This window comes from Burkholderia alba, from assembly GCF_034721475.1.
GTDB classification, from domain to species: Bacteria; Pseudomonadota; Gammaproteobacteria; order Burkholderiales; family Burkholderiaceae; genus Burkholderia; species Burkholderia alba.
The window spans coordinates 1-57671 of sequence record NZ_JAWJWL010000008.1 but is presented as its reverse complement, the minus strand read 5'-3'; the positions used below and the strand labels follow the sequence as shown (position 1 = coordinate 57671).

Annotated in this window: 43 protein-coding genes, 1 tRNA gene and 4 pseudogenes (1 of these 48 running past the window's edge); 29 read left to right on the top strand and 19 right to left on the bottom strand. The window is 63.2% G+C overall.

Annotated elements, in window-relative coordinates; genetic code table 11:
• Positions 1-1117, top strand: partial view of a glycosyltransferase family 4 protein gene (locus RZR99_RS10955; protein WP_323119780.1) — the final stretch only. Its footprint begins 1346 nt before the window's first position; only the last 1117 of its 2463 coding nucleotides appear in the window; its start codon lies beyond the left edge, outside the window; its stop codon occupies positions 1115-1117.
• A gap of 374 nt (positions 1118-1491) precedes the next feature.
• On the opposite strand, the gene RZR99_RS10950 is transcribed toward RZR99_RS10955, so the two are convergent.
• The 3 genes from RZR99_RS10950 to RZR99_RS10940 all read right to left on the bottom strand — a co-directional run bounded on the left by RZR99_RS10950 (position 1492) and on the right by RZR99_RS10940 (position 6779).
• Positions 1492-2343: an AraC family transcriptional regulator gene (locus RZR99_RS10950; protein ID WP_323119779.1), complete on the bottom strand. Its 852-nt coding sequence runs from the start codon at positions 2341-2343 to the stop codon at positions 1492-1494.
• Positions 2344-2600: 257 nt separating this feature from the next.
• A complete protein-coding gene (locus RZR99_RS10945) occupies positions 2601-5171 on the bottom strand; it encodes an alpha/beta hydrolase family protein (protein WP_323119778.1) in 2571 nt (856 codons plus the stop codon).
• Positions 5172-5549: 378 nt separating this feature from the next.
• Positions 5550-6779, bottom strand: a complete 1230-nt coding sequence (locus RZR99_RS10940) for an acyltransferase family protein (RefSeq protein ID WP_323119777.1) — start codon at positions 6777-6779, stop codon at positions 5550-5552.
• A gap of 216 nt (positions 6780-6995) precedes the next feature.
• On the opposite strand from RZR99_RS10940, the gene RZR99_RS10935 reads away from it, so the two are divergent.
• Positions 6996-7139 (top strand): hypothetical protein, encoded by a 144-nt coding sequence (locus RZR99_RS10935; protein ID WP_323119776.1) that lies wholly within the window; start codon positions 6996-6998, stop codon positions 7137-7139.
• Between the two features lie 229 nt (positions 7140-7368).
• The gene (gene galU, locus RZR99_RS10930) at positions 7369-8256 is read left to right on the top strand and encodes a UTP--glucose-1-phosphate uridylyltransferase GalU (protein WP_323119775.1); all 888 of its coding nucleotides are present in this window, start codon (positions 7369-7371) and stop codon (positions 8254-8256) included.
• A 93-nt stretch (positions 8257-8349) separates the two neighbouring features.
• On the opposite strand, the pseudogene RZR99_RS10925 reads toward galU, so the two are convergent.
• Positions 8350-9745, bottom strand: a pseudogene (locus tag RZR99_RS10925) (acyltransferase family protein).
• Between RZR99_RS10925 and RZR99_RS10920 the strand changes: the two are divergent.
• Positions 9744-10187 (top strand): HU family DNA-binding protein, encoded by a 444-nt coding sequence (locus RZR99_RS10920; RefSeq protein ID WP_323119774.1) that lies wholly within the window; start codon positions 9744-9746, stop codon positions 10185-10187. The pseudogene RZR99_RS10925 and the gene RZR99_RS10920 overlap by 2 nt on opposite strands.
• 379 nt (positions 10188-10566) lie before the next feature.
• Here RZR99_RS10920 and RZR99_RS10915 read toward each other — a convergent pair whose 3' ends face one another.
• From RZR99_RS10915 to RZR99_RS10905, 3 genes are read right to left on the bottom strand one after another with little or no spacing between them, the layout of a single operon-like run.
• Positions 10567-11691 (bottom strand): cysteine desulfurase family protein, encoded by a 1125-nt coding sequence (locus tag RZR99_RS10915; RefSeq protein ID WP_323119773.1) that lies wholly within the window; start codon positions 11689-11691, stop codon positions 10567-10569.
• Positions 11692-11734: 43 nt separating this feature from the next.
• Positions 11735-12976, bottom strand: coding sequence for an MFS transporter (locus tag RZR99_RS10910; protein ID WP_323119772.1), 1242 nt, complete (start codon positions 12974-12976; stop codon positions 11735-11737).
• A gap of 4 nt (positions 12977-12980) precedes the next feature.
• Positions 12981-13721 carry an MBL fold metallo-hydrolase gene (locus RZR99_RS10905; protein ID WP_323119771.1) on the bottom strand — a complete coding sequence of 247 codons (741 nt, stop codon included), beginning with the start codon at positions 13719-13721 and terminating at the stop codon, positions 12981-12983.
• Between the two features lie 71 nt (positions 13722-13792).
• Between RZR99_RS10905 and RZR99_RS10900 the strand changes: the two genes are divergently transcribed.
• On the top strand, positions 13793-14473 hold the full coding sequence (locus RZR99_RS10900; RefSeq protein ID WP_323119955.1) for an ArsR/SmtB family transcription factor: 681 nt from the start codon (positions 13793-13795) through the stop codon (positions 14471-14473).
• Between the two features lie 319 nt (positions 14474-14792).
• Here the strand turns inward: RZR99_RS10900 and RZR99_RS10895 are convergent, their stop codons facing one another.
• From RZR99_RS10895 to RZR99_RS10885, 3 genes are all read right to left on the bottom strand, one after another.
• On the bottom strand, positions 14793-15965 hold the full coding sequence (locus RZR99_RS10895; protein WP_323119770.1) for a porin: 1173 nt from the start codon (positions 15963-15965) through the stop codon (positions 14793-14795).
• A gap of 433 nt (positions 15966-16398) precedes the next feature.
• Positions 16399-17298: a YihY/virulence factor BrkB family protein gene (locus RZR99_RS10890; protein WP_323119769.1), complete on the bottom strand. Its 900-nt coding sequence runs from the start codon at positions 17296-17298 to the stop codon at positions 16399-16401.
• A 103-nt stretch (positions 17299-17401) separates the two neighbouring features.
• Positions 17402-17638 (bottom strand): DUF7661 family protein, encoded by a 237-nt coding sequence (locus tag RZR99_RS10885; RefSeq protein ID WP_323119768.1) that lies wholly within the window; start codon positions 17636-17638, stop codon positions 17402-17404.
• Between the two features lie 278 nt (positions 17639-17916).
• Here RZR99_RS10885 and RZR99_RS10880 point away from each other — a divergent pair, with 278 nt between their 5' ends.
• The 16 genes and pseudogenes from RZR99_RS10880 to RZR99_RS33305 all read left to right on the top strand — a co-directional run.
• Positions 17917-18945: a succinylglutamate desuccinylase/aspartoacylase family protein gene (locus RZR99_RS10880; protein WP_323119767.1), complete on the top strand. Its 1029-nt coding sequence runs from the start codon at positions 17917-17919 to the stop codon at positions 18943-18945.
• A gap of 383 nt (positions 18946-19328) precedes the next feature.
• Complete coding sequence (locus tag RZR99_RS10875; protein WP_323119766.1) at positions 19329-19880, top strand: GNAT family N-acetyltransferase; 552 nt, start codon at positions 19329-19331, stop codon at positions 19878-19880.
• Positions 19881-19935: 55 nt separating this feature from the next.
• Complete coding sequence (locus tag RZR99_RS10870; protein ID WP_323119765.1) at positions 19936-20874, top strand: ABC transporter substrate-binding protein; 939 nt, start codon at positions 19936-19938, stop codon at positions 20872-20874.
• Positions 20875-20919: 45 nt separating this feature from the next.
• Complete coding sequence (locus RZR99_RS10865) at positions 20920-21921, top strand: LLM class flavin-dependent oxidoreductase (RefSeq protein ID WP_323119764.1); 1002 nt, start codon at positions 20920-20922, stop codon at positions 21919-21921.
• Positions 21922-21953: 32 nt separating this feature from the next.
• Positions 21954-23276 carry an LLM class flavin-dependent oxidoreductase gene (locus tag RZR99_RS10860; protein WP_323119763.1) on the top strand — a complete coding sequence of 441 codons (1323 nt, stop codon included), beginning with the start codon at positions 21954-21956 and terminating at the stop codon, positions 23274-23276.
• 40 nt (positions 23277-23316) lie between these two features.
• Entirely contained in the window at positions 23317-25107 is a 1791-nt protein-coding gene (locus tag RZR99_RS10855; RefSeq protein WP_323119762.1) for an amino acid ABC transporter permease/ATP-binding protein, read from the top strand.
• Between the two features lie 37 nt (positions 25108-25144).
• A complete protein-coding gene (locus RZR99_RS10850) occupies positions 25145-26074 on the top strand; it encodes an ABC transporter substrate-binding protein (protein ID WP_323119761.1) in 930 nt (309 codons plus the stop codon).
• A gap of 472 nt (positions 26075-26546) precedes the next feature.
• Entirely contained in the window at positions 26547-29618 is a 3072-nt protein-coding gene (gene fdnG, locus RZR99_RS10845; protein WP_323119760.1) for a formate dehydrogenase-N subunit alpha, read from the top strand.
• An 11-nt stretch (positions 29619-29629) separates the two neighbouring features.
• The gene (gene fdxH / locus RZR99_RS10840) at positions 29630-30544 is read left to right on the top strand and encodes a formate dehydrogenase subunit beta (RefSeq protein WP_323119759.1); all 915 of its coding nucleotides are present in this window, start codon (positions 29630-29632) and stop codon (positions 30542-30544) included.
• Entirely contained in the window at positions 30541-31167 is a 627-nt protein-coding gene (locus RZR99_RS10835) for a formate dehydrogenase subunit gamma (RefSeq protein WP_323119758.1), read from the top strand. Before fdxH ends, RZR99_RS10835 begins: the two co-directional genes overlap by 4 nt.
• A gap of 198 nt (positions 31168-31365) precedes the next feature.
• Positions 31366-32332, top strand: a pseudogene (gene fdhE / locus RZR99_RS10830) (formate dehydrogenase accessory protein FdhE); the annotation flags it as partial.
• The gene (gene selA / locus RZR99_RS10825) at positions 32322-33761 is read left to right on the top strand and encodes an L-seryl-tRNA(Sec) selenium transferase (RefSeq protein ID WP_323119756.1); all 1440 of its coding nucleotides are present in this window, start codon (positions 32322-32324) and stop codon (positions 33759-33761) included. The pseudogene fdhE and the gene selA, both read left to right, overlap by 11 nt.
• Positions 33758-35680, top strand: coding sequence for a selenocysteine-specific translation elongation factor (selB, locus tag RZR99_RS10820; RefSeq protein WP_323119755.1), 1923 nt, complete (start codon positions 33758-33760; stop codon positions 35678-35680). Before selA ends, selB begins: the two co-directional genes overlap by 4 nt.
• Positions 35681-35713: 33 nt before the next feature.
• Positions 35714-35809: transfer RNA gene (locus tag RZR99_RS10815), tRNA-Sec, on the top strand.
• Positions 35810-35978: 169 nt separating this feature from the next.
• Positions 35979-36215, top strand: coding sequence for an Arm DNA-binding domain-containing protein (locus RZR99_RS33310; RefSeq protein ID WP_407655432.1), 237 nt, complete (start codon positions 35979-35981; stop codon positions 36213-36215).
• A gap of 108 nt (positions 36216-36323) precedes the next feature.
• A pseudogene (locus RZR99_RS33305) lies at positions 36324-36794 on the top strand (phage integrase central domain-containing protein); the annotation flags it as partial.
• Between the two features lie 108 nt (positions 36795-36902).
• Here the strand turns inward: RZR99_RS33305 and RZR99_RS10805 are convergent.
• From RZR99_RS10805 to RZR99_RS10790, 4 genes are read right to left on the bottom strand one after another with little or no spacing between them, the layout of a single operon-like run.
• The gene (locus RZR99_RS10805; protein WP_323119754.1) at positions 36903-37538 is read right to left on the bottom strand and encodes a hypothetical protein; all 636 of its coding nucleotides are present in this window, start codon (positions 37536-37538) and stop codon (positions 36903-36905) included.
• On the bottom strand, positions 37513-38685 hold the full coding sequence (locus RZR99_RS10800; protein ID WP_323119753.1) for an XRE family transcriptional regulator: 1173 nt from the start codon (positions 38683-38685) through the stop codon (positions 37513-37515). Before RZR99_RS10800 ends, RZR99_RS10805 begins: the two co-directional genes overlap by 26 nt.
• Positions 38682-40061 (bottom strand): hypothetical protein, encoded by a 1380-nt coding sequence (locus tag RZR99_RS10795; RefSeq protein WP_323119752.1) that lies wholly within the window; start codon positions 40059-40061, stop codon positions 38682-38684. Before RZR99_RS10795 ends, RZR99_RS10800 begins: the two co-directional genes overlap by 4 nt.
• Entirely contained in the window at positions 40061-40630 is a 570-nt protein-coding gene (locus tag RZR99_RS10790; protein WP_323119751.1) for a hypothetical protein, read from the bottom strand. The genes RZR99_RS10795 and RZR99_RS10790 overlap by 1 nt, the downstream gene beginning before the upstream one ends.
• Before the next feature lie 223 nt (positions 40631-40853).
• On the opposite strand from RZR99_RS10790, the gene RZR99_RS10785 reads away from it, so the two are divergent.
• The 4 genes and pseudogenes from RZR99_RS10785 (at position 40854) to RZR99_RS10770 (ending at position 44745) form a co-directional block, all read left to right on the top strand.
• On the top strand, positions 40854-42491 hold the full coding sequence (locus RZR99_RS10785) for an RNA-directed DNA polymerase (protein WP_323119750.1): 1638 nt from the start codon (positions 40854-40856) through the stop codon (positions 42489-42491).
• Positions 42469-43200, top strand: coding sequence for a hypothetical protein (locus RZR99_RS10780; protein WP_323119749.1), 732 nt, complete (start codon positions 42469-42471; stop codon positions 43198-43200). Before RZR99_RS10785 ends, RZR99_RS10780 begins: the two co-directional genes overlap by 23 nt.
• A 56-nt stretch (positions 43201-43256) precedes the next feature.
• A pseudogene (locus RZR99_RS10775) lies at positions 43257-43419 on the top strand (transposase); the annotation flags it as partial.
• A gap of 115 nt (positions 43420-43534) precedes the next feature.
• A protein-coding gene (locus RZR99_RS10770; RefSeq protein ID WP_323119748.1) for an IS3 family transposase occupies positions 43535-44745 on the top strand; the annotation gives its coding sequence in 2 pieces (ribosomal slippage) (positions 43535-43850 and positions 43850-44745; 1212 coding nt in all).
• 323 nt (positions 44746-45068) lie between these two features.
• Here the strand turns inward: RZR99_RS10770 and RZR99_RS10765 are convergent.
• The gene (locus tag RZR99_RS10765; protein ID WP_323119747.1) at positions 45069-48782 is read right to left on the bottom strand and encodes a hypothetical protein; all 3714 of its coding nucleotides are present in this window, start codon (positions 48780-48782) and stop codon (positions 45069-45071) included.
• 672 nt (positions 48783-49454) lie between these two features.
• Here RZR99_RS10765 and RZR99_RS10760 point away from each other — a divergent pair.
• Positions 49455-51401: a DEAD/DEAH box helicase gene (locus RZR99_RS10760; RefSeq protein ID WP_323119746.1), complete on the top strand. Its 1947-nt coding sequence runs from the start codon at positions 49455-49457 to the stop codon at positions 51399-51401.
• Between the two features lie 1134 nt (positions 51402-52535).
• Positions 52536-52877, top strand: coding sequence for a hypothetical protein (locus RZR99_RS10755; RefSeq protein WP_323119745.1), 342 nt, complete (start codon positions 52536-52538; stop codon positions 52875-52877).
• A 526-nt stretch (positions 52878-53403) separates the two neighbouring features.
• Here the strand turns inward: RZR99_RS10755 and RZR99_RS10750 are convergent.
• Positions 53404-53604 (bottom strand): hypothetical protein, encoded by a 201-nt coding sequence (locus RZR99_RS10750; protein WP_323119744.1) that lies wholly within the window; start codon positions 53602-53604, stop codon positions 53404-53406.
• Positions 53605-53626: 22 nt separating this feature from the next.
• On the opposite strand from RZR99_RS10750, the gene RZR99_RS10745 reads away from it, so the two are divergent.
• Positions 53627-53788, top strand: coding sequence for a DUF5993 family protein (locus tag RZR99_RS10745; protein WP_323119743.1), 162 nt, complete (start codon positions 53627-53629; stop codon positions 53786-53788).
• 13 nt (positions 53789-53801) lie between these two features.
• Complete coding sequence (locus tag RZR99_RS10740; protein WP_323119742.1) at positions 53802-54389, top strand: disulfide bond formation protein B; 588 nt, start codon at positions 53802-53804, stop codon at positions 54387-54389.
• A gap of 147 nt (positions 54390-54536) precedes the next feature.
• On the opposite strand, the gene RZR99_RS10735 is transcribed toward RZR99_RS10740, so the two are convergent.
• The 3 genes from RZR99_RS10735 to RZR99_RS10725 form a co-directional block, all read right to left on the bottom strand.
• A complete protein-coding gene (locus RZR99_RS10735) occupies positions 54537-55046 on the bottom strand; it encodes a hypothetical protein (RefSeq protein WP_323119741.1) in 510 nt (169 codons plus the stop codon).
• A gap of 311 nt (positions 55047-55357) precedes the next feature.
• Positions 55358-56443, bottom strand: a complete 1086-nt coding sequence (locus tag RZR99_RS10730) for a hypothetical protein (protein ID WP_323119740.1) — start codon at positions 56441-56443, stop codon at positions 55358-55360.
• A gap of 87 nt (positions 56444-56530) precedes the next feature.
• Complete coding sequence (locus tag RZR99_RS10725; protein WP_323119739.1) at positions 56531-56734, bottom strand: hypothetical protein; 204 nt, start codon at positions 56732-56734, stop codon at positions 56531-56533.
• Positions 56735-57671 lie beyond the last annotated feature (937 nt).

Sequence of the window (57671 nt, the reverse complement as noted above, 5' to 3'; positions counted from 1 at the left end):
GCTGTCGTTGCTGGAAGTCGCCGCGCATCTCAAGGATTCGGCCGATGTGCTGCTGTTCGACGACGGCCCGTTCCGCGCGGCGCTCGACGACGCCGGCGTGAAGGTCGAGGTGCTCGCGCGGCGCTCGCTGGAGCGCGTGCGCAAGCAGGGCGGCGTGCCCTGGCGCGCGCTGGGGGGCCTCGCGTCGCTGGTCCGCGCGGTGGCGCGCCGCGCGCGCGGCGCGGACGTGATCTACGCGAACACGCAGCGGGCGATGGTGGTCGGCGCGCTCGCCGGACGCATCGCGCGGCGGCCGGTGGTCTGGCATCTGCGCGATATCGTCAGCGGCGCGCATTTCGGCCCGCGCCAGCTGTTCGCGATCCGGCAGTGCGCGCGGCTGGGCGTGACGCGGGTGATCGCGAATTCAGAGGCGTCCGCACAGGCGTTCCTGGCGTTGACGGGCTTCGATCCGCGCGCGGTGCAGGTGGTGTTCAACGGCATTTCGGCGGAGCCGTTCGTCGCGCTGGAGCCGGTGCGCCAGGCGGCGCTGCGGGTGCGCTTCGGCCTGCCCGCGAACGCGTGGCTGGTGGGATCGTTCAGCCGCCTTGCGCGCTGGAAAGGGCAGCATGTGCTGCTGGAAGCCGCGAAGCTGTATCCGGACATGCACGTCGTGCTCGTCGGCGCACCGCTGTTCGGCGAGGACGACTACGCGGCGCAGCTGCACGAGTACGTGGCGCGCAACGGGCTCGACGGCCGGGTGCATTTCCTGGGCTTCCAGCGCGATATCGCCGCGTGCATGAAGGCCGTCGATGCCGTCGCGCATACGTCGATCACGCCGGAGCCGTTCGGCCGGGTGATCGTCGAAGGCATGCTGGCGAAGCGTCCGGTGGTCGCGGCGCGGGCGGGCGGCGTGGTGGAGATTGTCGACGACGACGTCAACGGCCTGCTGTGCGAACCCGGCGACGCGCACGCGCTCGCCGACGCGCTCGCCGCGCTGCGCACGGATCCGGCGCTCGGCGAACGGCTCGTGGCCAATGGGTTCGAGACGGCGGTGCGCCGGTTCGGCACGCGGCAATACGTCGAACAGGTCGAACGTATTCTCGCCGAGACGGCGCGGCCGGTGTCGCGTCGGCCGTGACGCGTCTGACGTGCTGCCGTTCGATGCGGCAAGTCCGGCCATCGACGTCATGCGGGCGGCGGGGCCGCGTATCGCGGCCGTCGCGGGGCGGGCAGCCGGCCGTCCGATGCGCCGCTTCGACGGGCGGGGTGCCGGCAGGCTCACCCGTATTCGTTTGCGCGACGCGGGCCGATGCGCGTCGACGCGTTCGGATGCAGGCGGGACGCCGTGCGGCAGTCAGCTCTCACGCTCATCCGTAGCTCGCTGGCGCGACGGGGGCTGCGTGAATCGCCCGGCCCCCCGTCGACGTGTGCGGAGGAGACGCGACGCCGCGAGGGAGTCCGCTCTCACGCGCGCGCCGGCTCCGGGTTGCCGAGCGCCGCAAAGGACGATGCTCAGCCGCGCGTGGGCGCCCCGTCCTCGACGGGGATCCAGATCTCCAGCGTTCCGGTTTCGCGCACGGGATCGAAATCGGCGCTGTAGCGCTCGAACTCGGGAGCGGCGGCCGCCCGCCATCCGGAGTCGGGCAGCCAGCCGTGCCAGATGCTGTAGCACGTTTGATGGACGGTCGACACGTGCCCGCGATGCTCGAATACCGCATAGCGCCGGGGGGCGAGGCTGATGCCGCGAAGCGGCGGCGGCAGCCGCTGCGGATCGGCGACCTCGACGCCCGCGAGATAGTCGAACCCGCCGTCCGGATCCGGATGGCAGCAGACGCCGTAGGTCACGCCGCCCACCTGACCGGGCACATGGCCGATGTGCGCTTCGAACGATTGCCAGAGCGCCGGAATACCCTCGTTGGTCTCGAACGTGAAGCGGCCGGCGAGACCGCCGATGCACAGGGGGCCGATGCTTTCGAAGCGCGGCGGCGGCAGGTCGATGAGTTTGAGTGCTTTCATGCGCAGAGGCTCCACAAGAGGAAGGTTCACCACGCTGCGCTGGCTGCGCACCTGCTCCGGCGTCGCGCCGAACTGATCGTGGAACGCACGGGTGAAAGCCTCGTGCGAACCGTAGCCGGCGTCGAGCGCGACCCCGAGGATGTCGGGGGCGCCCCCGGCCAGCGCATGCGCCGCGCGGGTCAGCCGCCGGGCCCGGACGTAGCGCATCGCCGGCCAGCCGGTGCGGGTCGTGAAGACCCGCGACAGGCTGAAGCGCGACAGGTCGCACGTCGATGCGATCAGATCGAGTGTCAGTTCATCGCCCAGCTCGTTTTCGATGAACCAGAGTGCCTTGCCAACTGCGTCCATGGTGTTCCCGACGAGATCGAGCGCGAAATATAAGTGATCGGCCCGCCGGCGGTTTGATCGTTCTTGCGCGGCGAGCGTCGAGGCGAGACGCTCGGCGATGGCGGGCGTCAGGGCGATGAAGCCGCGCGGCGATCGGGTCGCGCGGCCGGCGGCCCGCGGCGGCGAGCGCCGATCCCGCCCGCCGTTCGGGGTGCGTTCTTGCCGCGATGCGGCGGCGATCCCGGCGGCGCGCGACGACGCGGCCGCCGGGCGTCACGTCACTCGGCGCGCGCCGGCACGGCGGCCAGCCCCGATGCGGCGGCCGGTTGCGCGGCCGCCGCGCGCGGCGGCGCATTCTTCACGTAGCGGTCGAACCAGCGCAGCATCTCGTACACGAGCTGCTCGTTCGATTCGAGCGCCGTGTACCAGTGCGGCTCGTGCGGCAGCATCACCAGACGCGTCGTTCCGCCGTTGCCGCGCAGCGCTTCGTACAGCATCGTCGCCTGCAGCGGCGTCGTCCCCGGATTCGCGTCGTCCGCGCCGTGGACGATCAGAAGCGGCGTCTTCAGCCGGTCCGCGTAGAAGAACGGCGATACCTTCAGATAGACGTCCTGCGCTTGCCACACCGTGCGCCGTTCGTTCTGGAAGCCGAACGGCGTCAGCGTCTTGTTGTACGAGCCGCTCGTCGCGACGCCCGCGCGGAACAGATCGGAGTGGGCGAGCAGATTGGCCGTCATCAGCGCGCCGTGGCTGTGCCCGGTGACGCCGATCCGCTCGGGGTCGACGACGCCCAGCCGCACCGCCTCGTCGACCGCCGCCTTCGCATCGGCCACCAACTGCTCGGTGTAGGTGTCGTAGGCCTTCTTCGGATCGCCGACGATCGGGAACGACACGTTGTCGATGATCGCGTAGCCGGCGAGCAGCAGCAGCCGGTAGTTCTTGAGCCGCGTGAAGGTCTGCTCGGACCCGCTGACCTGGCCGGCCGTCGCCGCATCCGCGTAGTCGAGCGGATAGGCGTACAGGATCGCGGGCACCCGCGTGCCTTCCCGATAACCGGGCGGCGTGTACAGCGTGAACGACAGGTCGAGCCCGTCGGCGCGCTTGTACTTGACGAGGCGCTTCTTGATCTGCCGGACCACCGGCGTCGGATCGGCGAGATGGGTGAGCGGGGTCGCGGCCGACGCGTAGCGGGCTTCGCCCGCCGGCGCGTCGACGGGCGCGCCGAGCGCGCGGACGAACAGGTTCGGCGGGTCGGCCGGCGTCTGGCGCCAGGTCAGGAACGAGCGGGTGTCGTCGCCCGTGAACGCGACGAACGCTTCGAGCGCGGTCCGGTCGCTGCGGAACAGCCGTTCCGTCTTGAGCGTCGCGAGATCGAGCCGGTCGAGGAACGGCCGGCTGCCGGCCGGCGATGCGCCTTCGCCGTCGAGGAACATCGCGCCGTCGTCGATCCGGATCGCCCGGAACCCGTTCGGCAGCACGCGGCTGACCGGCGTGCCGGGGTCCGCGTATCGTTCGTCGGTCGACATGTCCCACAGCACACGCGGCGCGATCGGCTGGGCATCGACGTCGACCATGAAGGTGCGCCGCCAGTGGCGGTTCTCGTCGTATTCGGTGAGCAGCGCGAGATCCGGCCGCGTGGTCCACGCGAAGCCCGCGTAGCGATCGCGCAGCCGCGTTACTTCGCGCGGCGCCGCATCGAACGGCGCTTTCAGCATCATCACCTTGTCGCGCTGCGGGACGGCGACGTTCCAGTCGCCGCCGTCGAGCGCTTCCGCCCAGACGAGCGTCGCGGGTTCGGTCGTCCGCCACGAGAAACTGCGCGGCCCGAGCGGCACGCCGCCGATCGGCACCCGGTCCGCCAGCGGGCGCGACACGATGCGGTGCGTCGCGATGCGCGCGCGATTCGAGATATCCCACACCGTGTAGTCGTGCGGGAAGCGGTCGGCGGTCGTGATGTACGAATACGGCCGCTGGATCGTGGAGATCAGCAGGTGGCGTCCGTCCGGCGCGGGCACGATGCCGTCGTACAGCGCGGGTGCGCCGAGCGGCGTGACGGCGGCCGTGCGGACGTCGATCAGCGCGAGCTGCGAGGCCGCGTAGTAGTCGAACAGCGCCTCGTCGTGACGGTTCTTCAGCGTATCCCGCGCTTCATAGGTGCTGCTCTGGCCGCGACCGCCGTCGGATTCCTGAATGCTCGGGCCGATCGACGCGTCGGCGGCGACCGGCGGCGGCCCGCTGCGTGCCGGAACGAGCTTGACCAGCAGCGATTTCTGATCGGGCATCCACCGCAGCTCGTCGCCGAACATCGGATTCAGCTGCACGCCGGGAATCCGGCGCACCGCGCCCGAGTCGCCGTCGCCGACCCACAAGTCGACCGAGTGCGCGGTGACGTTCTCGAATGCGAACAGCTTGCCGTCCACGCTCCACTGCGGGCGCGTGGCGCAAACGCCGGCCGGCAGCGCGACCGGTCGCGTGGCGGCGCTGCCGAACCGGATCAGATCGAAGCGGGTCGCGCACGCCGGGATGCCGTAGCCGCCCGGCGTGTCGTGCCGGCTTCGGTTCGCGGGTTCGAGACGCACGCCCGCGAGCCGCAGGAACGGCGTGGCGACGCGCGCAATCGACGGATATTCCTGCGCGGTGACCAGTAGCGCCCGGTCGACGCTCGGACTGACGACCGGCGCGGGCAGCGGCGGCGCGAGCATCACGTCGAGGATATTCGCGGGCGGCCGGCTATAGCCGGACGAGGCGCCGCCATCCGGCGGCGGTTGCTGGGCGTGCGCCGCGAACGACAGCGCGCAGGCGGCAAGGGCGCCGAGGACGGCGCGGGAAATGACGGAGTGATGGGTCATCGTCTGCTGGTGCGGATCTCGGAAAGCGGAAGGGGCGATCGTGGCGATCGGACGCGGGAGCGCCAGTGTCGCACGCGAAGCGGGTGCGCGCGGGGGGGGGCACTCGCGGCTGCGAAACGGCCGGGCCATGATACGTTATATCGCCGGCACGCGACGCACGCCTTCGCGCTGCGCCCGGCGTGTTGCGACGCTATGCCCGGCGTCCGGCCGCGGGGCGATGCCGTCATGACATTCGACTGCGCGGTCGGTGCGGGGAATGAGCGGTGCGATGTCCTTTTACCGCGGGACATGCGCGTGGCTTGATGCGGCGGGAGCGTCGGTGCCGCCCGGTCTCGCTGCGATCGAGCGGCGTCGACGGACGACGTCGGCGAAGCCCGGCTAACCGATCTCGCGCGCTTCGCTGTCGGCCGGGCTTCGGCCGGCGTGTTGCTGCGCGTATCCCGTCGCGCGATGCGCGGTGGCGACGGGCTTGGGCTTCAGGCTGGCGGACCAATGCATCGCGGGCAGCTCGAAGATCCGATAGAACAGGTAGGCGACGGGAATCGCGAGCGCCATGAAGCCGAGCGAGGGGAGGATCGACAACTGCAGCGCCGAGCGGTACAGCACCGATCCGAGGCAGACGAAGAGCGGCAGGTGCACCAGATAGAGCGAGTAGCTGAAGTCGCCGAACCGGGACAGCAGCCGCACGGGAGCGCTCGCGCGCGTCGGGCGCGCGAGCGCCGCGTACAGATAGCACGCGAAGCCGCCCGCCCACAGCTGGAACGCGCCGTACTGCCCGACGTGGAACGCGACGCAGCCGAGCCCGATGGCCGCGGCGGCGGCCGCGTACCAGCCCCGCGACGGCGGCCGCGCCGGATGCGCCGGATGCGCCGGCGCGTGCGCGCGGGCATCGGCGATCCAGGCGCCGAGCGTCCACGACAGCCAGTACGACGTGAAGAATTGCAGATCGTGCCGCTCCAGGCCCCACGCGGACACGAGGTTGACGAGCGCCACCGCAGCCAGCACGGGCACCATCCCGAACCGGCGCCGCGCCGCGAACAGCAGCGGATAGAGCGCGTAGAACTGCACTTCGAGCGACAGCGTCCACAGCGCGCCGTTCGATCCGTAGGTCGGACCGGCGATGCCCTGCAGCGAAAGCAGGTTGACGAGGAACGCGGCGGGTCCGATGTCGCGGATCTTGTGGCTGACGGGCTCGATTTGCAGGCTGATCGAATCGAGCACGAGCGTGAGGACGAGGGCGGCCAGCAGCACCGGGTAGATCCGCGCGAACCGGCGGGCCCAGAAGTTCGGCGCGTTCAGCCGGTAGGACGGATCGCCGGCGAGCTTCAGCGCGGCGTTGCGGTGGATGCAATAGCCGCTGATCACGAAGAAGATCGGCACGCCCGCCGACCCCCACGCGAACGGAAACGTCAGGTAGCCGAGCAGCACGCCCGGATCGAGCGAGCGGCCGTAGGTGCGGTGGAACGTCTGCATGCCGACCCAGGCAACCTGCCGGCAATGAAAATAGGCGACGAGCAGCGCGGCGAAACCGCGCAGCGCGTCGATCAGGTGTTCCTTCCGGTCGGCGGCGTCCGGCCGCGCGAGCGCGGCTCCGCTGGCAGCATCCATTCAGTCCGGTTCCTTGCAGGAGGTGAAGCGCCAATCGCGCGGTTCAATCGTAATTCGCAAGAAATCAGTCAATGAATAAAAAAATCAATTCGCAAATATTCGTAATCAATCGTCTCGATCTGTGGTGATTTTCCATATCGCGAGATGGCATTGACATTATTTGTCGATTTTTTTCTGATAGTTTGAGGCTTCGCTGATTGACGAAAGGAGCCCAGGATGGACATGCACTGGATTGCGAGCGGCGTGGTGCTGCTCATCATGGCCGTGCTCTCGGCATACCGCGACGCGTTGAAAAACGAACCGATCAATCGTTTCGGGCTGGAGCGCAGCGGCGTGCCCTATGCCGAGGAGTTCGAATGATCCGGCGCCGGATCGGATCGGTAAATTCTCGCGCGCAGGCAAGTCAGTCGGCAAGATCGACCGGCTTTCAGTCGATTATCTGAAAGCTCGCGGATTCGATCGATTCAGATTAATGAACGATGAAACGCGATAAACGAGGCGCCGCCTCGAATCGATTTAATTCGGTCCGTCGATTATCGGTTCGCATCGCCCGGCGATGCGAAGCCACCCAACCATTCGGGATGCGATCATGCTGAAAGTCACCAAAGCCGTGTTTCCTGTCGCCGGTCTCGGCACACGGTTTTTGCCTGCCACCAAGGCGAGTCCCAAGGAAATGCTGCCGGTCGTCGACAAGCCGCTGATTCAGTATGCGGTGGAGGAAGCGATCAACGCCGGCATTACCGAAATGATCTTCGTCACGGGGCGCAGCAAGCGCGCGATCGAGGATCATTTCGACAAGTCCTTCGAGATCGAGGCCGAGCTCGAGGCGCGCGGCAAGGAAAAGCTGCTGGAACTGGTGCGCGGCATCAAGCCGAGTCACGTCGACTGCTTCTATGTCCGCCAGCCCGCCGCGCTCGGCCTCGGCCATGCGGTGTTGTGCGCGGAGAAGCTCGTGCACGGCGAGCCGTTCGCCGTGATCCTCGCGGACGACCTGCTGCACGGCGAGCAGCCCGTGCTCAAGCAGCTCGTCGACGTGTTCAATCACTATCACAGCTCGGTGATCGGCGTCGAAACCATCGCCCGCGAGGACAGCCGTTCCTACGGCGTGGTCGAGGGGCGCGAGTGGGAGGAGGACATCATCAAGCTGTCGGGCATCATCGAGAAGCCCGCGCCGGAGCACGCGCCGTCGAATCTGGGCGTGGTCGGCCGCTACGTGTTGATGCCGAGCATCTTCGATCATCTGCGCAAGATCAAGCCCGGCGCGGGCGGCGAGCTGCAGTTGACGGACGCGGTCCAATCGCTGCTGACCGAGGAGCAGGTGCTCGCGTACCGCTACTACGGCACCCGCTTCGACTGCGGCAGCAAGCTCGGCTACCTGAAGGCGACGGTCGAGCTGGCGCTCCAGCATCCCGAGGTGAGCCGCGAATTCGAAGCGTACCTGCGCACCTGCCTGCCGGTGCTGGCGGCGGTCGCTTAGCATCCCTGTCCGGTTTTTCGTCATCCAAGTGGTGGTTGTTCCTTTGGCCCCGGTTCGCAAGAGCCGGGGCCCTTTGTTTGGAGGCGGGAACGATCAGCGGGGAGGCGCTTGCGATCCGGCGGCGAGCTCGTCGCGCAAACCGGTTTCAAGCGGCTTCCGGCGGGCGAGCAGCCGACGCTCCAGATACCGCCAGGACAGATGCGCGCACAGCGCCGCCAGCAGGAACTGAAGCAGGTCGGCCAGCAGGATCTGCAGCATCGGCGGCAAGTGCAGCCGGTGATACAGCCCGGGCAGCGCGCCGAAGTGCGCGGGCACGAGATTGTGGAACAGGTAGAAGCCGTAGCTGATGGTGCCCAGGTAGGCGAGCGGCGCCCGTTCGAGCAAGGTCGCGAGCAGCGCGTCCGGCCGGTTGACGAGCCAGAACAACAGGCAGCCGAGCGCGACGGCGAGCCCGAGGTCCGTCAGGCCGCCGGCGCCGCCGGGCATCAGCCGCGGCAGCGTCAGGCAGAACGCGACACCCGCCGCGCCGCCCCACGACAGCGCCGCCGCGACGCGCGGACCCGGCGCGATGCCCCGGCTGCGGGCAATGCCGCCGATGCCGCCGAGCGCGATCAACGCGAAATTCCACGGCGAGAACGCGTAGATCAGCACCGGCGAGGCGCCTTCCCGAACCAGCAGCAGGTGGCCGAACGCGGCCAGCGCGACTGACGCGGCGCAACAGGCGAGATGCCGCGACGCGCGCGTCGCGAGCAGCACGACGGGGGCGATCAGGTAGAACTGCTGTTCGACGGCGAGACTCCAGAAATGCGACGTGCTGCCGGGCCAGCCGTTCCTGATCACGCCGATCCAGAGATTCGACAGGAATGCCGCATGCCAGGCGAGGCCGAGATCGACGCCGCGCTGGTAGACGGTTGCGTGAGCGATCGCGAGCGCGGCGAGCAGCAGGTAGTAGACCGGAAGGATCCGCCGCGCGCGCTTGCCGAGGAACACGCGCAGCGCGCGGCGGCGCCCGGTCGTACCGCGCTCGACGGCCAGCCGGCTGCGGTGCAGTTCGCCCACGATCAGGAAACCGCTGATCAGGAAGAACGTCCACACGCCGAGCCGGCCGATATCGACGGCCTGGACATGGGCCTTGTGCGACAGGAACACGAGGATCACGGCGAGGGCGCGCAGGCCGTCGAGTCCTCTCACGTAGCGGGCTTCGCGCATGCCGGTTTCCGTGCGGGAGGTACGGGTGGAACGGCAGTATAGAAAGGCAAATATCGAACATAATTCGCGCCACGCCGCGTGCCGAGGAACGTCGAAACCTCTGTTTTTGCAGGCTCGAAGCGCGTTCGTAGTCTGCGGCGCGCAACAAAACCTGCGGGAAACCCGCGGATAACTCACAAAAGTGCTGCACGAAGCGGCGCGGCGCTTGTAGAATCCGGCGTTGAAGCCCGCGTGTTGCGTGCTTCGCGTATCCAACGACCACACCTGGTAGGAGAAACATGGCGACTTCCGCAAAAAAGGTGGCTAAGAAGGCTGCCGCACCGGCCAAGAAAGTGGCTGCCAAAAAAGCAGCGCCCGCGAAAAAAGTAGTGGCCAAGAAGGCTGTCGCGAAGGCGCCGGCCGCTCCGACGCCGATCAAGGATTCCTTCACCAAGGCATCGCTCGCAGCGCACATCGCTGAACGCGCCGAAGTCGAAGTGAAGGCAGTCAAGGCAGTGCTCGCGGCGCTCGAAAACGTCGTGCTCGGTTCGATCCACAAGAAGGGTGCGGGCGAATTCACGCTGCCGGGCCTTCTGAAGGTCACCGCGCAAGCCGTGGCAGCGAAGAAGAAGCGCTTCGGCAAGGATCCGTTCACGGGCGAAGAGCGCTGGTTCCCGGCCAAGCCGGCGAGCGTGCGCGTGAAGGTCCGTGCGCTGAAGAAGCTGAAGGACGCAGCGGCCTAAGGGATCTGCACGGACGCCGGAGTCGTTCCGGTCGTTGCCGCAGTTCGAAAAAATCCCCGCGTGCGAATGCGCGCGGGGATTTTTTTATGCGCGCGTTTTATGCGCACGCGCAAGAGGCGGCGCGGTATGTCTCGCCGGGATTCGCGAAAAATCCGCTGCTGATCGAGATTTAAGCCGATGATTCAAATCGAGAATCGATGGACGGGGCGAGCGGGGGAGCCTGCGTTTGCCGGTGCCGGCTTCCGGAAACCCAGCGGCCGAATACGCGCGCTTTTCTGCCCGGTAGCCTTCGTGCGCGATGCGTGGAGGCCGTCGCCGGTGCGTGCGCGCGTTATCTTTTTCGAGACGCCGACCGGGATTGGACAGGGAAACCGGGACGTCACGGGCGGCCGGACATGGCATCCAGCTTGGCGATGACGGTGTCGATTTCTTCCGACGTGGTTTCCCGGCCCAGGCTGAACCGGATCGCCCCCCTGCCCACGTGTTCCGCAATGCCCATCGCGGCGAGGACGGGAGAGAGCGGGATCTTGCCGGTATGGCAGGCCGATCCGGTCGAGGCGGCGATGCCGTCGAGGGACGCCAGCACGTCGGCGCCGACGCGTCCCGCAAACGAAACATTCAGCGTGTTCGGGAGCCGGTGCGCCGGATGACCGTTGAGGACGATGCACTCGCCGAAGCGTTCCCGTAGTGCGTCCCACAGCCGGTCGCGCAGCACGCCGATCCGGTTCATGGGCGTCAGGTCGCCCGCCAGGGAACAGGCCTCGCCCAGTCCGGCCGCCATGAGCGCGCTTTCGGTTCCCGCGCGGCGGCCGCCTTCATGTCCCGCGCCGTGCAGCAGCGGTTCAAGCTCGATGCCCCGTCGGACATAGAGCGCGCCGACGCCCTTCGGCGCATAGAGCTTGTGACCGGCGATCGACAGCAGGTCGACGCCGAGACGATCGACATCGACAGGAATCTTCCCGGCAGACTGAGCGGCGTCCGTATGGAAACGAAGCCCGTACGCGCGGGCAATCGCGCCGATTTCCGCGATCGGCTGGATCGTGCCGGTCTCGTTGTTCGCATGCATGATGGTGATCAGCCTGGTGCGCGGCGTGATGGTACGGCGGACCGCCTCGGGATCGACGCGTCCGTTGCCGTCGACCGGCAAATAGGTGACTTCGGCGCCGAAACGTTCAAGAAACGCCAGCGGGCGGAGAACGGCCGGATGCTCGGTCGCCTGCGTGACGATGTGAAATCCGATCGTGGGCTCGGAGAAAAAACTGCCCTTGAGTGCCAGGTTGTTGGCTTCGCTCCCGCCGCTCGTGAATACGATTTCGTCGGGCGCTGCCCGGATCAGCGCGGCCACCCGGGCGCGCGCTTTTTCCAGGACGGCCTTGGACAGGAAACCGGCCCAATGCGCGCTGGAGGGGTTTCCAAAGGCATCCGAAAGAAGCGGTCGCATGGCGGCGGCGACGCGCGGATCGATCGGGGTGCTGGCGTTGTAGTCGAGGTAGATGTTCGTCATGGCGTGGAGCCGGATTCGAGAGTGATGAGCCGTCGTCCGCTTTTCAGCCGTGCTCGCGCATCACGACGGCAACGACGATGCCGGATAGAAAGGTGACGGCGCCGATGGCGAGGATGGCGTCGGTGAAGCCGAAGCGATCGGCGATCAGACCGGCCGTGAGCGCGCCGAGCGCGTAACCGAGATCGCGCCAGAACCGGTAGACGCTCAGGGAGCGGGCGCGCCAGGCAGGATCCGATGCATCCGAGACGGCCGCGATCAGGCTCGGGTAGACCATGGCCGTGCCGAGGCCGAGCAATACGCTGGCGGCGAGCCACCACCGGAAATGTCCCGTCAGCGCGGTCAGAAAGAGCCCCCCTGCCTGTACCCACATGCCGGCGACGATCAGCCCCTTGCGGCCCCACCGGTCGCTCAACGGGCCGGTGACGATCTGGCACAGGCCCCAGACGATCGGATAGACCGCCTTCAGGATGCCGACGCGTTCGATGCCCAGGCCGAGCCCTGTGAAGAACAGCGGAAAGATCCCCCAGCTCATGCCGTCGTTGAGATTGTTGATCATCCCGGCTTGGGACGCGGCGAACAGGTTGCGGTTCTTGAAGGACGTGAGCATGAACACGTCGCGGAACGACAGGGGCGGCGTTTGCCCGGCGTTGCCCGCTTCCAGCCTGACGTGCGCGCGAGTATCGCGAACGACGAGGATCGACAGGATCAGGCCGGCCGCCGCGTAAAAGACGCCGAGGTAAATCGGCACCGGACGCAGGCCGTAGCGGCTCGCGAGGTATCCGGTGAGGAATGCCGTCAGGCCGACGGCGCAGTAACCCGCGAATTCGTTGAGCCCGATGGCCAGTCCCCGGCTTTTCGGCCCGACGAGATCCACTTTCATGATGACGGTCATCGACCACGCGAACCCCTGGCTCAGTCCGAGCAGGACGTTGGCGGCGATCACCCATTCCCAGGCGGGGGCGGCGATGATCATGAAAGGCACCGGCAGCGCCAGTACCCAGCCCGCGACGAGTACGCGCTTTCGGCCCCAACTATCCGCGAGCTGTCCTGAAACGAGATTGGCGAACGCCTTGACGACGCCGAAGCTGATGATGAACGCCGTGATCAGCGTGGTGGATTCGATGTGAAACTGCTGCGCGCCGATCAGGGGCACAACCGTCCGTTCGATGCCGACCATGCCGCCGACGAACGCGTTGACCAGCACGAGCAGCGCGAATTGCCGCCAGTTCTCCCTGAGGCCCAGCCGGATGCGATGTTCGCCTGCGGAAAGGAGGGGGGTGCCCATGACGTCACGCCCCGGCCGCCGCGTGCCCGGCGTTTGCCGCGCGCAAGCGGGCGGCTTCCGGCGGGGCGGGCGGAACGTCTTTCAGCATGTAGCGGATGAATGCGTCTTCGCTGTCGATGCCGAACGCCGCGTTGTGGCGCTTTTCGAATCCGATGGTGGACATCGGCTTCGCGCTGAGGCTGCGGCCGCACACCGAGCCGGCATAGGCGCCGGGCAGCACCTCGAGATAATCCGGCAGGGCTTTGAGCCTCTGAACGCTCCGGAACAGATCCCTCGCGCCCTGTTCGGCGGTGACAGCCAGTTCGGTACGGCCCAGGTCGCCGATCATCAGCGTGTGGCCGGTGATGACGAACCACGGCTCGTCGGCCCGCCTGCGGTCCGTCACGAGCAGACAGATATGCTCGGGCGTGTGGCCGGGGGTATGGAGAATCTTGATGACGACATGACCGACCTTGATTTCGTCGCCATCCTCGACTCCGGTGAAGGGGCTGGCGATATCGGCTTTGGACGAGAGGACGTACGCCGCGCCGACAGCCTCGGCGAGCGCGCGGCCCGTGGAGAGGTGGTCCGCGTGGACGTGGGTGTCGATCACGTAATCGATCTTCATCCCGGCGGCTTCCGCGGCCTGCAGATAGTCACCGGGGGCGCCGATGGGATCGACGACAACGGCCGTCGACTGGCCGCCGCAGCCCAGGAGGTACGAGATACCTGCCGGGTCGGAATGGAGGAATTGCCGAAGAATCACGAGTTTGCTCCCGGTGAGTGAAGATGCTAACATTCAATCATTATCGATAATGATTGTTCATGGAGGTGCGAATGTCAAGCGCGGGACCCAAGCAAGAGATTTATGAGCGTCTTGCCGAGGTGGCCCAGGCCGTGGCTCATCCGAACCGGCTTGAGTTGCTGGAGCACTTGGCGCAGCGCGAGCGGTCGGTCGAGGATCTGGTCGCGCTGTCCGGCATGACGTTCGCGAATACGTCGCGGCACCTGCAGGTTCTTCGGCGGGCGCGTCTGGTCGATACGGAGCGTCGAGGCAAGCACGTCGTCTACCGTCTTGCCGGCGACAACGAGGTTGTCGCCTTGATGAAGGCGCTCGGCCGGTTGGGCGAGCGCAACATCGCGGAGGTCAATCGCGTGCTCGGCGACTACTTCCACGCGCGGGATTCAATGGAGCCGGTTTCGCGCAACGAACTGGCCGCGCGGCTCGCGGACGGGCTTGTCACCGTGCTGGACGTGCGCCCGGAAGACGAGTTCGCGCAAGGGCATCTGCCGGGCGCGCGCAATATCCCGCTTGCCGCCCTGGATGAGCGCCTGAGCGAGCTTCCGCTCGATACCGAAATCGTGGCGTATTGCCGCGGTCCATACTGCGTGCTCGCGTTCGAGGCCGTGGCCGCGCTGCGTGCGAAGGGCTTCAGGGCCGTACGGCTCGAGGACGGTTTTCCGGAATGGAAAGCGGCCGGTCTTGGCGTCGAAGCCGACGCGGATACCGGCGCTTGACGGCGCCGCTGCGTCTCTTTCGGCTTCCCGAGACGATTCGTCCTCCCGGTCAGGCGCGGTACCGCTCACGCACGGCGCGTTGACATGGCTGGGGAGAAGCACGGGAAGTCGTTCGCATGGCGCGGGAGGTCTCGGCATCGCAAACGGCCGCGCAATGGCGCGCTCGCCCGCCGGCGCGCCCTTCGCGGCGACTGCCCTCGAGCCCGGCGATACTCGCCGCAGAAAAAAAGCCAGCCGTCGGCACGCGGCCTCCGGCTGGCTTGTCCGCTTCCGGCTTCGCGGCGCCCGTGGGTGCCGCGAAGCGCGAATCGCGCAGTGCTTAGAACTTGTGGCGCAGGCCCACGGCAACCATTTCCTGCGAGGTCGTGCCGGCATAGCCGTACGAACCGATCGACGCTTGCGCCGCTTGCGTGCTGACCACACCCGTGGACGAGACGCTCAGTTGCGTGCCGCTTGCGTGCTGGTACGCGCCGACCAGGTACACGTCGGTGCGCTTCGACAGCGAGTAATCGCCGCCCAGCGACACCTGGTGGTACTTGGCGTCCGTGTTGCCGCTCGCCTTCGTGTACGAGTAGCCGACACCCAGCAGCAGCGCCGGCGTCGCCTGGAACGCCGCGAAACCGCGGCCCGTGTTGTACTTCTGCGTCGACGAGAACAGCGAATACGAATCCGACTTGTATTGCGCATTGCTGTAGCCGAGGCCGAGCGTGACCGGACCGATCACGTACTGGCCCGCCACCTGCGCGATGCCGATCGACTTCGCGCTCGTATAGCCGCTGTTGATCGGGCCGTCGAAGATCGCGTCGGACGAGCCGCCCCACGTGTTGCCGCGCGAGATGCCGTTCGCCGGCGTCGGGTTCGATGCGTAGAAGTAACCCGCCGCGATGCCGATCGGGCCGTTGTTGTAGGCCGCTGCCGCCGACCACGTCTGGCCCGAGCCCGTCTGGCCCGCGACGCCGCCGAAGCCGTACAAGCCTTCGAACTGCAGGCCCGAGAACACGGGCGACGTGTACTTGACGGTGTTGCTGACGCGCAAGCTGTTGTCGTTGTTGTCGACGTCGCCCGCCGTGGCGAACACGCTGCCGAAGTAGTTGTCGGCCGTCACGGGCTGAACCAGGTCGACGAGCGGGTCGTATTGGCGACCCAGCGTGACCGTACCGTACTGATCGCTCTGCAGGCCGACGAATGCCTGGCGGCCGAACATGCGGCCACCTTGACCCAGGCTTCCGGTGCCCGAGTTAAAGCCGTTTTCCAACTGGAAAATGGCCTTCAGGCCGCCGCCCAGATCTTCCGTGCCCTTCAAGCCCCAACGGCTGCCGGACAGGTTGCCGCTGCCCATTTCCCACATGTTGTTGCCGGTACCGCTATTGCCGTGAACATAGGTGATCGACGTATCGACCACGCCGTACAGCGTGACGCTGCTTTGCGCCTGGGCCGCACCGGCCGCACCCAGGAGAGCCAGCGAGAGGGTAGACAGAGCTAGTTTCTTCATTGGTTCGTTTCTCCACGCGAGTGAGTCGTTATTTGTTGCGGATTGCAGAATAGCGCACCGTCCGGGACGCAAGAACACCAAAAAAATAAAGTGTCTCGAAAAGGTGACAACGGAAAAAAACCCTTATATATCAATGACATCAACAACTATTCCGAAAGCCGGAATATTGATTGATTGTTGCGCTGCGATTGTTGCGTTAGGAGATGACGCGAATTTGTCACCCCGGGTTTCGGGGGCGATTCGGACAGGAAATCGGGGTGGTCAAACGTTTGCGCGCGCGGGGATGGCGCGGGAGGGAATCAAGACCGTATCAAGAGCGGAAAAAAAGCGCGCTCCGGGGTTTACGGAGCGCTGTACGCGATATGTATCGATGTAATTTGAAGCGGTCCGCACTCGAAGTATTTCGAAAGATTCGGCGAGCCGATTCGTCGGCTTATTCGCCTGCGAGCCGGGTATCGTCCGATGCCGGCGCGGATGCCGCGCCGCGCGCCGCCGCGAATTCCGCGCCGAGCAGCAGCACGGCGGCCGAGAAGTACAGCCACATCAGCAGCACGGCGAACGAACCCGCCGCGCCGAACGCGCTGGCGGTGCCGGCGTGCGCGAGATACAGCGCGAACAGCTTCTTGCCCGCCGAAAACAGCACGGCGGACACGATTCCGCCCGTGAGCGCGTCGCGCATCGCGACCTGCGCGTCGGGCAGGAATTTCATCAGCGCGGTGAATGCGGCGGTCAGCACCGCGATGCCGGCCGTGAACTGCAGCAGGTTGCCGATCACCACGTAGGGCGTGTTGCCCCAGAGCCAGCGGCCGATGAAGCTGATCGCGGTATCGAGCACCAGCGACACGATGAGCAGGAACGCGACCCCCAGCACGAGGCCGAACGAAATGAGCCGCACCCGCACGAGGCCGAGCACCGACGACGCGCGCTTGCCGGTCGCGGGCCAGATGATGCTGAGCGCGGTGTTGAGCGACGCGAACGTCGCCGATGCGCCGAGCGCGAGCATTCCGATCGAGATCAGCGCGGCCATGCCGCCGCGGCTGCCGCTGCGATGCGCATTCTCGACGATCGTCTGCACGCTGGCGGCGGCATCGTTGCCGATCAATTCGTGCACCTGATTGAAAATCTGGCCGCGCGCGGCGTCGTCGCCGAAGAACCAGCCGGCGACGGCGATCACCATCACGAGCATCGGCGCGAGCGAGAACGCCGAATAGAACGCGATGCTCGCCGCCATGGCCGAACAGCGGTCGGCGGAGAAACGCTGAAACGCATTCAGCGCCCAGTTGGCGCTGTGACGGACGAGTTTTTTCGGCTGCTGGGGAATCAATGGCTTCATGGGCAAGGACAGGGAGCGACGCGGCAATTGTGCCACGCCGGTGGCGTTTTCCTGTCGGACGCCTTTCGCGCCGAAAAGTTTTGGCGATCTCGCGGGCGAGGGTCTAGGCGTCTTCGGGCGGAGAGAGCCGGCGAACGTCCCCGCGCGCCGGCGTCGCGCTCTCGTGGAACAGGTCGCCGAGATACTGGCCCAGCTCGTGTGCGTCGATGAAGTCGGGAATCACGAAGTTCGCGGGCCGGCGCTTGCCGTCCGCGCCGGGATAGAACGCCTGCCAGCGGTCGGCGGCGCGGGTGACGGCGATCAGCTTGCCGAACACGTCGAAGCGGTATTCGATGGTCATGCGTGCGTCCTCACGAAGCGAGCGGGCGGTGCCGTTGCGTGCGCCGGGCCGATAAGGATGTGACGAGTCGTTGTTAGGCGCCGGCGCGGCATGGCGCTAGTATCGTCGCAGCGCACGCCGTCGCGCGTTGCGCGCTGTGCCGCGTCGCACCGCATGGAGATACGCCGCGGATCCGCGCCGCGCGAAGACGCGCGCGTTTCACGTTCACGCGGCCCGAACGATTGCCGGTAAGCTTGCGCCTACCGCCGGTGTTCCGGTGCCGCATGCCGACAGCGACCATGACCGATTCCTCCCGCTTTCGCAACCCCAACCCGATTCGCAGCGAAGTCGATTTCGACGCAGACGGCAAGCACGTCGGCTACCTGCGCCTGCCGCATTCGGTCCACCGTTCCGCATACGGATGGATTCCGGTGCCGGTCGCGTCGATCCGGCGCGGCAACGGCCCGGTCGTGCTCGTGATGGCCGGCAACCACGGCGACGAATACGAAGGGCAGATCATCGTGTCGCAGCTGATCCGCGAACTGGAAGCGGATCAGATCGACGGCCAGCTGATTCTGCTGCCGATGGCGAACTTCCCGGCGGCGGATGCCGGCCTGCGGGTGTCGCCGCTCGACGGCGGCAACCTGAACCGCAGCTTTCCCGGCGACCCGGCGGGCACGCCGACGGCGATGATCGCCGACTACATCGAACACACGCTGCTCGCGCGCGCCCAGTATCTGATCGATCTGCATTCGGGCGGCAGTTCGCTGCAATATCACGGCGGCAACATGCTGGCCCTGGAGCCGCGCGGCGGCGACGAAGCGCGGCGGGTACGGGCGCTGCTGTCGGCGTTCGGCTTGCCGAACGCGTTCCTGCATGCGCCGAATCCGGTCCATGCGTCGTCGGCCGCGCGCCGGCAGGGCGCGGTGTCGATCCTGACGGAGCTGGGCGGCGGCGGCACGTCGGACCCCGCGCTGATCCGGCAGGGCCGCCAGGGCCTGCTGCATTTTCTCGGGTTCGCCGGCGTGCTGAAGGGCCCGCTCGTGCCGGCCTCGCCGCCGGCCGTCACGCGCTTCCTGCGGGTCGGCGCGCAGCACTACGTGTATGCGTACGACAAGGGGCTCGTCGAACCGCTGGTCGAACTGGGCGCGCAGGTGCGGGCGGGTCAGCCCGCCGCGCGCGTGCATTTCCCCGACACGCCGCTGCGCGATCCCGTCACGTACTGCTTCGACAGCGACGGCGAAGTGGTATGCAGGCGCGTCCCCGCGCAAGTGCAGCGCGGCGACTGCCTGTTCCAGCTCGCGGAGCGCATCCCCCCGCTCGATTAGGCTCGTCCGCCGGCTTTCTCCCGCCCCCGGCCGTACCCGAGCGGCACACCGACGCGTCGAATCGCACCTCGCGTGTCCGTTGCGCGGGGTATCGATCGTGCGCGCGGCGCGATCACCTTGCGAATGCCTTGCCGGTGCGCGCGCCGATATTCTTATCGGAATTGCTTGGTTAGCCTTTGCGTGTCCAGCCGGTACTGTGGCGAGCATGGCAGTACGCCGGCACGGCAGCGACGCCGCCTCGATGAAAGACGCGGGATGTCGCAACCGGTGCGCGCGTGCGGCCGGTTGTTCCGTTCAGAAGGCGACGGCGCTGCGATGACGTATCGGCGGGACAGGCCGCTCGAGGCGGCTCGCTCGCGCTGTCCTGACCCGAGCTTGCCATCATGACCGACAGCATTATCGATGTCGCCCCACGGGACCCTCGGGCGAAGCCGTTGATCGACGCGCTGATCGACGAGTACGCGACCCGCTACGACGCCTATCGCGACAACAGCCGCGCCCAGGCGGAGCAGGAGCTCTCACGCTACCCGGATGCGCTGTTCGCGCCGCCCGAAGGCGCGTTCATCCTGCTGGTCCGCGACGGGGAGACGATCGGCGGCGGCGCGTTCAAGCGCTACGACGCGCGCACGGCGGAACTGAAGCGGATCTGGACGCGCGCGGATCTGCGGCGTCAGGGGCTCGCGAAGCGGGTCGTGCGCGAACTGGAACTGCGCGCCGCGCGGCAGGGTTACGCGCGCGTTTATCTGACCACGGGGTTCAGGCAGCCCGAGGCATGGGCGCTCTATCTCGATGCCGGCTACGACGCGCTGTTCGACCGGGGCATCGATCCGGAAATCTACGTCCATCTGCCGTTCGGCAAGAACCTGGCGGAACCCGGCCGGCCCGGAGCGCTGGCGGACCTGAGAGCCGCCGAACCGGCCGCGTCGCCGCGATGAGCGAAGCGGTTCGGCAACCGGAATCCCCTCCGAAACGAATGAAAAGGACACCTTGATGATATTCGGTGGAACGTTCTTCACGCGTTTGCTGCGCGTCGCGGCCGCTGCGTTGATCGGTTTCGGCGCAACGGCGTCGGCCGCGACCTTCGACCTGAGTCCGCAGCAACCCGGCCGTCCGCGCGGCGCGCCGGATTCGGACGCGATCCGCGCCGTGCCCGCCGGCTTCCGGTTCGCGGAAGCGGACACGCTGACGATCGGCATCGCGCCGAACTCGCCGCCGATCAGCACGTATGCGACGGACGCGCGCACCGTGGTCGGCTTTGACGCCGACCTCGCCCAGCTGCTGGCGGACAGCCTCGGCCGCAAGCTGAAGATCGTTGCGCTCGCGTGGCCCGACTGGCCGCTCGCGCTCGAATCCGGCAAGGTCGACGCGGTGATCTCGAACGTGACCGTCACGGAGGAACGCAAGGCGAAGTTCGACTTCTCGACGTATCGGCGCGACCAGGTCGGCTTCTACGTGAAGTCCGGCAGCCGGATCGCGTCGATCCGCGAGCCGAAGGATGTCGCCGGGCTGCGCGTCATCACCGACGCGGGCACCAACCAGGAGAAGATCCTGCTCGAATGGGATCGCCAGAACGTCGCGCACGGGCTGCGGCCGGTGACCGTGCAGTACTACGACGACGATGCGGTGAAGGCCGTCGCGCTGCAATCGGGGCGGGCGGACGCGATCTTCAGCGTGAATTCGGTGCTGGCCTATCAGGCCGCGCGGCAGGGCGGGACGCGGCTGGTCGGTACCGTCAGCGGCGGCTGGCCGCGCACCGCCGATATCGCGGTGACGACCCGCAAGGGCAGCGGGCTCGCCGATCCGGTCACGCTCGCGCTGAACGACCTGATCCGCGACGGCGGCTACCGGAAGGTACTGGACCGTTGGCAGCTCGGATCGGAAGCGATCGACCGCTCGCAGACCAATCCGCCCGGCTTGCCGAAGACCTGAGTCCGGCCGCCCGGTCCGATGAGCACGCGACCCGTTCCCCGTCCCATGGCCTACACCCTTTCGTTGCTGGACAAGAGTCCGATCGCCGACGGCACGACCGCCGCCGACGCGCTGCGCTTCACCGTCAAGCTCGCGCGGCGCGCCGAGCAGCTCGGCTACCGGCGCTTCTGGATTGCCGAACATCACGGGGCGCCGGGCCTGGCGAGTTCCGCGCCGGAGATCGTCGTGTCGCACGTGCTCGCGCAGACGTCGCACATCCGGGTGGGCTCGGGCGGCGTGATGCTGCAGCACTACAGTCCGTTCAAGGTCGCCGAGACCTTCAAGCTGCTGGCGGCGCTCGCGCCGGGCCGCGTCGACCTCGGCATCGGCAAGGCCCCGGGCGGCTTGCCGCTGACGACCCGCGCGCTGCAGTGGAGCCACGACAAGGCGAGGAAGCCGGCATTCGACGCGCAGCTCGCCGAACTGGATGCGTTCCTGAAATGGGGCGTCGCCGAGGATCATCCGCTCGCCGGCGCGCTCGCGATGCCGGTGCCGCCCGAGGCGCCCGAGCGTATTCTGCTCGGCGGCTCGCCGGAGAGCGCGGCGCTGGCCGCGCGGTTCGGCTGGCAATTCTGCTACGCGGGCCATTTCAACGGCGACGAGGCGAACGTCGAGCGCTCGCTCGACGCATTCCGCCGGGCGGCCGGGCGCGCGCCGCTGCTCGCGCTGTACGCGGTGGCGGCGCAGACGCAGGCGCGCGCGGAAGCGCTGATCGGCGCGCTGCGCATCTTCAAGCTCGAGCTGGCCGGCGGCCAGAGCTTCAACCTGGGCAGCGCGCAGGCCGCCGCCGAATTCGCGCGCCAAAGCGGCGCGGCCGACTACCGGATCGACGAACTGCGGCCGCACGTCATTGCCGGCACGCCGGACAGCGTGCATCGCGAACTGGACGCGCTGAGCCGGCGGCTCGGGGTCGACGAATTCGTCGTCGATTCGCCGGTGACGCGCTACGCGGAACGCCTCGCGTCGATCGAACTGCTGGCGCACGCGCATCAGTCCGCCCGCTCCTGAAACCTGTTTCCATTCCGTCAGCGAACTCCATCATGACCCAGCGCAACGTCACGTTCGGCATCATGCTGCAAGGCGCCGGCAGCCACATGAATGCGTGGAAGCATCCGGACAACCCGCCCGATGCGAGCGTCAACCTCGATTTCATCGTGCGAGTCACGCAGAAGGCGGAGGCGAACGGCATCGCGTTCGCGTTCGTCGCGGACGGCCTGTACATCAACGAAAAATCGATTCCGCATTTCCTGAACCGCTTCGAGCCGATTTCGGTGCTCTCCGCGCTGGCGGCCGTCACGTCGAAGATCGGCCTCGCGGGCACCGTATCCACGTCGTACAGCGAGCCGTTCACGGTCGCCCGGCAGCTGGCGTCGCTCGATCTGATCAGCGGCGGACGGGCGGGCTGGAACGTCGTCACGACGCCGCTCGAAGGGACGGCGAAGAACTACGGCTCGACGCATCCGGAGCACGCGCTGCGCTACGAGATCGCCGACGAGTACCTGAGCGTCGCGCAAGGGCTGTGGGACAGCTGGGACGACGACGCGTTCGTCCGGGATCGCCGCACCGGCCGGTTCTTCGACCGGGACAAGCTGCATCCGCTCGATCACGCGGGCAAGTTCTTCCAGGTGGCGGGGCCGCTGAACATCCAGCGCTCGCCGCAGGGGCAGCCGGTGATTTTCCAGGCGGGATCGTCCGATGCCGGCATCGCGCTCGCGGGCAAATACGCGGACGCCGTGTTCGCCCATTCGCCGTCGCTCGACGAAACCCGCGCGTTCGCGCAGCGCGTGAAGCAGAGCGCGGTCGCGCACGGCCGGCGCGGCGACGACGTGAAGATCTTCCCCGGCATCGGTCCGATCGTCGGGCGCACGGCCGGCGAGGCGGAGGCGAAGTACCAGGCGATCCGCGATCTGCTGACCGTCGACGAGGCGCTGGCCTATCTCGGCCGCTACTTCGATCATCACGACTTCACGCAGTACCCGCTCGACGCGCCGTTTCCGGAGCTGGGCGAGATCGGCCGGAACAGCTTTCGCTCGACCACCGACCGGATCAAGGCCGATGCCCGCGCGCAAGGGCTCACGCTGCGCGAGACGGCGCTCGCGGTGGCGACGCCGCGCTCGAACTTCGTCGGCACCGGCGCACAGATCGCGGACGAGATCGTCCGCTGGATCGACGCGGGCGCGGCCGACGGCTTCATCCTCGGCTTTCCGGTGCAGGCGCAGGGCATCGACGATTTCGTCGAACTGGTGATCCCCGCGCTCGAGGCGCGCGGGCGCTACCAGCGCACGCTGCAAGGCGACACGCTGCGCGACCACCTCGGCCTCGCGCGCAAGGCCAGCCGCTACGCGGCGTTCGAGCCGGCCTGACGCGGCGGCGCAACGACAGGACTTCGAAGGAAACCCGATCATGAGCGATACCACTCACGCAGCCGGCGGCGCGCTGCCGCCGCTCGGCGCCGCCGCGCGCACCGATTGCTCCGCCGACCGGATCGTGCCGGCCCGTTACCCGGCGCGCGCCGCGGGCACCGTGCTCGGGCTCGCGCTGATCGCGGCGGCGCTTCATTCCGTGCTCGGCAACCCGCAATGGGGCTGGCCGGTATTTGCCGAATGGTTCCTGTCGGCGCCGGTGCTGTCCGGACTCGCGCGGACCTTGCTGCTCACCTTGCTCGGCGCGCTGTTCGGCTTCGCGCTGGGTCTCGCCGTCGCGCTGGCGCGTGCGTCGCGTTCGCGGGTGCTCGCGGGCGCTGCGTGGGTGTTCATCTGGCTGTTCCGTTCGATTCCGCTGATCGTGCTGCTGCTGATCCTCAACAATCTAGGCTACCTGTACGGCCATATCCGGCTCGGCATCCCGTTGACCGACATCACGTTCGCGAACATCGCGACGACCGATCTGATCAGCCCGTTCTGCGCCGCCGTGCTCGGCTTGACGCTCAACCACGCGGCGTTTTCCGCCGAAGTGATCCGCGGCGGCATCCTGTCGGTCGACCAGGGGCAACTGGAAGCGGCGGCGGCGCTCGGCCTGCCGCGCGCGCGGCAGGCGCGGCGCATCGTGCTGCCCCAGGCGATGCGCACGATCCTGCCGACCGCGTTCAACGATCTGATCGCGCTCGCGAAGGGGACGTCGATGGTGTACGTGCTGGCGATGCCGGAGCTGTTCTATACCGTGCAGGTCATCTATCGCCGCAACCTCGACGTGATCCCGCTGCTGATGGTCGCGACCGTCTGGTATCTGATCATCCTGACCGTGCTGTCGGCGATCCAGGCGCAGGTCGAGCGCCACTATGCGCGCGGCGCGCTGCGCAATCCGCCGCCGTCGCTGCTGTCGACGTGGCTGGCGCGCCGCGCGGCGGCCCGCCGCGATGCGCCCGTGCGCGCCGCGGCCGAGGTTCGCGCCGAGCCGGGCGAGGCCGAGCAGGGCTGGGCAAGCGCGCGGCGCCCGGGCGGCGAGGTCGCGATTCATCGCGTATCGAAAAGCTACGGCCAGCAGAAGGTGCTCGACAACGTGTCGTTCGTCGCGCCGCCGGGCAGCGTGACCGTGATCCTCGGCCAGTCCGGCTCGGGCAAGTCGACCCTGTTGCGCACGATCAATCATCTGGAGCGCGTCGACGACGGCTTCATCGACATCGACGGCGAGCCGATCGGCTATCGCCGCGACGGCAACACGCTCTACGAACTGAAGGAGCGCGACGTGCTGCGGCGGCGCGTGGACGTCGGCATGGTGTTCCAGCAGTTCAATCTGTTCCCGCACCTGAGCGTGCTCGACAACCTCGTCGAAGCGCCGGTGGCCGCGCGCGGCGTCGCGCGCGACGAGGCCGAACGCGTCGCGCGCGAACTGCTCGCGCGGGTCGGGCTCGCGGCGAAGGCCGACGCGTATCCGCGCCAGCTGTCGGGCGGCCAGCAGCAGCGGGTCGCGATCGCGCGCGCGTTGGCGCTGAAGCCGAAAGTGCTGCTGTTCGACGAGCCGACTTCCGCGCTCGATCCCGAGCTGGTCAACGAGGTGCTCGACGTGATCAAGGAACTGGCGCGCTCCGGCACGACGCTGATCATCGTCACGCACGAGATCGGCTTCGCGCGCGAGGTGGCCGACACGATCCTGTTCATGGAGCACGGCCGCATCCTGGAATCCGGTCCGCCGGAGCAGGTGCTCGGCGCGCCCGCGCATCCGCGCACGCGGGCGTTCCTGTCCAAAGTGCTTTGAACGGCACGGCCCTTTTTCCTCACGACGTCCGACATCGATGATCGACCGACGCACTTTCATGCTGGCGGCGCTCGCCGCCGCCGGCCCGCTGGCCTTCGACCGGGCCGCCGCCGCGCCCGCCGTGGACCTCGATCCCCGCCAGGCCGGCCGTATCCGCGCGGCCCGGGATCCGCAGGCGATCGACGCGCTGCGCGGCTATCGCTGGGTGACGGACGGCGCATTCACGGTCGCGATCGCACCGCATGCGCCGCCCGTCGCGACCTATGCGACGGACGCGCGCACCGTGGTCGGCGCGGATCCGGATTACGCGCAGCTGCTCGCCGACGCGCTCGGCAGGACGCTGACGCTCATGCCGGTCGCGTGGGCCGACTGGCCGCTCGGTCTCGGCTCGGGACGGTACGACGCGGTGATTTCCAATGTCGGCGTCACCGAGCAGCGCAAGCGGAAGTTCGATTTCACGACCTATCGACTGGGGCTGCACGGCTTCTACGTGCGACGCGCGAGCCCGATCGAGCGGATCGCCGAGCCTCGGGACATCGCCGGGCTGCGCATCATTACGGGCTCGGGCACGAGCCAGGAACGCATCCTGCTGGAATGGAACCGGCGCAACGTCGCGCAGGGGCTCAAGCCGGCGGTGCTGCAGTACTACGACGACGATGCGGTGGCGCGCGTCGCGCTGCTGAGCGGCCGCGCGGACGCCGAGCTGAATCCGAACGCGTCGCTTGCGTATCAGGCGGCGCAGGGCGGCCAGATCCGTTCCGTCGGCGGCGTGAACGCGGGCTGGCCGGTAAAGGCGGACGTCGCGATCGCGACGCGCAAGGGCAGCGGGCTGGCCGCCGCGCTGACGATCGCCACCAACGACCTGATCCGCGACGGCAAGTACGGACAGGCGCTCGCGCGCTGGGGACTGCAGGCCGAAGCCGTCGAACGGTCCGAGACCAATCCGCCGGGGCTGCCGGCGTTCTGATCGGGATGCCGCGCGCCGGGCTGCCCGGCCTGGAATGGAGCCCGAGGGGGGCTGGGTAGCGAGATCCTAGGCGATCCTCGCGCGGGGACGGACGGGATGCGCGCGGACCGGCGACACCCTCGGTCGCGCGGCCGAAGCGGGCGGCGATCGGCGACCCGCGCATTCCGTCGTCGCCGTGAAACCCAGGCCCGACAGGCGTCCCGCCGCCCCGGGCTCCGGCAGCTGAATGCGAGCCGACACGCGCTTCTGATAAGCTTGCGGCCTTGTAAGGGCTGCCCCTCCTATCCGATGCGCTCGCGTTGTCATATAACGGAAGAGCAGGGATGCGAAACAGGCGGCGGCCCCTTGCGGCTTCGGCCGCCGGGCCGGATTCACGGGGGCGCGCTGCGTCGCGGGCGTGGCTGCCGTAGAATCCGCGCATCACAAGTCGTTGTAATAAGTGTTCCCCTAATACACCCAGCCCGAGACCATCATGCTCCACATGTCCCGGCGCCAGTTCATGAAGGTGACCGCCACGACGCTCGCCGGCTCGAGTCTTGCCCTGTTGGGCTTCTCGCCAGCCGAAGCGCTCGCCGAGGTGCGTCAATACAAACTGGCGCGTACCGTCGAAACCCGCAACACCTGTCCTTATTGCTCGGTCGGTTGCGGCATCCTGATGTACAGCCTCGGGGACGGCGCGAAGAACGCCGAAGCGAGCATCATCCACATCGAAGGCGACCCCGACCACCCGGTCAATCGCGGCACGCTGTGCCCGAAGGGCGCGAGCCTGATCGATTTCATCCATAGCCCGAGTCGCCTGAAGCACCCCGAATACCGCGCCGCCGGCTCGGACGAGTGGCAGCCGATTTCGTGGAGCGATGCGCTCGATCGCATCGCGAAGCTGATGAAGGAAGACCGCGACGCGAACTTCGTCGAGACGACGGAGGACGGCGCGAAGGTCAACCGCTGGCTCACGACCGGCATGCTGGCCGCATCGGCGGGCAGCAACGAAGTCGGCTATCTGACGCACAAGACCGTGCGCAGCATGGGGATGCTGGCATTCGACAATCAGGCGCGTGTCTGACATGGCCCGACGGTGGCAGGTCTTGCCCCGACGTTCGGCCGTGGAGCGATGACGAACCATTGGGTCGACATCAAGAACGCGGATGTGATTCTCGTGATGGGCGGCAACGCCGCTGAAGCCCATCCTTGCGGCTTCAAGTGGGTGACGGAAGCGAAGGCGCACCGCAAGGCGCGTCTCGTGGTGGTCGACCCGCGCTTCACGCGTACCGCCTCGGTGGCGGATTACTACGCGCCGATTCGCACCGGCACGGATATCGCGTTCCTCGGCGGGGTCATCAATTACCTGCTGACGAACGACAAGATCCAGCACGAGTACGTCAAGAACTACACGGACTTCCCGTTCATCGTGCGCGAGGATTTCGCGTTCGACGACGGCATTTATTCCGGCTACAACGCGGAAAAGCACGCGTATCCGGACAAATCGAGCTGGGACTACGAACGCGGCGACGACGGCTTCGTGAAGGTCGACGCCACGCTGGCGCATCCGCGCTGCGTGTACAACCTGCTCAAGCAGCACTATTCGCGCTATACGCCCGAGATGGTCGAGCGGATCTGCGGCACGCCGAAGGACAAGTTCCTGAAAGTGTGCGAGATGCTGGCGACCACCGCGGTGCCCGGACGCGCGGGCACGATCCTGTACGCGCTCGGCTGGACCCACCACTCGGTCGGCGCGCAGATGATCCGCACGGGCGCGATGGTGCAGCTGCTGCTCGGCAACATCGGCATCGCGGGCGGCGGCATGAACGCGCTGCGCGGCCACTCGAACATCCAGGGGCTGACCGATCTCGGGCTGATGTCGAACCTGCTGCCCGGCTATATGACGCTGCCGTCGCAGGCCGAGCAGGATTTCGACGCGTACATCAAGAAGCGCGCGCAGCAGCCGCTGCGGCCGAACCAGCTGAGCTACTGGAAGAACTACCGCGCGTTCCACGTGAGCTTCATGAAGGCGTGGTGGGGCGACGCGGCCACCGCCGACAACCACTGGGGCTACGACTATCTGCCGAAGCTCGACAAGCCGTACGACCTGCTGCAGACGATCGAGCTGATGTACCAGGGCAAGATCAACGGCTATATCGCGCAGGGCTTCAATCCGCTCGCGGCGGCGCCGTCGAAGGTGAAGACGGCGGCCGCGCTCGCCAAGCTGAAGTGGCTCGTGATCATGGATCCGCTCGCGACCGAGACCTCGGAGTTCTGGAAGAACCACGGCGACTACAACGACGTCGACGCATCGAAGATCCAGACCGAGGTGTTCCGGCTGCCGACCTCGTGCTTCGCGGAGGAGCGCGGCTCGCTCGTGAATTCCGGCCGGGTGCTGCAGTGGCACTGGCAGGGCGCGGAGCCGCCGGCCCAGGCGAAGAGCGACCTGGAGATCATGGCGGGCATCTTCACCCGGATGCGCGCGATGTACCGGAAGGACGGCGGCAAGTTTCCCGATCCGATCCTCAACCTGACCTGGCCGTATGCGAATCCGGAAAGCCCGACGCCCGAAGAGCTGGCGATGGAGTTCAACGGCCGCGCGCTCGCCGATCTGCCCGATCCGAAGGATGCGGCCAAGACGCTCGTGAAGAAGGGCGAGCAGCTCGCCGGCTTCGCGCAGCTGAAGGACGACGGCAGCACGTCGAGCGGCTGCTGGATCTTCTGCGGCGCGTGGACCCAGGCGGGCAACCAGATGGCGCGGCGCGACAACGCCGATCCGACCGGCATCGGCCAGACGCTCGGCTGGGCCTGGGCCTGGCCGGCGAACCGGCGGATCCTGTACAACCGCGCGTCGTGCGATACGAGCGGCAAGCCGTTCGATCCCACCCGCAAGCTGATCGGCTGGAACGGCAAGACCTGGAGCGGTCCCGATATCCCGGACTACAAGGCGGACGAGCCGCCCGAGACCGGCATGGGGCCGTTCATCATGAATCCGGAAGGCGTCGCGCGCTTCTTCGCGCGCGACGGGATGAACGAAGGGCCGTTCCCCGAGCATTACGAGCCGTTCGAGACGCCGCTCGCCGCGAACCCGCTCCACCCGGACAATCCGCGCGCGCTGAACAACCCGGCCGCCCGCGTGTTCCCGGACGATCGGGCCGCGTTCGGCAAGGTCGAGCAATTCCCGTACGTGGCCACCACCTACCGGCTGACCGAGCACTTCCACTACTGGACCAAGCACGCGCGGCTCAACGCGATCATTCAGCCCGAGCAGTTCGTCGAGATCGGCGAGGAGCTGGCGAAAGAGGTGGGCGTCGCGCACGGCGATCGCGTGAAGGTGTCGTCGAACCGCGGCCATATCGTCGCGGTCGCGCTGGTCACGAAGCGGATCAAGGCGCTGATGGTCGACGGCAAGAAGGTGCAGACCGTCGGCATTCCGTTGCACTGGGGCTTCAAGGGGCTGACGAAGCCCGGCTATCTCGCGAACACCCTGACTCCGTCCGTCGGCGACGGCAACTCGCAGACACCGGAATTCAAGTCGTTCCTGGTGAACGTGGAAAAGGCGTAAGGGGATAAGAGATGGCATTGCAATCGCTGGATATCAAGCGCGTCTCCGCCACCACCACGCCGCCGCCCACGGTGCGCGAGCCGGTGACGGGCAGCGTCGCGAAGCTGATCGACGTGTCGAAGTGCATCGGCTGCAAGGCCTGCCAGACCGCGTGCATGGAGTGGAACGACCTGCGCGACGAGGTGGGCACGAACGTCGGCGTGTACGACAACCCGGCCGACCTGAGCGAGCATTCGTGGACGGTGATGCGGTTCTCCGAATACGAGAACCCGGCGGGCGACCTCGAATGGCTGATCCGCAAGGACGGCTGCATGCACTGCGAGGATCCGGGCTGCCTGAAGGCGTGTCCGTCGCCGGGCGCGATCGTGCAGTACAACAACGGCATCGTCGATTTCCATGAGGAAAACTGCATCGGCTGCGGCTATTGCGTGACGGGCTGCCCGTTCAACGTGCCGCGCATCTCGAAGAAGGATCATCGCGCGTACAAGTGCACGCTCTGCTCCGACCGCGTCGCGGTCGGCCAGGAGCCGGCCTGCGTGAAGACCTGCCCGACGGGCGCGATCGTGTTCGGCACCAAGGAGGACATGAAGCAGCACGCGGCCGAGCGGATCGAGGATCTGAAGGAGCGCGGCTTCGAGCACGCCGGGCTGTACGACCCGCAAGGCGTCGGCGGCACGCACGTGATGTACGTGCTGCATCATGCCGACAAGCCGTCGCTGTATCACGGCCTGCCGGACAACCCGTCGATCAGCCCGATGGTGAAGTTCTGGAAGGGGATCGCGAAGCCGCTGGCGGTCGCGGGCATCGCGCTGTCGGCGCTCGCGGGCTTCTTCCACTACACCCGCGTGGGGCCGAACGAGGTCACGGACGAAGAGGAAGCCGCCGCCCGCGACGAGGCACGCCGCATCAAGGAGGACGCGAAATGAGCGACAAGGACCCGAACCTGATGGTGCGCTACACCCCCAACGAGCGCAGCAATCACTGGATCACCGCGATCACCTTCGTGCTGCTCGCGCTGTCGGGGCTCGCGCTGTTTCATCCGTCGATGTTCTGGATGACGGCGCTGTTCGGCGGCGGCCAGTGGACGCGGATCCTGCATCCGTTCGCCGGCCTCGTGATGTTCGTGTCGTTCGCGGTGATGGTGGTGCGCTACTGGCACCACAACGTGCTCGACGCGGACGATCGGCAGTGGCTCAGGCAGATCGACGACGTGCTCGCGAATCGCGAGGACAAGCTGCCGGAAGTCGGCCGGTATAACGCCGGACAGAAGCTGCTATTCTTCACGCTGGTGGCCTGTCTGCTGCTGTTGCTGCTGTCCGGCATCGTGATCTGGCGGCGTTATTTCTCGTTCTATTTTCCGATCGAGGTGATCCGCGCGGCGTCCGTCGTTCATGCGGCGGCCGCGTTCGTGCTGATCGCCAGCATCGTCGTCCACATCTATGCGGCGCTGTGGGTGAAAGGGTCGATCGGCGCGATGGTGCGCGGCACCGTGACGCTCGGCTGGGCGAAGAAGCACCATCCGAAGTGGTTCCGCGAAAGCGTGAAGTAATCGCGCGCCGCGTGAAGGTGGGGCGCGCCGCGGATCGGATCCGCGCCGCGCGCCGTCGCCCCGGGGGCTTCCGCCGGGGCACCGGATACCGCGGCCGCGCTTTCGGTCGGCCGGATCGACACACCGTCGGTTCGGACCACGAAAGCCGTCGCCAGCAAAGCGCCGACCGTTCGGCGCTTGTTTTTTTAGGGCACGCTCTTGACTAAAGTGACTCAACAGATTCTCGATCCGAATGACATCGCGTCGCTCGATCATTCGGCCATTCCGCGTTTTCGCCTGCCGGAGCGCGGCACCGCGTTCGCCGCGCGCGCGGCGCGGCTGCGCAAGCTCGCCGACCTGAATCCGATCGGCGGCTATCTGCGGCTGATGGCGACCGTCGCCGATGCGCAGCACGCGATGCTGCAGACGTTCAGCGCGCAGGCGCCGTCGAAGGCGGCCATCAAGCAGGCGCAGCAGCATTCGATGCCGCTCGCGCCCGCGCTGACGGGCGAGCGCGACCCGCAATGGCGCGAGGTGCTGCAACGCCTGCTCGACCAGATCGAACAGGCGGGCCTCGTGAACCCGTCGCTCGCGAAGCTGATCGACGGCTTGCGGCTGAAGGCGCCGGCCGCGCTCGACGCGCAGGCCGACGCGATCGTCGCGCTGCGCTTCGCCGAGATCGAGCCGGCCTGCGCGCCGTTCATCATGGCCGCGCTGCAGGTGGTGTGGACCGATCTCGCGATCCGGATGCCGCCCGCCGACATCCCGTACCTCGATCAGCCGGGCCTGTGCCCGGTTTGCGGATCGCATCCGGTGGCGAGCGTCGTGCGCGTGGGCGGCCAGTACCAGGGCTACCGCTTCCTGCAATGCGGGCTTTGCACGACCGAATGGCACATGGTGCGCACCAAGTGCTCGCACTGCGATTCGACCAAGGGCATCGCCTATCACGGCATCGAAGGCGGCGGCGACGCGCTCAAGGCCGAGTCGTGCGACGAATGCCATACGTACCGGAAGATCGGCTATCAGGACAAGGATTACGACGTCGAACCGCTCGCGGACGATCTCGCGAGCCTCACGCTCGACCTGCTGATGAACGAAGCCGGCTACCAGCGCAGCAGCCCGAATCCGCTGCTGTGGCCGGAACTGCCGGGCGACGCATAAGGAGAGGGCGGGACGTGAGCGAACCCGGCGTGAACGAACTGAATGCGTTGCTGGCGCGCGTGCCGTCGGTCGAGCGCGTGCTGTCGGCGGCGGAGGTCCAGCCGCTGGTCGGCGTGTATGGCCGCACGCGCGTGCTGGCCGCGATACGCGCGTCGCTCGACGCGTGGCGGCGTGCCGCGCGGCACGATGCCGACAGCGTCGCGCCGCTCGACGACGCCGGCATCGCGGCCGACCTGCGCGCGCGGCTCGCCGCGCAGGACCGGAGCGCGCTGCGCGCGGTATTCAATCTGACGGGCACCGTGCTGCACACGAACCTCGGCCGCGCGCTGCTGCCGGACGACGCGGTGCGGGCGGTGGTGGGCGCGCTCACGCAGCCGATGAACCTCGAGTTCGATCTCGACACCGGCCGGCGCGGCGACCGCGACGACCTGATCGACGCGTTGATCTGCGAACTGACCGGCGCGGAGGCGGCGACCGTCGTCAACAACAACGCGGCGGCCGTACTGCTGACGCTGTCCGCACTTGCGCCGAAGCGGGAGGTGATCGTGTCGCGCGGCGAGCTGGTGGAGATCGGCGGTGCGTTCCGGATTCCCGACATCATGAGCCGCGCCGGCGCGAAGCTGCGGGAAGTCGGCACGACCAACCGTACCCATCTGCGCGACTACGCGGACGCGATCGGGCCGCGTACCGCGATGCTGATGAAAGTGCATTGCAGCAACTACGCGATCAGCGGTTTCACCAAGGCGGTCGAACTGGCGGAGCTGGCGCCGCTCGCGCGCGAGCACGGGCTGCCGGTGGCGGTCGATCTCGGCAGCGGTACGCTGGCCGATCTCGCGCAATGGGGGCTGCCGAAGGAAACGACGGTGCGCGAGACCGTCGAGGCGGGCGCCGACCTGGTCACGTTCAGCGGCGACAAGCTGCTGGGCGGTCCGCAGGCGGGGCTGATCGTCGGCAATCGCGAACTGGTCGCGAAAATCAAGAAGCATCCGCTCAAGCGCGCGCTGCGGGTCGGCAAGCTGACGCTGGCCGCGCTCGAACCGGTGCTGCGCCTGTATCAGGCGCCCGAGTTCCTGCGCGAGCGGCTGACCACGCTGCGTTTGCTCACGCGTCCGCAAGCGGAGATCGCGGCGGCGGCGGAGCGCGTGCGGCCGGCGCTGCAGCAGGCCGTCGGCACAGCGTATGCGGTGAGCGTCGAGCCGATGTTCAGCCAGATCGGCAGCGGCGCGCTGCCGGTCGATCAACTGCCGAGCTATGGGCTCGTCGTGCGCGCGAGCGACGGCAAGCGCAGCGGGCGGGCGCTGGCGCAGCTCGAGACGCGGCTGCGCGGCTGGCCGAGGCCGGTGCTCGGACGGATTGCCGACGATGCGCTGCGGCTCGACCTGCGCTGCGTCGAGGCGGCGGACGAGGCGGCGCTGATCGCGCAGTGCGCGCAGGCGACGGAGCCGCGCGCATGATCGTCGGGACGGCAGGTCATATCGATCACGGCAAGACGACGCTCGTGCGCGCGCTGACCGGCGTCGACACCGACCGGCTCAAGGAGGAGAAGGCGCGCGGCATTTCGATCGAACTCGGCTATGCGTATGCGCCGCTCGACAACGGCGAGGTGCTGGGGCTGATCGACGTGCCCGGCCACGAGAAGCTCGTGCACACCATGGCGGCGGGCGCGTGCGGGATCGATTTCGCGCTGCTCGTGATCGCGGCCGACGACGGCGTGATGCCGCAGACGCGCGAGCATCTGGCGATCCTGCAATTGCTCGGCGTCACGCACGGCGCGGTGGCGTTGACGAAATGCGACCGGGTCGACGCGGTGCGGCTCGCGCAGGTGCGAGACGAGATTCGCGACTGGCTGGCGTCGTCGGTGTTGGCGGGCGCACGGGTGTTCGACACGCGCGCGACCGAACCGGACGATGCGGGCGTGGCCGCGCTGGATGCGTATTTGCGTGCGCAAGCGCTGGCGTGGCGCGCGCGCCGCGACGATGGGCTGTTCCGGCTTGCGGTCGACCGTGTGTTCACGCTCACGGGGCAGGGCACCGTGGTGACCGGGACGGCATTCGCCGGACAGGTGCGCACGGGCGCGATACTGACGGTCGTGCGGACCGGCGACGCGGTGCGGGTGCGCAGCATCCATGCGCAGCATCGCGCGACGGAGCGGGGCCGCGCCGGCGAGCGCTGCGCGCTCAATCTCGCGGGCGTCGACAAGGACGCGCTGGCGCGGGGCGACACGATCGCCGATGCGCGTCTGGCGGCCGTGTCAGCGCGCATCGACGTCGAGCTGACGCTGCTGCCCGACGCGGACCTGACGCTCGCGCATTGGGCGCCGCTTCATGTGCACCTCGGCACGCTGCATCGCGTTGCGCACGTCGCGTTGCTGGATGGGGCATCGCTTGCCGCCGGGCAGCGTGCGCGGGTGCAGCTGAGTTTCGATGAACCGGTGTTCGCGATGCCGGGCGACCGCTTCATCGTCCGCAATGCGCAGGCGACGCGGACGGTGGGCGGCGGGCGCGTGCTCGATCCGTTCGGACCGGCGCGCAAGCGGCGCACGCCGGCACGGCTCGCGTGGCTCGACGCGCTCGCTGTCTGGCTCGACGAGGGACGGCTGGATGCGCTGCTCGATGAAGCGCCGCTTGGCGTGACTTCCGGGATGCTGACTCATTTGACCGGGCTGCCGCTGGAGGCGTTGACGCTGCCTGCCGACGCGGTGAGCGTGCCGCTGTCAGGTAGCGAAGCGGGCGCCGCGCTGCTGGTCGCGCGCCGGCATTGGGACGGGCTGGGCGGGAAGGTGGCCGCGGCGCTGCGGGCGTTTCACGAGCGGTCGCCGGACGAGCAGGGACCGGACGGCGCGCGACTGCGGCGGATCGCGGCGCCGCTCGCCGACGATGCGCTGTGGCGCGCGTTGATCGATGCGTCGATCGCCGGCGGCGAGATCGCGCGCAGCGGGCCGTGGCTGCATCTGCCGTCGCATGCGGTGAGTCTCGATGCGCGCGAGGAGGCGCTGGCGCAGCGCCTGCTGCCGCTCGTGGCCGCGGGCCGCTACGATCCGCCGTGGGTGCGCGATCTAGCCGCCGCGACGGGCAACGCGGAGGATCTGGTGCGCGGCGTGTTGCGCAAGCTGGCGAGACGCGGGGAGCTGCATCAAGTCGTGCGCGACCTGTTTTATCATCGCGACGTCGTGGCGGAGCTGGCGGCGGTGGTCGCGGAGCTGGCGGACTCGCGCGGCGGCGCGCTCGACGCGGCGACATTCCGCGATGCGACGCAACTCGGGCGCAAGCGCGCGATCCAGATCCTCGAATTCTTCAATCGGGTTGGGTATACTCGCTTTCACCGCGATCTGCATCTGCTGCGCGCGGATAGCCGGCTGTTTGGCTCGTCGTAGCGCATGGCGTTGTATTGCTTATCGTTTTTCGCAGGAAGGCATTCGTATCCGGTGGTGCGGCTGGGCTTCAAACCCAGTTGGGGGCGTCTATCGCTCCCAGGTCGGTTCGACTCCGGCTGCCTTCCGCCACTCAAGGCATCCCGGTCGTTCCGTCGACTTCTTTGGGTGCCCCATAGGTCTCTGATTCCAAAGCGATTTGTGGGTAACAGGATGATTGCCGCTTCCCCCCAGGTCCCGCACAATTTCTACACGAAGTATGGGTAGCGACATGGGTTTTGTGGGTAAGAAGGAGCGGAACATGGCAGGACGACAGTTGCACCGGCTCAGCGCCTTGCGGGTCGCAAAGGAGGTGGCGCCTGGCCACTACGCTGACGGCGGCGGCCTTTACATGCAGATCGCGAACAGTGGCGCGCGCTCGTGGGTCTTTCGTTTCAAACTCAATGGGCGCGTGCGGGAAATGGGACTCGGGCCGCTTTCGCGGGTCTCGCTCGGCGAAGCACGGAAACTGGCCACCGGGCTTCGTGAGACGGTCTGAGAACAGATTGGATCCTATTCTTGCCCGGCGCGAGCAACAGCGCCGACAGTTGCTTGATATCTCCGTGGATGCGAACGTGACTTTTCGCGAAGCCGCCGAAACGTTCATTCGCGCGCGCAAACCGGAGTGGAGAAATCGCAAGCATGTCCAGCAGTAGGTAATACGCTGAAGACATACGCGTATCCGATTATCGGCGACGTTCGGGTGCGCGACATCGACACTGCGATGATCGTGCGGATCCTTCAACCGATATGGACGAAGAAGGCGGAGACCGCACGTCGTGTGCGCGGCCGTATCAAGGCAATACTCGACGCCGAAACAGTCTTGGGCCATCGTACCGGCGCGAATCCCGCGCGGTATGTCGATCACCTACAGCTTGTGTTGCCACCTTCGAAGAAGCGCTCGCAGGTGAGTGTGTCGGGCGCGGGTCTTGGGCTCGCGCTCGCATCGCGTTTAACGAGAGCGAGTCGCTGGTTTACGCGCGAGCCGATGCCAGAATATCGACCAAATCGGCCCAGTTTTGCAGTAACTCACGACAGTCGTCTAACAGCGGCGCGCGGCTGTAGACACGAAAGATGATTTGCCTTGGTAGGCAGATCAGTCTCATCTTGACGATGTCGAGTACACCTCAGCGCGTGCGATCACATTTCCAGAAATGACAGTCTCTATGCGCAGCTTTGTGCGCGTTCACACTAACGGTCCGCGTACGGCGAGCTTGCGTTTTGCATGTCGCCTCAGCGTCGAGCAAGCTGGAACATTCTCTTGTCCGATGAGCTGAGAGACCCAATCGAACTGGCGCTCCTGAACCTGCATTCTCGCGAAACGAAGCGCGCGAAACATCGCTTCAGCCAATGCCTGAGTCCCCAACCGTGTTTGCACGGAGGCATAGGCGAGAATGTCAACGGTCGTGACAAGACGTAGTGACGCGAAACGCTCCGTGGCAATTCGCGTCGCTTTTTTCTCGTCGATCGCAGCAGTAAAGCCATTACTGTGCGCAAAGGCCAGGGTCGCGGCTTCGCCGTCGTCGAGCGAGTCTGATACCGACCCGCCAACCAATTCAAAGAAGCTTTCTGACGCGGGTCCCTCTAGTTTTTCAACGCGTAGATGCCGGTCGAGTATCAGTAGTTCCAGTTGCGCAGCTTCTGGCCGACCATCTGCAGATCCTTTCTGGATTTCCCGAACGACATTGTCGGTTACCACGATCGGGGTACCGAGCGCCTGCAGGATTGAGCTGGAGTGGCCCGTCGCCAGCAAGTTGATGACCACACTGGCGTCCAGCACGAGCTCCGAATCTTTGTTAGTGATGCAACTTGAAAAGGTCATCCGCCTCGTCCTCTTCCGCCGCAGCCTCGTCGAGTAACTCTCGCACGCGTTGCCGATCAAGTTTCAGCATTTCCGCCATTTGACCTTCGCTAATCAAATCCTTCTTCCAGGCGTCTATCGCCAACAAATAGAGCCTGGATGATTGTGGGTTGTCAACGTTGGTATCGTACTCAGTTGCCCCCAGGACTTGCCGGACCTGTTCATCGGTAATGCTACCATTATCCTTGAACCAATCCCACGTTCCCTTCTTGGTCAGGCCTAGTTCTTCTAGCCTGATGACAATAGCTTGCCGAGATACTCCGAAGTAGTTAGCGAGGAGTATCACATGTCGACGCGTAAGGTGAGTTGCCCCCGTAGTCAATTCCTTGAATTTTTCCATCACTGCCCGCGTCGGCGTGAGGAACGCTCGTCCGAAAGCATTTGCGTAGCGCTCTTCGCGGGAATTATCGTGCATTTCATCCCGGTAGACCTCAGGTCGTCGGCGAGTCGCTATAAAGTGCCCCAATTCGTGTCCGCCCGTTTGCGTTTGGCGGTCCCGCCGATGGCTTGCATTAATCAGAATGCATGCTCCGACGGCATCGTCGTAAGCAAATAAGCCCGATACTGATGATGCAAGCTTGCGACTATAAATTCGGATGCCGAGCTGAAGCTCCATAAGTGCGAACAAGTTTTGGACCGGTCCTTCCCCGAGACCTAGCCAATGTCTCAGGATCTGTGCATCGTGTTCCGCTTGGGCCCGGACGTCTCCAGGCATTATCGTTTTTTCTGCAGGGTAATTTCGCTGGCGTTGAATGCCGAGAACGCTTTCAAGCTCGACTTCGGATCGCACAAGATCGTTTAAGGTGCGTGCGGCCTGCTCGATTCCCTCGCTTGCCGTCTCGGGAAGCGACCGAAAACGCGGAATGAGGTCAATGTGGACGGCTTCGCGTCGAAGTAGGGAATTTACCGATATGCCGTAATGGCGACAAAGCGCCTGTAGCTCGTCAATTCGAGCAGTGCGTTGACCTTTCTCGATAGCTACAAGAGTAGTGCGAGCAACGCCAGCGGCTTTTGCTCCAGCATCTTGGGTAAGATTCGCGGTTTCCCGTGCTATCTTGAGTCTTTCACCAAGTTCCACTGGGTTTAGTTCTTGAGTTGACTTGGTCATGATGCTATATCCATCCATTTCCTGACGAACGACTGGGGTCCGAGATCGTTCGTGAATGCCGACCACTCCTTTGCGTGCTGTTCCAGAAGCCGGTCCAGCTTCTGGGAAACGCTTTCCAGAGGTTCGCAGAGCGATCCGGATAGGTCGCTCATTGCTCTGCGTTTGACCAAATCGTAGCTTGCCGAATCTCGAATCGCTGCGAGGTGATCGAAATGAAGAGTCCCGGCTATCGCATATTCGCGAAGAGCCTTAGTAATGTGATTAAATCCTGCCGCCGCGCCCGCTTCGAACGTAGGAGAGTTGAGCTTCTCCCACACATAGTTGTCTGCAGGTTCAGACAGGTCGGCAGCGTGGACACTTAGCCTGCGTAACAGGCAGGCTGCGCAAATTCCACATTGTCGTCTCGACTTTGAGACAGACACCTGTCTGGCGTTTTGCCAGCAAGAGCGGGTTTCAAGCCAGTTCGCTGAGTCGCCATACGCGTCGACGAATTCGCGCAGCGTCTCCCCTTTAGTCTTCCAGATTCTCGGAAAGTGATAGTGGAGTCGATGCCCGAACAGCGCGTAAATAAATTTCTCCATCCGTACAGTAAAGGCAGGGTAATTCCGGTAATCGGCGTAGCCTTGTCCGACCGGTAACATTGCCGGGGCGAGGGCGCCTTGACCACTTTCCGGAACGATCGCGGTAGTGGCATCTATAAGATATGCTGTAATAGCAGCAATCAGGCTAAACTTGAAGCCGCGAGTTCTCGCGCTGTTTTCAGCATTGTCATTGTCCAGCTTGACTTCATAGGGTAACGCCGCAAACGGTGCTATCAGTCGTTTCTTCTTGGGTACATCATGCCATTTGGTACCAACGCGGACGCGAACTAACCGATTTCCAAGCCGTCGATGTTCCAATCCATATACGGCGCGTGAATCCATTCCTTCGCTGTAAGCAATGACGGCCTCGGCGTTAGACGGAAACTCCAATCGATTTTGGGCAGGAAGAACTGCCTTCGCTTTGCGGGCGCGAAAATGAAAATGCCAATCGTCGCCGGTGAGAAAATTCAGGGCGTTGGTGAGTGAACTAGACACTGAGCGATCCAACCACCTTGCGGGGTCGTGAACAGGGATGTGCACGTGAAAGCGCCGGCCCCAGTTAATGCTGCTGCGAGCGAGGCTGCGGTCACAGAACTCGACCGCGGCCGCAACGACGAGCGCATCGTAGACCACAGGCTGCCAGTTAGTGGATGAAAAAGTCTCCAGAACTTCGGTGTCAAAGCTGATGTTCGTTTCCAGCCTGCAGGCAAGCGTTCCTCTGCGTGGCCGCGCGCCCATCTCAACGACGTCGACCGCAAGTTCCTTGAGTTCGATGAATTGCGACTTCTTGCTCATCACAACGGCACCCCGTCGCTCAGCTCAGACCGCTTCCTCAGCGTGGACTTGTGGGCCGTCTCTGGTGCCACGAGTGCCAAGCCTAGCTGCTTTTCTGACATCCCTGAGATGGCGGTGTACAGCCGCACTCTCAGATCGTTAGCGCGCCGCATATTGGATTTTCTGAGGTAGTGCTCCTCAATCTGACGCGTGTTTGCGATGCCTCGCTCCTTGGCAGCAAAGCCTATTGCCTCAAGGAACGCGTCCTCGTCCAGACGGCCGCTGTTCACAACGTAAACACCCCAGGCGACCGCGTTGAGTCCAAATACGGACCCGGCCGCCAAGGTTCTTGCTTCCTCAAGTTGCTGAAGAGCGATTTCTGGTAGGCCCAAGGAATTGTCGCGCCCCGTGAAGACGTCCTTGAGGGCTTTAATCACTGAGTAGTCGACTTCTTTTCTGAAGTCACGCGCGAGCGCGTGCTTGGCGGCGTCCGTTACCTGTTCCAGATCGTAGGTAGACTGATCTCCGCGCTTGGCAAGCTCCTTCCAGGCCTTTCGCATTGGCAGACTTCTATGCGGTCCGTCGCTCATCGCACGCCTCCCGGTTTGTCAGAATTAAATTCCAAAAATCCGACATTGTCAATGTTCTGTGGTGAGCGTATGCTTGTAACGCTGCAGTGCGATGAATGGACGCAAAAATGCCCCAAATTGGTGCGCGCTCTAGAGCCGACTGAACGTGTCCAAGGCGTTCACGGCTTTGACGGCGCGGCAAACGCTTACTCTTTTTGGATGCCGTGAAATCGGGCCCTAAGCCATGCCAGAAGTTACCCTGCATCACTTTCAACGTGCCGCCGCAGACATTGGTGTGCGTGGCGACAACGACACGTTGCCGTTCGATGTCGACACCCGTTTTGTAAAGGCAAGGCAGGATGAACTGGCGTCGGCCGCGTGTGCCTTCTGGAACCAACTGGAGAGTGATGGCCCCACAAACAGCGATAAGAAGGTCGACGCCTTAACGGTGTTTCATGAGCGGCTTCTTACTCCTGCGGGTTCCTCGGGGTTTCGTATCACTACAAAGATCCATCCGTTCTGGAGCGTGTATCTGAACGGCTTGGCGATAGCCGTTGCTGAAGCGATCGAAGACTATCGTGACCCTGGCGCCAGGTCTTATCGTTATGACCGGACAGGTGAGCACGAGCTATTTGACAGAACAGCAAGTTGGCGGCGCTTTCGCGAAGACAGCTTGAGCCTTGCCGCACAAGATGACTTGGTTGTTGTTCAAACGGATGTCTCGAGTTTCTACGAGCATATCTCCCACCATTATTTGCAAAACGCGCTGAACGACGTGTTTCCAGATGGCAGGTTAGGGAACCAGGTCAATGTACTGCTCGGGAAGTTCTCATCGGGACGGTCATTCGGTTTGCCGGTAGGAGGTCAGGCGTCGCGAATCTTCGCGGAGCTTTTCATGAATGCGATAGACCACGAAATCACCAGTAGTGGCCTGACGTGGCGCCGATATGTTGATGACTATGTGCTTGTCGCGAATTCCGCTGAGGACGCGTATCGAGCACTTTCTACGCTGTCGTACGCGCTCGGAAACTATGGCCTGAGTCTTAACAAGACGAAGACAGTCATCCTTACCGCGAAACACTACCGTGACTTCGTGTCCGCTCAACTCGGCGGAGCAGGGGAAAACGCTGCCCGACTCGTTACGATCGATTTGCACTTCGATCCGTATTCGGATACCGCACTGGAGGATTACGAGTCACTGAAGGATACAGTCGCCGGTCTGGAAGTTCAGACAATCCTCAATCAGGAACTGGACAAAGGCCTTCCCGATAACTTCTTGGTTTCGCAGATAACCAGGACGTTGCGTTTGCAGGCGCCGAAAGACGCGATCAGTCTTGTCGCCACGCTCCTGGAGCCGAAGAACCTTAATTCGTTTCGTGGTTCCTGGGCTGCCGTCATGCGTGGTGTCTATGCCGTTCGAACGGATCCTGGGTTCGATGAAATTCATTCGAGCATTGACTGGTATCTCGACTGCATTCCTGAGCAATGTCCGCATCTACTGCAGGCTGAGGGAAGCATACTGCATTATCTTCGGACGCTTTATGGCGGCCATACGAAGTCCAGGGCGGTCTACGTGCGGAAAGTCTTCGACTCGACTCGTTCTGAAACGGTAAAGCGGGCCTGCATTGAGTGCTGGAGACGCTGGAGCGACAGGCCCGCGTTTAACGCAGTTCGTAACAACTGGTCGAGCATGACCCCGGAATGTCAGCGCTCGCTATGGCTAGCCTCGTACTCGTTTGGAGACCAGGGGGAGGCGGTTCGACGGCAACTGAGCTCGAATATGGCGACCTCCTTGAGATTGGGGATCGAGACGCAGACCCAGAAGGACACGTTTGCCAAGGCCTTTCTGCGATGGTGCGATGATGAAAAAGACCTTGCATGACCCCCGTACTGTTGCACGCAACGTTCCCGGGCTTTGTGAGATCGTATTTCCGCAGCTAACCACGGGGGTTGTCGTTCATCTCAACCAGAGTCGGACGCTCTTGTCGACGCTCCCTCTTAGCCAGGTGCTCATCGAAAGTAGTACTTTGCAGAACGCAATGCTGTTTGAGCTCGGTATCGCTTGCGCGGAAAGTGTGTTAGCCACAGGCTCGCTGAAGTGGGAGGATGCGAAGGCAAGCGCCTTGAGCCGGCAACGGAGGTATTTCGACGCAGAGATTCCTGCTGAAATTGCACAGCAGGACCGGCTCATTTCCGAGAGGATTGCCCAGAACCTGACAAGCACGCTTTCAGAGGTCGCTGGCGGCAAGAAGGTTGAGATTGGACCGAAGATACCCGGGCTTGGATGGATATCGCCAGGGCGAGGTGATTTTGCGTTTGACCGGACGCTAGTTGAAATTAAGTGTGCGCACAAGAATTTTTCAATGGCCGACTATCGCCAGGTACTTCTGTACTGGCTCCTAAGCTATGCTGCGGCGACCGAAGGGCGCGGAGAGGAGTGGTCTGACTGTATTTTGCTCAATCCTCGCTCAAGCGTGTCCGTGAGATTCGAATATGACGCATTGCTGCATGTTGTGGCAGCAGGTCAGACAAAGCTGGAAGTGCTGCAGGTTTTCCGTGCGCTGGTTGATTCTGGTGACCGATTTCAGTGAACTGATGCTTTCACGCAGGTGTAGCCCAATGCACTGGAAACGTACGGTGGCGGGACATCCTGAATGGGCGCACGTTGCAGTCGACGTGCGAAAGCGGTCCACGTGCCGGTTACGCTTGGCCACAAGCGCAAATGGGGTAGCAAGGTGCACATGGCAGTCGATACGCTGGGCAACCTGCGGGTTGTGCACATTACGCCAGCCAATGAACAGGAGTGGGCATAGGTGGCAGAGCTTGCCCGCTGGAGCAGCCCCCTGAAGCGCCGGACACAGTCACCCACTTACAATAACGGGTAGGCATAAGACTGTGTTTTTGACTAACACCAGGCAGGAAGTGATGGAAGTGTTGACGGGCCCGGAGCGCCGGCGGCGCTGGACGGCGGAGCAGAAGCTGGCGATGGTTCGCGAGAGTTTCGAGCCGGGGAAATCGGTTTCGATGGTCGCGCGCCAGCACGGCGTGAATCCGAACCAACTGTTCCACTGGCGCAAGCTGTACCAGGATGGGAGCCTGTCAGCGGTCAAAGCTGGCGAGGAGGTGGTTCCGGCCTCGGAACTGGCCGACGCGCTCAAGCAGATTCGTGAGCTGCAACGGATGCTCGGCAAGAAGACCATGGAGAACGAGATTCTCCGCGAAGCAGTCGAGTACGGCCGGGCAAAAAAATGGATAGCGCACTCGCCCTCGCTGCCGGAGGACGACCAGTGAAACTGGTTTGTGAAGTTCTCGGCGTGTCGCGCTCGAACGTATCGGCACGACTGTCGCGTCCGGCGACGTGGCGCGATGGCCGTCAATCGAGGCAGACTGACGACGCGGTCGCAGTCGAGGAAATCCGCCGGGTCATCGGCGATTTGCCCAGCTATGGCTATCGCCGGGTTTGGGGCATATTGCGCAACGAGCGCGTCGCGGTTGGGCTGGTGCCGTTCAATGCCAAGCGCATCTATCGCGTCATGCGCACACATGGGTTGCTGATGCAGCGTCGGCCGATTCTGCCTCGCCCCCAACGTCGACACGACGGCAAGGTGGCCGTAGTGCGCAGCAATCAGCGATGGTGCTCCGATGGATTCGAGTTTCGCTGTGACAACGGCGAGCCGCTGCGCGTGACGTTTGCGCTGGACTGCTGCGACCGTGAGGCGATGAGCTGGGCGGCCACGACGGCAGGCCACAGCGGTGACATCGTGCGCGACGTGATGCTGGCTGCAGTGGAAAATCGGTTTGGCAACGAACTGCATACCCCGTCCGAAATCGAGTGGCTGAGCGACAACGGCTCGGGCTACACGGCCGACGACACGCGCCAGTTCGCAGTGGCCATCGGTCTGAAGCCATTGACCACGCCGGTGTGCAGCCCGCAAAGTAACGGGATGGCCGAGAGCTTCGTGAAGACGATGAAACGCGACTACGTCGCCTTCATGCCGAAGCCGGACGCAGCGACTGCTGCACGCAACTTGGCCATCGCGTTCGAGCATTACAACGAGAAGCATCCCCATAGCGCGCTGAAATACCGCTCGCCTCGCGAGTTCCGGCGCTCGATGGATTCAGCAACCTTAGTGTGACGCTGTGTCCGGTATTACAGGGGCAACTCCACCCGCCAGGTTCGGCAGGCAACGGGCCAGACGGTGAAGCTGGCATTTGCTGATCAGGGCTATATGGGTGAGGCATCTGTTCCAGAAATGCCGTATTTACTACCGACATGCACCATAAGGGTAGTCCATACCTCCTGAAATAGCTGGTCGCGATTTGGAGTCGGGGCATTGAGCATCAAACACCCCTTCGCATTTCGAATTGCATCAGTGTGGCGTAGTCAAGGTCTCAGCGGAGGCTGTTGTCGCTCGAGGCATCGAATTAAGCAAAACCTGGTTGGCGAAATAGCCATCAATCATTGTGGCATGGGTGGTGGACTCAGATCTGTATGCTGTAAATTTTTCTCTACGTCGAATTGTGTAACGGGTAGCTTAAATTCGCCTCTGGAAACACCATCGCGCCAGATGGTCAGGATCCGACGCGCAAAGGGCGTAACAGCTCGGGCGAGCGCCTGCTCAAGCATCGCGACGTCACCGGCGCCCAAGTGGCGGGCTACCATCCGTACAAATGACCAGAACAGATTTGCCGCTGCTTCGGGCCAGTCCTCGATTCGAGCAATGACGTCGGTCACCATGACTAGGATCCCGTCATTCCAACATGCGTCTATTGCTTGCTCGATAAGATGGAGTTTAGCGGGGTGCATGTAGCCCGATTCCAAACAACGCCGCAAGAGATTGATGCGAACAGGGGTTGCCGGGCGGATACTCAATGCGAGCAGGCCCGACAACAATGTCCACTCATCCGTGATCGCTACTAGGATAGTGTCAATTTCTTGGTCATCTAGGTCGGAAAATATCGCCCGGAAATCATCCCGCACGTATGCGATCGAATGCGTGTCGTAGTACAGAAACGAGAGCAGGAGCTCCTTTGGGAGAAGCTTTCGCGCGAGTGCAGCGGCGGGTATGAGCGACGACACAAGATACTCGAAACCATGCCGGGGAGTGCTAGCCGAAATCTTGCTGGCGATATTTTGCTCAACCAAGTCAAGCCCGTGAACGCTCTCACGTTCGACGACTTCTCTCACTCGAGAGAGACGCCTGATTGCGGCAGAAAGCAGCTCGACCACATCTGCGCTGAATCCAAGTTCTGCAACCAACTTAAGTGCCCGTTCTGTTCGCCAGCAATGCCAGTCAAGCTCCGAGCGTAAACCGGTTTCGCACGCGGTCAACAGTTCGTCGGCATACTCATTGCGCAGCTTGTGTTGTTCGAGGAAGAACGCACATGCCGAGCCTGCGTCGTCGCCCCACTGTCTGATACATTCAAGCGAGTATTTCGCGAGCATGAGACTGGGGCATTGCGCAGCTAATTGCCATAAACGTAGTCGGCGCTCGCCGAGGCTCGGGGGGAGTTTTTTCTCCACCTGTTCGACGAGCTCCGGTGGGAGCATCTTTTTTCGAAGTACGTCGTCGATCAACTGGCTGAGATGAAAATTGGACTCCGTGGAAGCTTCCACATCGGAAAGGTCTGCGGTCGCACACGCAAATGCCAGAGATACGTCGATCTCAATTCCAGCCGATGTCGCCGACCGGATCAGGTTGGCTTTTCCGGTGATCGATAATTCGGCTGATATTGCCGCGTTGGCCTTCTCGGTTGCGCGCTGTGGGGCGATTTGCTGGAGCGCGAACAGGGCAACCTGCCACGTCCCCAGATCGGATGCCGCATCGAGATGGCGTACCACGATTTCTTCGTCATCGGCATCGCGTTCGTAGGCGATGTGGAACAGGGATTCCGCCACCAGGTCACCGGGTGACGATTCGATCAGCCGTTGTCTTGCCAGGTCTAGGCGGACCGGAAGCGAGGCGCATTCCCATACTGCTACGTTACCTCCGGTCATTGTGATCGGAGTTGACTTGATACGGTCCATTTCAACCAGCAAGGCGCGAAGGAAAGCAACATCGCCACTCGCTGAAAGTGCCCTGCGCGCAGCATAGTGGACGGGATCGCGTTTGTCGACGGCAAGCTGGCGAAGCTTTCCGATCGCATTCTCTGATTTGAGATTCGAGAGCCCATGCAGCGCACGGGCTCGCGCGACCTCAGGATGTTGCGGAGCAACGGAGTAGAGGAGCCATTGTTCTGCGCTGGCCTGAATTTCCCGCGGCATTTCTAGGGCAGTTTGTGATCCGAGTACTACGTCAGCCTCGAAAATGGCTTTCAGAAAATCAATCCGTTCTCCATCTGGGACCAGCTGTGCTGCGAAAACCCACGCATCATCGGCAACTGATTCTCCGAGAGTTTGCCCATGTTGTCTCCAGTTACGAGCGAGGAACCGGGCTGAGAGTGCGCCAGCGATCAACTGATGTCCGAAATGGAGGTGGCCATTCTCTGTTTTGCGGAGAAGTTCGTGCTGGATGAGCAGATTAACGACCTCGGTATCCTTCATGCCCGAAACGCCGAGTGCGTCAGAGCACAACTGTCTCGCCTGTCCGATCCATTTGCCGGCCTGAGTCGCCGGGCACTCCAGTCGTCCGTCGTGAAAGATTCCGTGAAAAGCTAACGCGCCGGCTAGTTGCAGGATAACGTCGGGGGCCAGTTCGTCCCCTAGCTCGTTGTTTCGCCTGCAGCGACCCAGGAGCAGTGCCTGCAAAATCTCGCCCAGAGTTGCAGGCAGTTCTGCCGCCTCGCGCCATAGTCCGATCGCAGCCAGGACGGCAAACGGCGTCCAAAAATGTGAGGATCCAGACCTGTCCGACAAAGCTCTGTATGCGCGAACAAATTCGCTGGCTTCATCATTGGGGAGCTCCGCCTGGGCGAGGCGACGAACTCCCATCGGGGTTAGGTCCTCAAGCTGTACGCAGGCAGACGGCGTCTTCGGCAACACCAGCCGGCTGCGCCGGTTGGAATCGCGGGTTGCGATGACGCAGACGACGCGATTGCGATCGAGCAGGGGCTTCAGCTCATTCAGGAAGGCCTGCATGTGAGGGGCGGGGCATTCATTCAGTCCGTCACAAAGCAGCAATATCCTGTCCGGAAGCGTTTGCCAGTTTCCATGAACTACGCCGAGTTCCTGATGAATGGTGGCGTTGATACTTCCCGGCAGATAGTTCGCCAAGCTGATCACCACGGCAAGCATCGAATCGGATGACTCTCGTGCCGTATTGGCGCGGAGAAGGGAGAGTGCAGCAGTTTTTCCGATGCCGCCATCGCCGAGAATGATGGCCAACTCGCCGTCGTCCATCTGGCGTATGTCGTCCAGTGACTTCAGCGTGTGCGTTGACATGGTGCCGTATGGCCGGGGATCGGCTGCAGAGGACGTCGCGAGGCCTTCCGGCAAGGCCGTATTGCAAATCCGGGGCTCTACAACCACCGTGAAATTGCGATGAGTCGCCAGATACCGTGAGCGGTTGAAGGTCGCCCTTGGATGTTCTCGAACGACGGTCGCCACTTTAAAATGTTGCTCGACGACATCCTGCAGCTCGATCCAGTTTGACGAAAGCGCAGCGTCGAATTCGTCTGCGCCCCATACGACAAGTTGGTCGAGTTGTCGCACGTACTGTTCGACTACCTCTCGGGGATCTCGACCTACCGCTTCAAGACGCCGGCGTAAGCGCGCAAGCTGCTCGAGTCCGTCGTCCATCAGTTTTGCCGAAGCCGCGTCGATGAGCTGCTGGCGGGAATGTTCGCGAATTTGCCTGCGCAGGGTCTGGCTTATGCTGGACGAGCAGAGGAATTGGTGAACCCCGATGTTGGAACCATCGAGCGTCGACGTTGCGGCAACCTTGGCCAGTTCTTCAGCGACCTGGGCAGTACCCAGTGGACTTTGCAGTCGTTTGCACTGAAGGCAAACGATCCGTTGGGTTGCTACGGATTCTCCCTCGACGTCGAATCCGGCATCGCCGGAGCCGGATGGTTTGCCCGTGATCCTTATGCCTGTCTCACACTGAATTTTTAGAAAACAGGCGAAGACAAAGCTCTCGAATTGCGGAGGGCTGAGCGAGCTGAGTGGAAGTCGTTGCCCATCGTAGTATGGCGGCGGCAGGATGGAATCTTCGGGTCCGGTTGTCGGGTGCATGCGGTTGCTTTGTCTATCCGGCGATCTCAGCCAGGAATCTGGTTCTTTGAAAACGCCGAGAAGTCGGGCGATCTATGGTCGAATTCGCGATAGCCTGTGGAAACTATTCGGCACAGGGAATTCCAGTAGCCGCCCCCTGTCTATAAGGAGTATAACTTTCACGGTACACAGCGGGTCTTGCATTCCAGTCAACGATTTTTTGTGACCTTGGCAGTTTGCATGCATCCGGGCTCGATCCACGATGACGACCCAACCGGGGGGTAGTCAACGCCCCTTGTTCGTTAGCGTCAAATGTGACGGTCCTCCACAGAGCTGTGAAAGTCGGCCTGGAAGCTGCGGTTATCAGATGTATAGGCGCAGTAATCAGGCGGCGAACGATGGTTCGCGCTACGACCTAGTTACAGGAAAGGCTGTTGTACCCTGTAAACAGTCACCGCGACTAAACGCGCAGTGCAAGTCCACGCGACGCGTCTGCCGGCGATAATAACGCGGCACGGATGAATGCATGGCTTGCCTCGCGTCCCGTACAATACGTGCGCGCCATGGTCCGCAACCGACGTGGAGCAAGCGATGCGATCCGCGTGAACGACGAGCACGACGCCATGCAGACGATCGATACAAGGCGGAAACATACTGCCGTTTTTTCTCACGAAATACGCCGGGGACTGGAAGATGCAGGCGACGGGAACACTCAAGCCGTGGGCGCAAACGCCCTTCGAACTGCTGCGGCATGCCGAGGAGCACCTGAGAAGCGGCACCGATTTCGATCGGCGCATCGCGATGGTCGGTTTCGACAACAGCATCGAAGTTTCCGTCATCACCTATCTGTCGCTGAACCCGATCCAGCGAGGCAATCGCCAGTTCGCACGGGAAGCTGTCGTCAACTGGAACAGGAACTTCCACACCAAACTGGAATTTCTCGAAGCCCATGCGAAGAGCCTCGATGTCCCGATGGAAATCGAGCGTGCATGGCTCGTCTTCTACCACGAACTGCGCAACGACCTTTATCACGCTGGTAACGGACTGGTGCCTGCCGAAGAACACCTGCTCGGTATTCGACGCGGCGCGATCTGGGCGTTCTCGTTGCTGTTCGAGTGCGACGGCGAGGCCCTGCTCGATGCCTGTCTGAGCGAAGCCAAAGCGCCTGCGAACCCGCCGGAATCGACGGAACGTACCGTCGTCGCCATGTCCGACGCCACGACTTTTCTCCAGGCCTTTCTATCGGCCAAACAGGTGGCGGACGAACTGCTCGAACTGCGCGGCAAGACCGCCGATTTCAGCAGCTTGCTGGCCGAGGCGCGTGCGACCAGCGAAATGACCGGCTCGCAGACTGACCCGGTGCCCGCGGAACTCGTCGAGAATCTTGCCAGGGCGGAGCAGGCGAAAGATCTGATCTTGCGAGGCGATACGCCGGGCGGGGATACGCCGCCGCTCGATTCACTCGCGCACGCGCTGGACAAGTTCGGGCTTCGTCTGAAGTCCACGCTCAGGTCGCACCAGCAGGAGATTGCGCTTGGCGCCCTGGATGCGACGCTCGCCGCACAGGCGGGCAATCGCCGCGCCGGCGTGGTCACGCAGACGAGCGGCTCAGGCATCTCCGGTTCGCTGCTAGCCTATCTCGCGCTTTGCATGCAGCACCCTCAGCTCAATTCGTTGCGCTACGTCGTGTTGATCGACATGCGTGGGTTCGTGATGCAGTTTGCCCAACTGTACAAAGACATGCTCGAACCAGACACGCGGAGAGAACTGGTCGTGCCAGAGAGCGGAGCGGAGCTCGAACAGGTACTCCGAACCGCGTCGTCCGACGTCGTCGTGACGACCGTGCAGCAACTCGATGCACTGCCCGGCCCATTTGCGGACGATTGCGTCGTGATCGGCTACAACCTGCGTTCAGGAGCCCTACCTGTCGTCTCCCGCTTCCCGCGCGGCATTTATATCCTGTTCAGCTCCGGGCCCCTTGGATCGATCAAGCTTCGTGAAGAAGTTCGTGAGGTGTTCGGCGAATCGATCCGCGACCTGGCGTTTCAGGACGCGGTGCGGCAGCAGCTCCTGGTGCCGGTGCAGGTGAGGCAATACGCGAGGGGTGGCGCGTTAGGCGATGGTGGCGAGAGGAATCGTGGACGAGCCCCGCTCACCGAAAGCATGCTGGAACGGGTCGCGCGCACGGTGCTTGGCGACGCGAACGATCATATCCAGCCGTGCGCGGGAAAAGCCGTGATCCTTGTGCCGGATCTCGCCACCGGTACGCGGATGGTCCGCGTCATCGAGCGACTCTGGCGTGAACAAATCAGGAGCACCATCAATCCGGCAGACACTTACGCCGCCATGCTGACTTCCGCATCCACGCCGCCAGCGGCCGCCGACTTGCTCCGTCAATTTCTTCATTCCGGCTCGCCTGCCGTCTTGGTGATGACGCTGGCGCGGCTCGCCGGCCTCGATCTGCCGATCGTCGACCGCTGTTACGTGACCTTTGCCCTTCCGATTGCCGCTCGCGGCGCCGTGTTTTCGCTCGTCGGCCGCCGGCAACCGGGCAAGATCGAAGGGTACGTCCACGATTTCGGCGGCAACGACTGGCGCAACCCATTCGACGACAATGCCGCGACGCTCGCCGTGGTCTGATCTGTCCGCGTCCCGAAAATGACTGCAACCGGCATCTACACAACAAACACCGTCGGTTCTTGGTCGGTTTCGGGCGTCCGAGCCGGCAGTGAGCATTAGTCGGTCACTATGCGCGGCGTTAGAAGGCGGGAGACGCGGAACAGCTTGGAAAACAGGTGCATCAGTCTGACGTTGCGCAATTGAGACAGCGTGACTAGTTGCCAAAGGCGCCAGACAGGGGCGCTCCGTATCTTATATTGCTTACGGTATTGGCGCGAAACGACTGGGCGGACCGCCGCCTCGCATGGGCTCTGTCCCACGATTGGCGATCAAGTGGGATTTGGGATTGCGCCACGACGACTGGATCGGAAACGTTACGTGTGCCAGGTTCTGGTCTCTCGCCGCCATTGATCTTGCAGTATGGGTAGGATGATGGGTAGGGCATGGTCTGGCAGAGTGGGAGTCAAACCTGACGGGGCTCCCCGGACGATTGTTGGAGTCTGCTGCCTTCCGCCATGCCGGGCTTCCGCGGCGCTCCCTGAGCCCCCTCTGAAAGTCCACAACTCCATGATTTTGTGAATCCCGGACCTGACTAAAGTCAGACGGGGTTGAGTGGAGCCCCGACTAAAAACGACGGCCACTTAAATAGTCGAGTCGAGATCAAGTAATTTCGGGCGTTGCATTTATTCTGCCATCAGAAGGAAATGCTCGTGCTGGACCGCAATTCCAGCAGGAGCCCTTCAGTGCGAAGGTCCATCAACCCCCGTCTGGATGGCATCAATGAAGCAATGGCGCGCATCCATGAACAGGCGTCGCTGGATGGCCGCCCGCGATCGCCAACACCAACACCTGGACGGCCCGGTGGGCCATGGAGCCCGCCATCAGTCCCATCAATAATGAAGTCATCGAGCCTTTGGTGGGAAATATCAGATTGAATCATGGGGATCAGGGTTGTTGCTCGATCAACTCTTTGGTAGTGTGAATTTATTGTATAAAATGAACGACAATAATAGATAAGTTATTTTTGTGAATTCTGGGTGTATTGTTGTTTGTGATGGGTATAAATTTTAATTTCCGGAAAATTAATTGAATCGCGATGCGCTGTGATGGGGTAGGGTGCTTATGTTTTGTCGTTCACGAGGAAAGCACGCGTATATGTCTTCCAGAGGCGTCGTTCCAACAAGCGCGAATTCCAGCACGTCGTTGAATGAAACGTCGGGGCTGGAACGACCGAGCCATCCACCCAAGCCGGGCGAGATGGCTATTGGTGTGATCATCGGGCGCGCCTTGGCTGCTGGACGGACACACGGCCCAAGCCGTATTCATTGTCCCGGGTTTCACGTTGCCGGGGCTGTCGTACGGGCAATCGGCGGGCTTGGCCGCACCATTACGCTATCCGGTGCTGCCATCACAACCGACATGGCGTGGCTCATCGGGGCCGCATTCACGCCCCTGACGGTGTTGACGCTCTCGAATATGTTCGGCTCGTATCTCTGACCGGTTATCTGATTTCCGGTGTGGTCTGCACGCTCTTGTCGTTGCGGTCCACTCGTTCGTTGCTGACCGGCAATGGTTGATATCAAGGTATTCCGTTTTTTTGAGAATCGAAGAATCTATTGTGAGCCGATGAATTTTGATTGTTCATAAAATAAGAATCAGAGGTGTCCATGTCTGGTGAACGCGTTCAGTCGAGTCGATTTTTGAATGTATGGGACCGCTTGATCGCGGTAGCCGTGGCGATCAGCGGCATTTGGCTGCTGTGGCCGGGGGAACCGCTCCGATCTTTTCGTTCCACCACGGCAGCGATCGTCGCTTCAGTCTCACTCGTTTCCCCACCTGGGAGGTGGGGCTCGATGATCAGTCGCAGGGCAACTCCGATCGGTTGGCAACGTTACCCGCATAGCTGATACGGCCAGCTTACCGGGCGGGCTCGATGGGCTCTTTTCGTCGCCAACCTCGCAGAATCCACGCGCGACATTCCAACGGGTACGGCGCCGTCACGGAGTCTCCAACGGCTGTCGAGTCAACTGAAATGCCCCCCACAGTTCGGTTCACGCTTCGGGACGGCCTTGAGTCGGATCGACATATTTTCCGAGAATACGATCACCGTCAGATCATCCCAATCCACTTTGTCCCGGTTCCGCAACGCTGATTGTTTTCCGAACGAATCGTAGCCGTTGAGTTGTACTGAGCAGCTCAAATCTGACCGAACGATCTTGTTCATTCACTTACCTGGAGAGCTTCTCATGTTCATGTTTCTTCCGTTCCTACTGTCTCTCGTGTCGGTGGCTGCAATTATCTGTGATGTGCGATCGCGAGCGGCGATGCTGTTGATCGCCATCACGTTAATTGTGACGCTCGCATCATTCATGCACCATATGACCGATTCTCTCAATCTGTCGTTCTGAAGGATATTTCGACATGAGCACATCAATCAGACGAAACGACATTAGCCGCATTGTGCTGACCTGCGATGCACTCGACATACTTGCGTTATTCGGCATTTGTGTGGCGTTGGCCGTTGCGTTCTATTATCAACTGGCCTTGGGCGAGCTGCCGTGTCCGCTCTGCTTGTTGCAGCGTATTGGGTTAATCCTCGTCGGCCTCGGGCTTGCGATGAATGTGAAGTATGGTGCTCGTGGTATGCATTATGGATTTGTGATTTTAAGCGCGCTTATAACGGGGATGATGGCGGGGCGGCAAGTATTGTTGCATATCGTTCCTGGATCTAGCGGTTATGGATCCACACTGTTGGGGTTGCATTTCTACACTTGGTGCGTAATAGCGGCGGTGTTGATTTTGATGTTCGTAGCCGTATTGATCTCAATCCGAGGTGCAGGCGTGGGCAATGATACAGGTGTGAGGTCGATGCGGACAAATGTTTGGGGAATGATCGCGACAGGAATATTTGCATTTTTGATATTTGCGAATCTCGTATCGACGGTGCTCCAGTGTGGTATTGGGCAATGCGCGAGCAATCCGGTTAAATATGATATTTTAATTAAATGAATTTTCCCGTGACGTGAGAAAACGCCTCAGGGGCCTGGTCTCCGATTGGCTCTTGAGGCGCTTGGTCTTGAGGGAATTGCTTGGATAGTTATAGCGGCTGCCGCGTCGAAATAAATGACCTTATGAGCGACTGCGCAGGTGCCATGGCTATCCAATTCGTTTTAGTGGGTGAATAGAAGCATCGAGAACACGCCAAACAGAGTCAGATGCATGAAGCCTTGCATGGGGGGGCGTGCGCTGTCCGAGGTAAGTGAGCAGCGTGAGAGCCAAAGTCAGGACAAGTAATACGGTTTCCTGCGGCGAGATCCCGAGTATCACCGTTTTGCCGGTGACAAGGCCTACTGCCAGGACCGCTGGTACGGTTAGCCCAACCGTGGATACGAACGCACCGAGGCAGAGATTCATGGCTCGCTGCGTCTCGTTGTTAAGCGCCGCTTTGACTGCGGTGATCGACTCTGGTGTGAATACGATGATGGCGATCAGCACGCCACCGACTGCAACGGGTGCACCGGCATTAGCCACGCCATAATCGATGACCACGGCAAGATCATGGGCCAACAAAACGATTGGAACCATCAGTGCGATGAGCAAAACTGCGTGTGCGAATGTTTTGTCTCCTCTCAACCCTGACTCCGCCTGGGGCGTTGGCGGATGCATCTCGCGTATCGATGAGCGGAACGGATAGCGTACCCGCCTTCGGTTGTATGAAGTAGCTGCGGTAGAGACCTATTTGCAGCAGAAGGAACGCACCGTAGAGCAGAACCGTGAAAACCGACAGAACAATAGCTTGCGACGGTAAGAACGTACCGTCGCCGGCGCTGTCCGGGCTACTGCGGCGCGCAGGATACGTTCTATGGTGGCCGCCTCTCTTGCCTGGTGCACTTTCCCATAGCCAAGAGGTTCGACTCGCATCCTGTGTCGATCAATCGAGGCCCCGTGTCCACGAGGCCTCGAAATGAGGGATGCGATTAATTTTTGCTGATTGCATCTATCATGTAAGTTGCTCTCTCGGGGCCATATTTGTCATTCAATGCGGCTTTCAAGATTTCCCATTGTCTGAGAACGTCCGCGGTCGCCGTGGCGAACGTATTTTCAAAATTGCCTTTTGCCGCCAAAGATCGATTATCGGTCGAACGATCTTTTTGCATCGTGCTACTCTCCGAGATTCTATTTTTACATTTGCTTTGATATTCTTCGTCGGAGTAAACCCAGCAACCCGAGGTCAAATTAACAGGAAACCTGTCTTCTGATTTTTCAATTTTATCTTTCATGGCTTGATCTGCTTTTTCACCTTCCGGGTCAGCTAGTGAGTTCCTGTACTTCCACAGAGAGTAGGTTTCCAGCAAAGGTGCCGGCGTGGGTGCCAGATCAAGCCCTGGAGGATTGGTCACACCAATGGGCATGGCGGGATTGGCTTTGTCTGCATAGTTGGTGTGAGCATAGAAATCCGTCGTCGCGTGTAGAATTCTCCCGAAATTTCTCAAAACCCTGCATTTTGCACGTGAATCTTGAGAAAGTCCGGATGGCTTGTAGCTTCCCATTTTCCAGATCCCGTTCGAATCGTATTTTCCCTTGACCCAAGCCCATTCATCGTTATTTCCGCAATCTTTGGAATTAATCAACTGGGTCGTGTCAATCTTGTATCCCGATCCAGCAGGCAGAACCAAACCGCTCGCGGCCTGTACGGCTGCGTTCAAATAGCGAACCATCTCCCTGACACATTGATTATAATAATCATTTGCTTGATTTCTGGATATCGGGTATTCTTTTCCGTCGTTGTTCTTCGGGCTCAAGTAATCTCCGCCATCACAATGAGCCGGCAGGTTATACCACTGATCCGAATCCGGCTTCATGAGGGCTCTGCCAAGATTTGACATCGTTTTATTGTCGAAAATATCGCCGGAAGCTTTCAGGCCATTGGAAACCGCGAGGTTGTGATTGGAGGCGTCATACGCATGGCTCAACGTAGAGAATAAAAATAAGCCTGCGAAGATGATGCCCGTAAAGAAGGACGAAAGATGATTATTTTTCCACCGCATGCAATGACCGCTCATGACACACTCCTTTCGCAATTCTGTCGGATCCTTGAAGTCGGGACAATCGAGCCGGGACGTCCCGCACACGCTATAGAAAGCACTTTATTATTTATTTGAATTGAATTTGTAATTCATAGGAATTGCGACGCCTGTTTGATCAATTGCGTCATTGCTCAATGAATCGAGTGAAATGACATGAAATTCAGATAATTGATTATCGATAATTACAGGATTTTCCGAGGCGGATTGAAATATTGCCAACTGAATCGATGCAATGAGGTGTTCGAGTTCGTTGAGCGCATCGATCACGAAATCCTTGATGCCGTGTTTCGCCAATCATAGGTCGACGGCGTCTGGGATCTCCTGGGCGGTCCAATGCTTTTGGCGAGTTGTGAATAGCAGCGTGGGCAGACTGAAATGCCAGACATGGAATCCTTACCTGTGGCGGCTCTCCGCCGAGGTGTTGGAGTCGGCTACCTTCCGCGAGCAAAGGCGCTCGGCGCTTCTCATTTGCCCCCGTTTGACGCCTTATTCATCCTGCGATTCGCGGGTGTCGTTGTTCTTGCACGTCGATAGCCGTAGCGCACACGTGCATAGGCAATCTTGCGCATGCGTGAACGGAGGTCCGCACCAGGATCCTTCGTGCTTCCGGTAGTACTGAACGCTATGCGGTTGCTTCACGAGCCGACAGGGCCGCCTCATCGTCAATCCTTGGCGGCTTCACCACGTAATCCGTCGCGTCTCTCCTCGGCGCGGACCGGACCGCTTTTTCGAGGCAACGTCTTGCCGGATGGCCTTGTCCCGCTCAGTTCGGCAACCCGCTTCTTGAGTTTCGCGTGCTTGTTCCGCAACTGCTTGGGTTAGCACACCCGACCCGACCGCATCCCGGCGTGTTGCTTCTTCCACCGATGGAAGGTCTGTTCCGAAAGACCGACTTGCCGAATCCATGCCGCGGCGCCCGGTTTATTCGATCGAATTCAACGCCGCCAAGCGAACCCGAGCTGACGACTCTATTGACACCTGAGAGCGCGGGAAAAACCTGGGGAGGATGGCTGGGGGCCGTGCGAGTGATGCTGAACGGTATCGCCGCAACTGGAGAAAATCACGCGGCCGATCATCGTCATCGGCGGCCATCAACGCTTGCCCCATCGGCTAAAGCCGATGGGGCAAGTCAATCGCGTTGACACAGATCAATCCGATTCAGTGAACTGGATCGAGGGTGACGTCGTGCTCGTTCCAGCGGATG

What these genes read in the sequence shown, in the direction of transcription:
- RZR99_RS10950 (WP_323119779.1), bottom strand. Translation starts at nt 2,343, where the DNA reads ATGGACGCAGTTGGCAAGGCACTCTGGTTCATCGAAAACGAGCTGGGC.
- RZR99_RS10945 (WP_323119778.1), bottom strand. Translation starts at nt 5,171, where the DNA reads ATGACCCATCACTCCGTCATTTCCCGCGCCGTCCTCGGCGCCCTTGCC.
- RZR99_RS10940 (WP_323119777.1), bottom strand. Translation starts at nt 6,779, where the DNA reads ATGGATGCTGCCAGCGGAGCCGCGCTCGCGCGGCCGGACGCCGCCGAC.
- RZR99_RS10935 (WP_323119776.1), top strand. Translation starts at nt 6,996, where the DNA reads ATGGACATGCACTGGATTGCGAGCGGCGTGGTGCTGCTCATCATGGCC.
- galU (WP_323119775.1), top strand. Translation starts at nt 7,369, where the DNA reads ATGCTGAAAGTCACCAAAGCCGTGTTTCCTGTCGCCGGTCTCGGCACA.
- RZR99_RS10920 (WP_323119774.1), top strand. Translation starts at nt 9,744, where the DNA reads ATGGCGACTTCCGCAAAAAAGGTGGCTAAGAAGGCTGCCGCACCGGCC.
- RZR99_RS10915 (WP_323119773.1), bottom strand. Translation starts at nt 11,691, where the DNA reads ATGACGAACATCTACCTCGACTACAACGCCAGCACCCCGATCGATCCG.
- RZR99_RS10910 (WP_323119772.1), bottom strand. Translation starts at nt 12,976, where the DNA reads ATGGGCACCCCCCTCCTTTCCGCAGGCGAACATCGCATCCGGCTGGGC.
- RZR99_RS10900 (WP_323119955.1), top strand. Translation starts at nt 13,793, where the DNA reads ATGTCAAGCGCGGGACCCAAGCAAGAGATTTATGAGCGTCTTGCCGAG.
- RZR99_RS10895 (WP_323119770.1), bottom strand. Translation starts at nt 15,965, where the DNA reads ATGAAGAAACTAGCTCTGTCTACCCTCTCGCTGGCTCTCCTGGGTGCG.
- RZR99_RS10890 (WP_323119769.1), bottom strand. Translation starts at nt 17,298, where the DNA reads ATGAAGCCATTGATTCCCCAGCAGCCGAAAAAACTCGTCCGTCACAGC.
- RZR99_RS10885 (WP_323119768.1), bottom strand. Translation starts at nt 17,638, where the DNA reads ATGACCATCGAATACCGCTTCGACGTGTTCGGCAAGCTGATCGCCGTC.
- RZR99_RS10880 (WP_323119767.1), top strand. Translation starts at nt 17,917, where the DNA reads ATGACCGATTCCTCCCGCTTTCGCAACCCCAACCCGATTCGCAGCGAA.
- RZR99_RS10875 (WP_323119766.1), top strand. Translation starts at nt 19,329, where the DNA reads ATGACCGACAGCATTATCGATGTCGCCCCACGGGACCCTCGGGCGAAG.
- RZR99_RS10870 (WP_323119765.1), top strand. Translation starts at nt 19,936, where the DNA reads ATGATATTCGGTGGAACGTTCTTCACGCGTTTGCTGCGCGTCGCGGCC.
- RZR99_RS10865 (WP_323119764.1), top strand. Translation starts at nt 20,920, where the DNA reads ATGGCCTACACCCTTTCGTTGCTGGACAAGAGTCCGATCGCCGACGGC.
- RZR99_RS10860 (WP_323119763.1), top strand. Translation starts at nt 21,954, where the DNA reads ATGACCCAGCGCAACGTCACGTTCGGCATCATGCTGCAAGGCGCCGGC.
- RZR99_RS10855 (WP_323119762.1), top strand. Translation starts at nt 23,317, where the DNA reads ATGAGCGATACCACTCACGCAGCCGGCGGCGCGCTGCCGCCGCTCGGC.
- RZR99_RS10850 (WP_323119761.1), top strand. Translation starts at nt 25,145, where the DNA reads ATGATCGACCGACGCACTTTCATGCTGGCGGCGCTCGCCGCCGCCGGC.
- fdxH (WP_323119759.1), top strand. Translation starts at nt 29,630, where the DNA reads ATGGCATTGCAATCGCTGGATATCAAGCGCGTCTCCGCCACCACCACG.
- RZR99_RS10835 (WP_323119758.1), top strand. Translation starts at nt 30,541, where the DNA reads ATGAGCGACAAGGACCCGAACCTGATGGTGCGCTACACCCCCAACGAG.
- selB (WP_323119755.1), top strand. Translation starts at nt 33,758, where the DNA reads ATGATCGTCGGGACGGCAGGTCATATCGATCACGGCAAGACGACGCTC.
- RZR99_RS33310 (WP_407655432.1), top strand. Translation starts at nt 35,979, where the DNA reads ATGGCAGGACGACAGTTGCACCGGCTCAGCGCCTTGCGGGTCGCAAAG.
- RZR99_RS10805 (WP_323119754.1), bottom strand. Translation starts at nt 37,538, where the DNA reads ATGACCTTTTCAAGTTGCATCACTAACAAAGATTCGGAGCTCGTGCTG.
- RZR99_RS10800 (WP_323119753.1), bottom strand. Translation starts at nt 38,685, where the DNA reads ATGACCAAGTCAACTCAAGAACTAAACCCAGTGGAACTTGGTGAAAGA.
- RZR99_RS10795 (WP_323119752.1), bottom strand. Translation starts at nt 40,061, where the DNA reads ATGAGCAAGAAGTCGCAATTCATCGAACTCAAGGAACTTGCGGTCGAC.
- RZR99_RS10790 (WP_323119751.1), bottom strand. Translation starts at nt 40,630, where the DNA reads ATGAGCGACGGACCGCATAGAAGTCTGCCAATGCGAAAGGCCTGGAAG.
- RZR99_RS10785 (WP_323119750.1), top strand. Translation starts at nt 40,854, where the DNA reads ATGCCAGAAGTTACCCTGCATCACTTTCAACGTGCCGCCGCAGACATT.
- RZR99_RS10780 (WP_323119749.1), top strand. Translation starts at nt 42,469, where the DNA reads ATGATGAAAAAGACCTTGCATGACCCCCGTACTGTTGCACGCAACGTT.
- RZR99_RS10765 (WP_323119747.1), bottom strand. Translation starts at nt 48,782, where the DNA reads ATGCACCCGACAACCGGACCCGAAGATTCCATCCTGCCGCCGCCATAC.
- RZR99_RS10760 (WP_323119746.1), top strand. Translation starts at nt 49,455, where the DNA reads ATGCAGGCGACGGGAACACTCAAGCCGTGGGCGCAAACGCCCTTCGAA.
- RZR99_RS10755 (WP_323119745.1), top strand. Translation starts at nt 52,536, where the DNA reads ATGTCTTCCAGAGGCGTCGTTCCAACAAGCGCGAATTCCAGCACGTCG.
- RZR99_RS10750 (WP_323119744.1), bottom strand. Translation starts at nt 53,604, where the DNA reads ATGAACAAGATCGTTCGGTCAGATTTGAGCTGCTCAGTACAACTCAAC.
- RZR99_RS10745 (WP_323119743.1), top strand. Translation starts at nt 53,627, where the DNA reads ATGTTCATGTTTCTTCCGTTCCTACTGTCTCTCGTGTCGGTGGCTGCA.
- RZR99_RS10740 (WP_323119742.1), top strand. Translation starts at nt 53,802, where the DNA reads ATGAGCACATCAATCAGACGAAACGACATTAGCCGCATTGTGCTGACC.
- RZR99_RS10735 (WP_323119741.1), bottom strand. Translation starts at nt 55,046, where the DNA reads ATGCATCCGCCAACGCCCCAGGCGGAGTCAGGGTTGAGAGGAGACAAA.
- RZR99_RS10730 (WP_323119740.1), bottom strand. Translation starts at nt 56,443, where the DNA reads ATGAGCGGTCATTGCATGCGGTGGAAAAATAATCATCTTTCGTCCTTC.